Here is a 48,800-nt window from a genome sequence, read left to right as displayed (position 1 = left end):
CCGGCTGCTCGGTGACGGCGACCGGCTTGGGCGCCGCGGCGGGCTGCCCGGCACCGGGGCTCGGGGTGTCCTGGGTGGCTGCGGCGGTGGGCTCGGGGTTGTAGTCCGTCAGGAACTCGTGCCAGCTCGGATCCACGGACGAGGGGTCGTCGCGGAACTTGCGGTACATCTCCTCGACCAGCCATTCGTTTTGCCCGAATGGTGAACTGCTGTTGCTCACGGCCGCTGTTCGCCTCAATCCTTTTGTCCTGCAGGCTCTATCAAGAGCTATCGCCCCGACGCCTGCGACTCTGCGCACCTCGGTTGACGAGGTACCTCACACCCGCGGCGGACTATTACGTTTCCGCCTCATAAAGGCTAACCCTTCGCGGGTAATTCGCCAGCGTGACCACCGAGCGCTACCGACTCACCTCGCGCACCGTCGGCAACACGTGCAAGGGGTTCGGCCAGCGCGGCGGCGGGGTGCCGAATGCCTGGCGCGCATTGCGGACGATTTTCTTTCCCACGATGCGGTTGCCGCCGCCACCGACCACGGCGCCGATGCCGACGGGCAGCATTTTGCCGAACATCAAAGCGCCGCGTCGCAGCGCGTATCGCTTGACGAAGAATTTGAGCATCCGGGTGTTGAGCCGTCCCAGGCTCGACAGCGGCAGCGAGGCCATGCCCTCGGCCAGCCAGCCGCCGTTGGTGCGCGCCGGGCCGATCAGTTCGCCGATGGCCCGCTTGCTGTCGTCGCCGACCAGGACGGACAGCACCAGCGCGCGACGCCGCTCGTGGTGATCGGCGGGGATGCCGTGGACCTGGGCGGTCGACAGCACGAAGATCGCGGTCGCTTCCAGGAAGAACACGGTTTCACCGGCGCCCGCCGACATCGCGGTCAACGTCCCGATCCCGGGGAAGGTGGCCGCCGAACCGACCGCGGCGCCGCTGGCCGTCAATGCGGTCAGGTAGCGGTTCTCCAGCTTGGTGATGATCTCGGCGGGGCTCGCGCCCGGGTAGGTGCGGCGCAGCCGGGCCACCAGGGCCTCGGCGGCCGGGCCCTGGATCCGCGAACTACGCTCGATGACCTGCGCCAATGCGCGCGTAGATGCCTTCGGGCGACCGGGCGGCACGTTATCGGGCGGTTGCTCGGATCGTCTCAGGGATCTGAGCCCTGACCTATTGCGTCGCGCGCTCATGGGTGCCTCTCTTAGCGAATGGCGTTCCTTCCAGGCTAACGCGAGTTTGCTGAACGCGGCGCAAGCGCCGATGTGTGCGCGTCTGCCCGACCGCCGGCGGCGGCCGGCCGGCCGACCCGGAATAATGCAGGCTGGACACCGCTCGAGCCGTTGGTCGGCTGCGGCTGAGGGAGTCGCTGCGGTGCAACACCTGCTCACGGCGGCAAGCCGGTCGCCGGGCGCTGAAGCGAGGTGAGTGCATGACCACGGCCACGTCCGGGTCGTCCGGGCAAGCCCGGCGCGCGGGGCCGAGTCGTGCCGATATGGCCGCGGACCAAAAGTTCCTTGCCCGATCGGGGCCGCGCGGCAGCCGAAACCCGTGGCACGCACTCTGGGCGATGATGATCGGGTTCTTCATGATCATGGTCGACTCGACCATCGTCGCGATCGCCAACCCGACCGTCATGTCCGACTTGCACATCGGATACGACGCCGTGGTCTGGGTGACGAGTGCCTACCTGCTCGGTTATGCGGTGGTGTTGCTGGTGGCCGGCCGGCTCGGTGATCGATTCGGCCCGAAGAACCTTTATCTGATCGGTCTGGTGGTGTTCACCGCCGCCTCGTTGTGGTGCGGGCTGGCCGGCAGCGCCGGCATGCTGGTCGCCGCTCGGGTCGTGCAGGGCATCGGCGCCGGGGTGCTCACCCCCCAGACCCTGACGGTGATCACCCGGATCTTCCCGCCGCAGCGGCGCGGGGTGGCGGCCAGCGTGTGGGGGGCCACCGCCGGGGTCGCCAGCCTGGTGGGGCCGCTGGCCGGCGGCGTACTGGTGGACGGGCTGGGCTGGGAGTGGATCTTCTTCGTCAACGTCCCGATCGGCATCGTCGGGCTGGCACTGGCGGTGTGGCTGGTGCCGGAGCTGCCCACCCGGGCACATCGGTTCGATCTGGTGGGCGTCGGCTTGTCCGGGGTGGGCACGTTCCTGATCGTGTTCGGTCTGCAGCAGGGCCAGTCCGCCGGATGGCAGCCGTGGATCTGGGCGACGGTCGTCGCCGGTGTCGGGTTCGTCTCGGCGTTCGTCTACTGGCAGTCGGTGAACACCCGGGAGCCGCTGATCCCGTTGGAGGTGTTCACCGACCGCGATTTCAGCCTGTGCAGCCTCGGGGTCGGCATCACCTCATTCGCGGCCACGGCGTTGATGTTGCCGGTGACCTTTTATGCGCAGACGGTGTGCGGGTTGTCGCCGACCCGCTCGGCGTGGCTGATCGCGCCGATGGCGATCGCCAACGGTGTGCTCGCGCCATTGGTCGGCCGGATCGTCGACCGATATCACCCACGGCCGGTGCTCGGTTTCGGCTTTTCGGTGTTGGCGATCGCGCTGACCTGGCTGGCGTTCGAGATGGCCCCGGACACGCCTATCTGGCGATTGGCGTTGCCGTTCACTGCAATTGGTGTCGGGATGGCGTTTGTGTGGTCGCCGCTGACGGCCACCGCCACCCGTAATCTGCCGCCGGAGCTGGCCGGCGCCGGCTCCGCTGTCTACAACTCGGTCCGCCAGCTCGGGGCGGTGTTCGGCAGCGCCGCGATGGCCGCGTTCATGACGTGGCGCATCGGGGCCGAGCTGCCCGACGGGTCCGAACGGGACGCGGGGGATGGCGCTATCGCGTTGCAGTTGCCCGAATTCGTGCGCGAGCCCTTCTCGGCCGCGATGTCGCAGTCGGTGCTGTTGCCCGCGTTCATCACGCTGTTCGGGATCGGCGCCGCCCTGTTCCTGATCGGCTTCGCGCCCGCCGGCGTCGGTGCGGCGCCCCCCGACTTTGACGATCGCGATGACGATGACGACTACATCGAAGTCATCCTGCGCCGCGAGCAGACCGGCGAGCCGGCCCCGGTGAGCGCACCGCCCGAGGTGCTGCACACCGACCCCGTCGAATCGCGCCGCCGCCGCCGCGACGACCCGCCGTCGCGGCCTGAACCGATCGGGTTCGCCCACAACGGGTCTCACGTCGACCGCGAAAAGCGCTTCCGGCCTACCGGCGACCTGCCGCCGCACTGGCACGGTCCGGCCACCCGCAGCGATCGCAGTGCGCCGTCGCCGGGGCGCCGGGTGAACGGCTCCACGCGGGCCGCGCGGGGTCCGCGCTACGGCCCGGACCCGGACGACGACGCAAGAGGTAGCGGCCGGCATTCCTCTGGTAGGTAGGCCGCTCAGGCGTTCGCCGTCAGCGCCAAGAAGCCGCCCAGTTCCAGCAGGCCGGCCGGCGTGGTGGGCAGGTACTCGGTCAGCAACTCCGAACGCACGATCACCGCCGCGTACTGTGCCCGGCTGACTGCGACGTTCAGCCGATTCCTGTTGAGCAGGAACGAGATTCCGCGTGGCACCTCGTCGGCCGACGATGCCGTCATCGAGATGAAGACCACCGGCGCCTGTCCGCCCTGGAACTTGTCGACGGTTCCGACCCGCACCGCGCCCAGACCCGCGGAAGCCAACCGCTGGCGCACCAGCGACACCTGAGCGTTGTACGGCGCCAGCACCAGCACATCCGGGGCGACCAATGCCCTGGTCCCGTGCTCGTCGGTCCAGGCGGATCCGAGCAGCCGGCGGATCTCGGCGACGATCGCGTCGGCTTCCTCGGGGCTTTCGACTGAATTGCCTTGGTGGCGAACGGAACACACGCGTACGCCGGGCTCACAGCCGTCCAGGCGCCGTGCTGCGGTGCGCTCGGTCACCGAATGCAGCCTGCCTTCGTACGACAGCTCGGAGACCGCGGCGCAGACCGCCGGGTGCATCCGGTAGGACAGGTCCAGGAAATAGCCGCGCTCATCTGGTAGCGTGCGCTGACCGTCGACCAGCCAATCGAGCGCGGACGAGTCGACCGGCTCGGGATGAGTGCCCTGACTGACCTGCGGCAGCTGCTGGGGGTCGCCGAGCAGCAGCAGGCTGTCGGCCGCCGGCGCCACCGCGATCGTGTTGGCCAGGCAGAACTGGCCGGCCTCGTCGATGACGAGCAGATCCAGGCTGCCCGGCGGAACCCGATTGGCGTTGGCGAAATCCCAAGCCGTACCCCCGATCACGCATCCGCTGGTGGCGGCGATGAATGCGCCGTACTCGCTGCCGTCGATCTCCTGCCAGCGCGGCCCGTGGTGGTCGTACTTCTTCTTCGCGACCCGGCCCGGTTCCAGCCCGGCGTCGAGCACGGCGTCGAGCAGGTTCTCCACCGTGGCGTGCGACTGCGCCACCACACCGACGCGCCAGCCGTGTTCGGTGACCAAGCGGGTGATCACCTGCGCGGCCGTGTAAGTCTTTCCGGTTCCCGGCGGGCCGTGCACCGCCAGGTAGGACGACCCGAGGTCCAGTGTCGCGGCGGTGATGTCGGCGATGGCGTCGCCGGTGCGCGGCAGCGCGGCGCCACTTTTGGTGCGGGGCGCGCGGCGCAGCAGCAGGTCGATCATCGCGGTGCGGGGCAGCTGCGGCAGCCCGGCGGCCACCGCGGTCGCGGTGGCTTCGATCGATTCGCGCAGCGCGGTGGTGGGAAGCGGCGGGCCGGGTGTCAGCGCGAAAGGTAGTTGATGAAAGGCGTTGCCGTCATTGCCGATTCGCTCCAGGATGACGACTTCGGTGGGGACTGCCGGATCGTCGACCTCGACGACGGTGGCCCGTCCGGCCGCCCGCCGGTCGGGATTGTCGGTCATGTTCGGCGGGGCCGGTGCCTCATAGAGCGCGAACACGTCGGTCATCAGGTCGCCGCGGGCGAGCTCACCGCGCAGCGTCACCCGCCGCTGCGGCTTGCGGGCCCGCGGCGGGGTATGCCAGTCCACGCTGACCGTTGCCTCGACGGCGACAAAGACGTCGGTGTTGTCCGCCCATTCGTCGACCGGGAAGTTCAGCCGGTCGAAATGCGCCCACCAGAACGGTTTGTCCTCCCGCCGGTGGTAGCCGCGCGCCGCGCCCACCAGCGCGACGGCGACCTGCTCCGGCGTGCGGTCGCCGGCCGCGGCGTCCCCGGTGAACGCGGCCAGCGTCGCCGCCAGCTCGTCGTGATCGTCGACGGTGTCGTCGCCGGAAACCGGCTGGGCGCCAACCGGTGTGATACCGGATTCCCAGGCGCGCACCAACAGCCAGTTGCGCAATTCCTGCGTCGAGCGGCAGTCGTAGTGGTTGTAGTCCTCGATCTCCTTGAGCACCGTTTCGGCTTCGCCGGCTCGGCCGGCGTCGCGCAGTTCGCAGCACTTGGCGTAGGAGGTGATCGAATCGGCGGCCGTGGTGACCTCCCCCGAGCGCAGCTGGGTGCCCATGTACAAGGGTTCGAGGGCCTTGAGGCTGAACGACTCGGCGCCGGATCGAATGCTCTTGCGCACCAACGGGTACAAGTCGACCAGGATCCCGCTGCGCAACAGGTCGTCGACCTCGTCCTCGCCGACGCCGTAGCGTCCGGCAAGCCGCAACAACGCCGTCTTCTCATACGGCGCGTAGTGGTAGATGTGCATGTTGGGCCGGCGCTTGCGGCGCTTTTTCACCATCGCCAGGAAATCGACCAACGCCTTGCGCTCCTCGACCCGGTTGTGCGCCCACAGCGGGTTGAACTTCCCGGCCGCGTCCAGCACGCCGAACAGGTACTCCAGGCCCCAGTCCTGGCCGTCGGCGGTCCACAGCGGATCACCCTCGAAGTCGAAGAACAGATCGCCGGGGTCGGGCTCCGGCAACAGCGCCAGTGGTTGCGGATCGACGACCTGGAACTGCGGAACGCCGGTATCACGTTGCCGGACTTGCAGTTTCGCCTGAGCAGTCAGCTTGTCCACCACGCTGGGCGCCAGATCGGGCACCGGTCCGCGGTGTCGGGCCAGGTCGGCGACCGTGGCGATCCCGGCATCAATCAGCTTGTCCCGCTGGCTGATTCGCATCCCGGCCACCAGCAGCAGGTCGTCTCCTGCCTGCACCTGCTCGACGCAGAGCGGACAGCGAAAACACGCCCGCACGCCGTCGTCTTCCCAGCGCACCGCCGTCCCGGCGGCGTAATGCTCGTCGAGGAGGCGCTGCAGCAGCGCGCGCTGGGATCGAAAGACGGGGATCAGATCGCGGACGCGATAACGCACGATCGAGCCGTCGCCCAGCCGCAGCTCGGCCTCGTCGGCGACGGACACGCCCATCCCGGTCAGCGCGTCGGCGTAGGCAGCCAGCTGCAGCAATGCGGTGACCTTGGGGGAGCGGGCCAGCTTGGTGTCGACGAGCCGATACCGTTCACCGTCGGCAACCAGGAAGTCGGCGAACCCGACGAAGCGGCCGTCGAACATCGCCGCCTGATACACCACCGGGGCGCGGTTGGCGATCGCGCGCCGCGTCGCCTCGGCGGCTGCGGTCAGCCCGGCCAGGGTGTAGGCCGGACGGCCGATGACGGCGACACCATCGGCGAACTCGGTGCGCAGCCGGTCGAGTTCGCGTTGCTCGTGCTCGTCACCGAGGGCGGCGGTGCGCGCCAGCAGTTCGTCTTCGACGTCGACGGCGGGGCCCCAGCCCAGCTTGGCATCGAAATTCCGGAGCAGGGCGTACTCGCATCGGGCGGCCGCGGCCAGGTCCGACGCGCTGTACACGATGCTGTCGTCGGTGACGAACACAGCAGCCACTGTAGGTGAGGCGACCGACAGCGACGCGGTGCTGCGACCGTGTGCCGGGTCAGTGCCCGGGGCCGTTGCCGATCAGCTCGACGGTGTTGCCGTTCCAATGGAATCGGACGTTGGTGTTCAGGCCGGTGATTCCGCTGGGATAGGTCAGCGCCACCGTGTCGCCGGTGGTTTGCGCCGGGTCGATGCCGTTGAACCCGTAGGTGTCCGGCACTCCCTGCGGGATGAACTGCCCGAGATGGAACAGCACGGCGCGGGTCGTGGCATTGATCGCGTTGGTGTTGGCCTTGATGATCACCGCGGACAGCTGTGCGCACTGGTTGTAGTTACCGGCCAACGGCTCCGGGTTCCACGCCTGTTGGCTGCGCGGATCGCGGGGTAGGTCGGAGACCACTTTCGCGATCGTCGGCGAGGCCAGATTGACCGCGCACGGGTCGGCCGGCGGGCTGGAACCGGGCGACGCGATCTCGGTCGGCTTCGGGGTGGCCGGGGCGGTGATCGACGCGGCCACCGTGGTGGCTTGCGGCGTCTTGGCGACCGTCGAATCTCCCGAACCGCAGCCGGCCAACGTCACGGCGACCAGGACGCCGACGGTCAGTGTCTCGACACGGCATGGTAGGCACCCCACACCGCGCCACCGTACCGGCATCGCGGGCGCTGGTGTGGCAGGCATGCCGTGCCACTGGTCAGACTGGCGGGGCCCCCACGCGCCCAGCTGCGCAGCGCTCGCGGTCACCACTAAACTTCTCAGACGATGACAGTCCCCGACGGCTCGCCGGCAGCGGCCGCTACTTCGTTTGCCGACCTGCAGATTCATCCCGACGTCGTGCGGGCCCTCGCCGACGTGGGCTACGAGTCGCCGACGGGAATCCAGGCTGCGACGATTCCGGCGCTGATGGCGGGTTCGGACGTGGTGGGTCTGGCGCAGACCGGAACCGGTAAGACGGCGGCCTTTGCCACCCCGATCCTGTCCAAGATCGACGTCGGCAACAAAGCGACCCAGGCCCTCATCCTGGCGCCCACCCGCGAGCTGGCGCTGCAGGTGGCCGAGGCGTTCAGCCGATACGGGGCCCATCTACCGCAGCTCAACGTGCTGCCGATCTATGGCGGGGCGTCCTACGGCGTGCAGCTGGCGGGGCTGCGACGGGGTGCACAGGTGGTGGTCGGCACGCCCGGCCGGGTCATCGACCACCTCGAACGCGGGACGCTGGATCTGTCCCGGGTGGACTACCTGGTGCTCGACGAGGCCGACGAGATGCTCACCATGGGTTTCGCCGAGGAAGTCGACCGCATTCTGAGCGAGACGCCGGAGTACAAGCAGGTGGCCCTCTTCTCGGCGACCATGCCACCGGCGATCCGCAAGATCACCACCAAGTATCTGCACGACCCGTTCGAAGTCACCTCGAAGGCGAAAACGGCTACCGCCGAGAACATTTCGCAGCGCTACATTCAAGTAGCCGGGCCGCGCAAGATGGATGCGCTGACCCGGATCCTGGAAGTCGAGCCGTTCGAGGCGATGATCGTCTTCGTTCGCACCAAGCAGGCGACCGAAGAGGTGGCCGAAAAGCTGCGCGCCCGAGGCTTTTCCGCGGCCGCGATCAACGGCGACATCGCGCAGGCCCAGCGCGAGCGGACCGTGGCCGCACTTAAGGACGGCAGCATCGACATCCTGGTCGCCACCGACGTCGCGGCCAGGGGGCTGGACGTCGAACGCATCTCGCATGTGCTCAACTACGACATCCCGCACGACACCGAGTCTTATGTCCATCGCATCGGGCGCACCGGCCGGGCTGGGCGCTCGGGCGCCGCACTGTTGTTCGTCTCGCCGCGGGAACGCCACCTGCTCAAGGCGATTGAGAAGGCAACACGGCAGAGTCTGACCGAGGCCGAACTTCCCACCGTCGAAGACGTCAACGCCCAGCGGGTGGCGAAGTTCGCCGACTCCATCACCGGCGCACTGAGCAGCCCGGGCCTCGAGCTGTTTCGCAGGCTGGTCGAGGATTACGAGCGCGAGCACGACGTGCCGATGGCCGACATCGCCGCGGCGCTGGCGGTGCAGTCCCGCGACGGCGAAGAGTTCTTGATGTCGCCCGAACCGCCGCCGCGGCGCCGCGAGCGGCCCGAGCGCGACAACGAGCGCCGAGAACGGCCCGAAAAGTCAAGGGGCATGCGGTCGTTCCAGACCTACCGGATCGCCGTCGGCAAGCGCCACAAGATCGGGCCGGGCGCAATCGTCGGCGCCATCGCCAACGAGGGCGGCCTGCACCGCAGCGATTTCGGTCACATCGCCATCGGGCCGGATTTCTCGTTGGTGGAGTTGCCGGTAAAGCTTTCGCCGTCGACGCTGAAAAAGCTTGAAAAGACCCGCATCTCGGGTGTGCTGATCGACCTCAAGCCGGACCGCTCGTCCGGCAAGTCCGCGGAGAAGCCCCGGCGCGGTGGGCCCAAGCCGCGTAGAAAAGACGCTGGATGACCCTGTCCGACGAACGGGACGCCCAGGGCGGACTCGAGCAGGTCTCGCGCGTCGACCGGGTCGCTTCCCTGACCGGTATCCGCGCGGTCGCCGCGATCCTGGTCGTCGGCACCCACGCCGCCTACACCACCGGCAAGTACACGCACGGCTATTGGGGCCTGGTCGGTGCCCGGATGGAGATCGGGGTACCGATCTTCTTCGTGCTGTCCGGCTTCTTGCTGTTCGGTCCCTGGGTCAAGGCGGCCGCCGACGGCGGACCGCCACCATCGGTGAGTCGCTATGCGTGGCACCGGGTTCGGCGCATCATGCCGGCCTATGTCATCACCGTGCTGTTCGCCTATGTGCTGTACCACTTCCGCGACGCCGGACCGAACCCCGGGCACTCCTGGTTCGGGTTGGTTCGCAATCTCACGTTGACGCAGATCTACACCGACGGCTACCTCGGCAAGTATCTGCATCAGGGCCTGACCCAGATGTGGAGCCTCGCGGTGGAGGCGTCCTTCTACGTGTTGCTGCCGTTGCTGGCCTACCTGCTGTTGGTGGTCATCTGCCGTCGGCGTTGGCAGCCCCGGTTGCTGGTGGGGACTCTGCTGGCGATGTCGTTGATCAGCCCGGCCTGGGTGGTCTTGGTGCACACCGATCATTGGTTCGCCGACGGCGCCCGGTTGTGGCTGCCGACCTACCTGGCCTGGTTTCTCGGCGGCATGTTGCTGGCGGTGCTGCAGGCGATGGGTGTGCGCTGCTATGCGTTCGCGGCCATACCGCTGGCGGTCATCTGCTATTTCATCGTGTCCACCCCGATCGGCGGCGCTCCCACGACGTCGCCGGCGTCGACCCCGGAGGCGGTCGTCAAGACGGTCTTCTATGCCGTGATCGCCACCCTGGCGGTGGCCCCGCTGGCCCTGCAGGGCCACGGCTGGTACTGGCAACTGCTGGCCAGCCGGCCGATGGTGTGGCTCGGCGAGATCTCCTACGAAATCTTTTTGATCCACCTGGTGACCATGGAATTCGCGATGGTCTACATCGTCCGCGCCCACGTGTACACCGGCCCGATGCTGTACCTGTTCGTCGCGACCCTGGCGGTGACGATCCCGCCGGCCTGGCTGCTGCACCGGTTCACCCGGGTACGCAACTGAGTGACTTTCGGTTAGCGGCGGGCGCTTGCCGGGGCGATGATCGGGACGACGAATTCCTCGATCATCGCCCGCTCCTCGTTCTCGTCGCGGCCCGGATGCGTCAGCAGCGAGACGATCACCCGCACCGTCCAGCGTGCCCGGCGTTCGATGGCGGCGGGATCGTCGGGCCCCAGCGAGTGCAGGAACGCCGCCGCCAACGCCGCGATCACGTCGGATTGCCCGGCCAACTCGCCACCGACCGGCGGGCGGGTGGTGGCGAACCACGACGACAGCGCGGGGCTCTCGCGAACCATCCCCAGCGTGACGAGGATGCTCACGACCAGCCTTTCGCGGGGGTCCTCGATGCCGCCGGTCCGCGCGATGATGTCGCGGCCCAGCCGGTGTGTCTCGCGGTGGATGTACGCGGTGCGCAGCGCTTCGCGGTTGTCGAAGTACCGATACAGCGTCGCGCGGGAACAGCCTGCGGCCCTGGCGATTTCGTTCATGCCGATCGAATCCGAGTCGCGCTGCGTGTAAAGCTGCTCGGCCGCGTCGAGGATGCGGTCCACGGCTGCTTCGCTGCGGCTCGAGGCAAGCCAGTCGTTGCCGGCCATCAGGACTTCAGGGTGATCGGCACCGACACCGGGCGCCGCACGTAGCTACCGCCGGCCCAGACGATCGAGTCCTCGTCGACGTCGAAGTCCGGGCAGCGGGCCAGCAGTTCGGTCAGCGCGACCCGGGACTGCATCCTGGCCGCCGCCGCGCCCAGGCAGTGGTGGGCGCCGTGGCTGAACGTCAGGATGTTGCGCGGGCAGCGGGTGACGTCGAGTTCGCCGGCGTCGGGCCCGTATTGACGCTCGTCGCGGTTGGCCGACCCGTACAGCAGCAGCACTCGACGGCCGGCCGGGATCGTGGTGTCGCCGATCGTCACGTCGCGCGTGGTCGTCCGCGCCAGTCCCTGTACCGGCGAGGTCAGCCGCAACAGCTCCTCGACCGCGTCGCCGATCAGTTCGGGCTTGCGCACCAACAACTCTCGCTGATCGGGCCACTGGTGCAGCAGCGGCATCGAGCCGCCCAGCATGCCGGTCACGGTGTCGTTGCCGCCGGTGACCATCGTGAAGGTGAACGCCAGAATCGACAGCGTGCCGGAGATGTCGCCGTCGGCGCCGACGCCGGCGGCCACCAGGTGCGAGATGGTGTCGTCCGCCGGCTCGCTGCGGCGGCGCTCGATCAACCCGGTGAAGTAGGTCATCATCGATCCGACCGCGTCGCCGACGGTTTCCAGCGCACCCGCGACGCCGCCGTCGGCGGTGTTGGCCGCGACGATGGCCTGGGTCCAGCCGTCGAACCGGGCCCAATCTTCCTCGGGGACACCGAGATAATGCGCGACCACCATTGACGGGAGCGGCTTGAACAGCTCCGTGACGATGTCGCCGCCGCCGGCGGAGCGCAGCCCCTCGATGCGCTCGGTGACGAACTGGCGAACCTTCGGTTCCACGGCCTCGACCTGCCGCGGCGTGAATCCGCGCGACACCAGCTTGCGAAACTCCGTGTGTACCGGCGGATCCTGCATCACGAACGGCGGGTTATCTTGCAGCCCAATCATTTCCAGGTCGCCGTAGTTGACGGTCAGGCCCTGCGCCGAGGAGAACGTCTCGTGGTCGCGGGCCGCCGACCACACATCGGCGTGCCGGGACAGCACGTAGTAATCCTGCTCGGGGTGTTTGGGTGGAACGACGTGGTGCACCGGGTCGTGGTCGCGCAGCGCCCGGTACATCGGCCACGGGCTTGGCCACCTGTCGGCGTTGGGCAGCTCGAACATGACGGGCGCGTTGTGAGACATGGCCGCAGTCATGTCTCATTCGTACGACAAGATCGGTGAGATGTCAACGCCTCGGCCGCGTGGAGTGTGCGTTGACGGTTTCGGTTGTGCGTCCTGGGCGCCCTCGCCCCGGCGTGTCGCCGCCCTGGGCGCACACGCGAAGCCCTGGGCGCACACGCGAAGCCCTGGGCGCACACGCGAAGCCCTGGGCGCACACTCAACGCCTCGGCCGCCTGCGCGTCGCGCGTAAGAGCCGCCGCCAAGAACTAGATCGCCGCGCCGGGGTTGAGGATGCCCAGCGGGTCGAGTGCCTGCTTGATGCGCTGATTCAGCTGCGTCACCTCGGGCCCGAGGTAGTCGTCCAGCCAGGGCCGCTTCAGCCGGCCCACCCCGTGCTCACCGGTGATCGTGCCGCCCAAACCGATGGCCAGATCCATGATTTCGCCGAACGCCAGCTGAGCGCGCTCGGCCATCGCGGCGTCGGCGGGGTCGTACACGATCAGGGGGTGGGTGTTGCCGTCGCCGGCATGGGCGATCACCGAGATCATCAGGTCGCGCTCCGCGGCGATGCGGGCAATGCCGGTGACCAGCTTGCCGAGCGCCGGAAGCGGCACCCCGACGTCTTCGAGCAGCAGCGATCCCTTGGCCTCGACCGCCGGGATGCAGAAGCGTCGCGCGGCGACGAAGGCCTCGCCCTCGACCGGGTCGTCGGTGGTGAAAACGTCCGTTGCATTGTTCTCGGCAAATATCGCCGCCATCAGCTCGGCGTCCTCGCCACTGGCGCGGCCGCGCTCGTCGGAGCCGGCCACCAGCATCGCGGCCGCCCCGCGATCCAGATCCATGCGCAGGATGTCCTCGACGGCGTTGATCGCCGGCGAATCCATGAACTCCAGCATCGCCGGCCGCAGACGGGCGGCGACCCCGAGCACCGCGTCGACCGCCGCCTCGACCGAGGCGAAGGTGGCCACCACGACGCTCGAGGTGTTCTGCGCGGGCAGCAGCCGCAGCGTCACTTCCGTGACGACGCCCAGCGTGCCCTCACTGCCGACGAACAGCTTGGTCAGCGACAGGCCCGCGACGTCCTTCAGGCGTGGCCCGCCCAGCCGCACCGCGGTGCCGTCGGCCAGCACCACCTGCATGCCCAGCACGTAATCGGTGGTGACGCCGTACTTCACGCAGCACAGGCCCCCGGCGTTGGTGGCGATGTTGCCGCCGATGCTGCAGATCTCGTACGACGACGGGTCCGGCGGATACCACAGGCCGTGTTTGGCGACGGCCTTCTTCACCTCGGCGTTGAGCAGCCCGGGCTGGCATACGGCGGTGCGGGTGACCGGGTCGACGGTGATGTCGCGCATCTTCTCCGTCGACAACACGATCCCGTTGGCCAGCGCCGTCGCCCCGCCCGACAAGCCGGTGCCGGCGCCCCGCGGCACGACCGGTACTCGGTGGGCGCTGGCCCAGCGCAGCACGGCCTGGACGTCTTCGGTGCAGCGCGCCCGGACCACGGCCAGCGGCGTGCCGGCGGACGGGTCGAAGGCGCGGTCGTGGCGATAGCCGTCGGTGATGGTCGGGTCGGTGACGACCATCCCGTCCGGCAGGTCGGCGATCAGGCCGGCCAGCATGTCTGCATTGACTGTGGCGCTCACGGGCCGATTTTACGGCGCTGAATCCTCGGCAAACTCCGGCGCGCGATCGAGTTCCCGCAGCGACGGCAGCGCGCACGCGACCAGGCCGACCGCGATGATGGGCACCGCCAACGTCAGGAAGGTGACCCGCAGCCCGGCGGCGTCGGCCAGCGGACCGGCCACCAGCAAGCCCAACGGGCCCGCGGCGAAGGTCAGCCCCGTCATCACCCCGACCACCCGGCCGCGCAGATGCTGCGGAGCCCGGATCTGCATCACGTAGTTGTAGATCGGCTGGATCGGCCCGTAGACCAGGCCGGTCAGACCGCACAGCACCAGGATCACCGGCAGCGGCGGCAAAAACGCGATGCCGACCGACGCGGCACCGAAGGTCAGTGTCGCGGTGAGCACCGCCGTGCGCCGCCGCACGTATTTCGACAGCACGGCGTAGCCGAGCGCGCCGGCCACACCGCCGACCCCCAGCGCCATCAGCGCCCAGCCCAACTCCTCGGGTTCGTGACGATCGCTGAAGTATTTGGGAAACAGCACGCTTTCCATCGGCAGATACAGCGCGGTGACGACCAGGTCGACCAGGGCCAGCGTGCGTAGCATCCGCAGGTTCCAGACGAATCGCAGTCCCTCGGCGACCCCGGACACCAGCCCGTCGGGCCGGGTGGCGTGGTGTGGCTTGCCGATGCCCTCGAGCCGCAGCGCCCCAATTGCCAGAAACGACAACGCGAAACAGCTAGCCGTGATCCACATCGTGTTGACGCCGCCGACCGTGGCGATCATCAAACCGCCGATGCCCGGGCCCACGATGTAAGCCAGGTTGAGGATCGCTTCGTAGACGCTGTTGGTGCGGTCCAGCGACCAGCCGGCGCGGGCGGCGGCCTCCGGCAGCATCGACTGGCGTGCCGTGGTCCCGGCCGGGTCGAAAGCGGCCGAGAAGAACGCCAATGCGGCCAGCGCGGCGACGTCGATCGTGCTCGCGCCGAAAAGCCAGGCGAGCACCGGGACCGCCGCGACCGCCGTGCCGGACAGCGAATCGGAGACCAGCGAAATGCGGCGGCGGCCGAAAATGTCGACCGCGGTGCCGGCAACCAGGGTGGACAGCACCAGTGGCACCGTCATCGCCGCGGCCACGATCGACGCGTCGCCGGCGCCGGCATGCTGCTGCAACGCCAGCCAGGGGAAGGCAACCAGCGAAATGCCGGTACCCGCGGTCGCCACCAGCGTGGCGAACAAAATCAGAAGTGCCGGACCGCGGCTGGAATTCGTCATAAATATCGCCGGGAGAATCTAACCTCAAAGCGATCGCGGCAGCCACCGAATTTCGTGGTGACCGCCGGCTGAATGCAGGATGTTCATGTGCTTGTTCATCCGAATACCGGATTGGCATTCGATTCGCCGGTCGAGCCCGGCACCGGATGGCCCGGCGATCCGGCCACACCGCTTACGCCCAAGGCAGCCGACGCGGCGCAGGTCCGTGCGCTCGCCGGTGCGGCCGGCTCGATACCGGAATTGGACGCCGTGGTCAGCGTCTGTCGAGCGTGCCCGCGGCTGGTCACCTGGCGCGAGGACGTCGCTGTGGCCAAACGGCGCGCGTTTGCCGGCCAGCCCTATTGGGGCCGGCCGGTGCCGGGCTGGGGATCGCAACGGCCGCGAATCTTCATCGTCGGGTTGGCGCCCGCGGCCCACGGCGCCAACCGGACCGGCCGGATGTTCACCGGCGACCGGTCCGGGGATCAGCTCTACGCCGCCTTGTACCGGGCCGGGCTGGTGAACCAGCCGATCAGTGTGGATGCCGCAGACGGGTTGCAGACCAAGCAGATTCGGATCTCCGCACCCGTGCGGTGCGCGCCGCCGGCCAACGCCCCGACCCCGAACGAGCGGGACAGCTGTTGGCCCTGGCTGGAAGCCGAGTGGCGGTTGGTGTCCGAGCACGTCCGCACGGTGGTGGCCCTGGGCGGGTTCGGCTGGCAGATCGCGCTGCGGCTGCCGGGCGCCACCGGGACCCCCAAACCGCGATTCGGCCACGGCGCCGTCGCCGAGTTGGGATCGGGAGTGCGTTTGCTGGGGTGCTACCACCCCAGCCAGCAAAACATGTTCACCGGTAGGCTGACTCCGGCAATGCTGGACGACATCTTCTTCGAAGCCAAGAAGCTGGCAGGGATCAATTGACTTTCCATGACTAAGGTACTGATTTCCGGGGCCAGCGTCGCCGGTACAACGTTGGCGTATTGGCTTGGGCAGCATGGCTATTCGGTGACCGTCGTGGAGCGGCACCCCGGGCTGCGCCCGGGTGGGCAGGCGATCGACGTGCGGGGCCCGGCGCTGACGGTGCTTGACCGCATGGGTCTGCTGCAGGCCGCCGCGGACCGCAAGACGGGCATTCGGGGATCTTCGGTCGTCGACCGCGACGGCAACGAGCTGTCCCGCGACACCGAGTCGACGCCGACCGGCGGCCCGATCGACAATCCCGACATCGAGCTGCTGCGCGACGACTTGGTCGAGTTGCTTTACCAGGCAACCCAGCCCGCGACCGAGTACCTCTTCGACGACAGCATCACCGCGATCAACAACCGCGGCACCGGCGTCGACGTGACTTTTGAGCGCGACCCCGCGCGCAGCTTCGACCTGGTGATCGGGGCCGACGGTTTGCATTCCAATGTGCGCCGACTGGTTTTCGGTCCCGAGGAGCGCTTCATCAAGCGATTGGGGACGCATGCCGCGATCTTCACCGTGCCCAATTTCCTGGATTTGGACTTCTGGCAGATGTGGCATTACGGGGACACCACGATGGCCGGGATCTACAGCGCCCGCAACAACACCGAGGCGCGCGCCATGTTGGGCTTCATGGACACCGAACTGCGGCTGGACTACCGCGATGTCGAGGCCCAATTCGCCGAGATCGAGCAGCGGATGTCCGGCGACGGCTGGGTCCGTCCGCAACTGCTCGAGCTCATGCGCAAGGCGCCGGATTTCTACTTTGACGAGATGGCACAGATCGTGATGGATCACTGGTCGATCGGCCGGGTGGCGCTGGTCGGCGACGCCGGCTACTGCTGCTCGCCGTTGTCGGGTCAGGGGACCAGCGTCGCGCTGCTGGGCGCCTACATCCTGGCCGGCGAGCTCAAGCGCGTCACCCAAGGCGACTGGGTCGACCATGGGGTCGGCTTTACCAACTACTTCAAGCGCTTTCACGGCTACACCGAACGCACCCAGTTCCTGGCCACCGATAACATTCCCGGCGGTGCGCCGATATCGCAGGAGCAGTTCGAGGCGGTCGTGAATTCGATTACGCCCAGCAATTACTGACCGGGAACGAACACCGCACCGAATGCGTTGAGGCCATCGTGCGTCTTTCCGTCCTCGATCTCGTCCCGGTACGCACCGACCAGTCGACCGGCGACGCGCTGGCGGCCACCGTGGCGCTGGCGCAGACCGCCGACCGGCTGGGTTTCACCCGCTACTGGGTGGCCGAACACCACAACATGCCGTCGGTGGGCGCCACCAGCCCGCCGGTGCTGCTCGCCTACCTGGCCGCGCAGACGTCGCGCGTGCGACTGGGATCCGGCGGGGTGATGCTGCCCAACCACGCGCCGCTGGCCGTCGCCGAGCAGTTCGCGCTGTTGGAAGCCGCCGCCCCGAACCGCATCGACCTGGGTATCGGCCGCGCGCCCGGCTCCGATCCGGTGACGTCGTATGCGTTGCGTGGTGGCCGTGACGATCGCGATATCGAGAACTTCCCCGAATACCTCGACGACGTGGCGGCGCTGATGAGTGCGCGCGGTGTGCTGGTTCCGCTGCGCTCGGGTGACTACCGGCTCAAGGCCACTCCCGCGGCGTCCGGTGAACCACGGCTGTGGCTACTGGGCTCGTCGATGTACTCGGCGCACCTGGCGGCGGCCAAGGGGTTGCCGTATGTGTTCGCACATCACTTCTCCGGCAAGGGAACCGAAGAGGCGCTGCAGGTCTACCGCACCCGGTTCCAGCCCAGCGCCTTGACCCCAGAGCCCGTGACGTTCTTGACGGTGAACGCCGCGGTGGCCGAAACACACGATGAGGCAACGGCATTGATGCTGCCGAACCTGCAGATGATGGCGCGGCTGCGGACCGGGCAGCCGCTGGGCCCGGTCCCGCTGGTGGAGGAGGCCCAAGTGGCGGAGCTGACCCCGGCTCAACAGCACATCGTCGACAGCGGGCTGCAACGTGGGGTCCTCGGTACTCCGGCTGAAGCTGCCGAGCAGCTGCGAACGCTGGCCGAGCAGTTCGGGGTTGACGAGGTGATGGTGAACCCGGTCGCGTCGGCCCGGCGCGGCACCGACCCCGCCGCCGCGCCGGGGCGGGTGGCAACCCTGGAGCTGCTGGCCAAGGAATTGTTCTAGTCGGCGACGCCGGCCTGCTCCGGTCGGGCCGACCTCCGTTGTGGCACTTGGTGGCTGATCCACTCCTCGAGCTCGGCCGGCGGCAACGGCGGGGTGTGCACGAATCCCTGAGTAATCGTGCAGCCGAATCGTTGCAGTGCGCTCAACGTGACCCGGTCTTCTACTCCCTCGGCCACCAGGTCCGCGCCCAGGCTGTCGGCCAGCGCCACCGTGGACCGCACGATCGCGACCGATCGGGCGTCTTGAGCCAGCCGCGCCACGAAGATTCTGTCGAGTTTCAATTCGTCGACCGAGACGTCTTGCAGGCGCGCCAGCGATGACCAGCCGGTGCCGTAGTCGTCCAGTGAGATGCGTACGCCCAGCCGCTGCAGCTCGGCCACGGTATTGCGCGACCGCACCGAGTCGACCAGGGCGCTTTCGGTGATCTCGATGATCAGTGCGTCCGCGGGCAAACCGCGGGCCCACAGCAGCCTTTCGATCGAGCCGACCAGCTCGAGGTCGAGCAGGTTGGTCGTCGCCAGGTTCACCGACACGGACGAGGTGACGCCTTTTTCGCGCCAGTACTGGATCTGGGTGAGAGCGAGTTTGAGTGTGCGGTCGGCGATCTTGCGCATCAGCCCGGCACGCTCGGCGGCGGGCAGGAATGCCTCGGGCAGCAGCAGTCCGCGCGTGGGATGGTTCCACCGCAGCAGTGCCTCGACGCTGTGCACGCTGCCGTCGCTGGAGTCGACCTTGGGCTGGTAGTACAAGGTCGGTTCGTCACCTTCGAACAGCGCGGTGCGCAATTCCTCGATCAGGTTGGGGTCGGTTTCGCGGTACACCTCGAACGCCGAGTCGTAGACCGCGATCTTGCCCATCGCGGACTTGGCGTGCGGCATCGCCGCCTCGGCGCGACTGAGCAGCTCTTGCGGATGCTCACAGTGGTCGGGGCACAGCGCGATTGCGATGCGCGCGTCGACGCGCACGGTGACCGGATCCAGGGCGAACGGCTCGCCCAGAGATTCGAGCAGGCGACCTGCTTGGGCGCGGGCGCCGGTCAGGTCGGATCCCTCGGTCAGCAGGATCGCGAATTCGTCATCGCTCACCCGCGCCAGCAGATCCTCGTGGCGCACGCTGTTGGCGAGTCGATCCGCGATGTGGCGCAACAGTTCATCGCCGAAACGGCGGCCGAGTGAGTCGCTGATCTCGTCGATCTCGTAGAGCTTCACCAACAGCAACGCCTTGCGCGACGGCGTCTTGAGCGCCGGATCGAGCTCTGTCGACGGGGAGTCGGACAATGCCGTCAACGCGGTGGCCAGCGACCGGCGGTTGGGCAATGTCGTCAACTCGTCGGTCATGGCGTGCTTGTAGCTTTCGGCCATCATGCTGACGTCACGCAACGTCAGCGAAAATCGCACGGCTGCCGTGACGAGGCTCAGCGCCGCCAAAGCCGTTGCAAGCCGCGATCTTTCGTCCAAAGCCGCCACGCCGAGCGCGACGGCTGTGCAGGCCACCGGCACGGCGTAGGAGCCGAATCCACGCTTGAGCGCGGGTACCACCGACGACGTGGGCGCCCAGCCGGCCATCGCCACCAGTAACGACGCCGCGGGCCAGACGGCATCCAGCGTGGTGCCGGCGCGATATGAGCCCGCGGAGGTCTCGAAAAGATAGACGGTGTCCGCGAGCGCAAACGCGGCGAGACCGGCCACCAGGAGGATCCAGCGGAATTCGTTGCGCCAACCGATGATTGCCAGCATGGCGGCGGCCAGCGCCACCAGCACCAGATCGCCCCACGGATACAACAGCCCGACCCAAACGGTGTCCGGCGCCCGGGTCGCGGCGGCGTGCAGCGGCCCGGCGCGCAGGGCCACACCCAGCGCGGCCACGGCCAAACCGCAGACCAGGGGATCTAGCCGGATCGGAATCGGTACGGACCTCAGGCGTGCCCACACCAGCAGCAGCAGGCCGAGATAGACGAGCGGGTAGAACGCGAGATACGCCGGGTCGGCCGCGGACGGGGACTGGCCGTCGGGCACCCGCAAGAGGTAGACGACGTCACCGACCGCCGAGCATGCCATTCCGAGCGCGATCAGCCACCAGGCCACCCGATCGGTCGCAACGCGGTACGCGCGCACGGCAATCAGTCCGGCTGCCAACAGGTTCAACACCGCGTACAAGGAATTGGTGAAAAAGGTGTCCCGGGCGTTGAGGCCGGCCACACTCGTCGCGGTGAAAGTGATCACGCCAATTGCCAATATCCCCATGGCAATCCGGATTGGCGTCGATGCCCAGTCCAGGCTATCAGGTGAATCCTGCACCATACCAGGCACTTTCGGCTCCGCTCGCGTGGCGCGAGGTGAGGCGGAGGCACTCGAGGCGGCTGCCGAAACGGGCGCCCAATCCGCCAGCTTGGCCGGCAAGGCCGAGACCGCCGATAACGCCGACTCCGTCGACCGCGGGAAGGTATAGGAGAAGGGAATATCCGGCACAAAGCTGCGGACGCATTGGCCACCTTCGCGTTTGGCGGTGTACATGGCCAGGTCGGCGTGCCTCAGCAGCTGGTCGACCGTGCACGTCGATGCGGCCGTGGCCACGGTGAAGCCGATGCTTGGCCGAACCGCGACGGGCACGCCGTCGATCACGATCGGGGCGCTGAACGCCTCGAGCACATCCTGGGCGGCGGCCTGGGATTCTTCGATCGAACCCTCGAGCAGCACCGCGAATTCGTCACCGCCAAGGCGGGCGATCAGGCCGTTTTCGTGCAGGGCAGCGGTGAGCCGTCCGGCGACCCGGATCAGCAGCTCGTCCCCGGCCGGGTGTCCCAAGCCGTCGTTGACCGCTTTGAAGTTGTCGAGGTCGAGGCACAACACCGCAATCGGTCCGCTGTCTTCAGTTCGAGCGGCGACGGTGTCTTCGAGGCGGTGCAGGAAATGCGGCCGATTCGCCAGCCCGGTCAAACTGTCCCGGAACGCTTCCCGCGCGACCGCGGACAGCAGGTCCTGATTTTCGGTGAGCGCGATGAATTGCCGAACCAGCACCGCGCCCACCAGGATGCCGAGCAGGGCGGTCAATACTCCGTGCTGCGCGCGGACTATCGCGCCGAATCCGACGACCGCGGCCAGCGCCAGCGGCAGGTACGGCAACCACAGCAAGGTGCGCGACAACGCCTCGCTGCGCGACGCCGAGACGGAGGTGGATTCGTCGACGCTGGCCAACGCGCCGAGCGCGATCATGCACAACCCGGCCACCCGGCCCAGGTCACCCAGATCACTGACGTGATAGCTGCCTATCCCGGTGTCGAACACCATCGTGATGTCGGCGATGCTGATCACCGCGATGCCGGCGGCTACCAGGCTGCGGCTCGGTCGCTCGCCGGGGCGGCCGCGCGACAGCATCAGGATCGCCGTGCTCAGCAGGATGCCGTCGTTGACCACCTGCGCGACCGTCGCCGTCCGTGAGCCGGTGGTGTCGCGCAGCTGCTTTTCCAGCACGAACACCCACGAGACGACGAGCAGCGAGGTGAACAGGATCAGGCCGTCCAGTACCAGCCGCCGTGAACTGTGCCGAGAGAGGTTGGACAACGCCACCAACGACGTCATGGCGCCGAACGGCCATAACAGCAGCACGATCTCGGCCGCGGCCGGGTGCGCGGCATGGTCCAGCTGTGAGCGCACGTCGTAGAACGCCCAGATGAGCTCCCCGATCGCCCACCCCAGCTGGGCGGTGACCATGGCCAGCCAGCCGATTCGGCGCCGCCCCTCGGCGAAGCGCGCCGCGCGCAGGCAACATCCCGCACCGAACAGCAGACTGATCGCCAACGCGATTTCGTCGACCGGGCGAGTCGCGTAGATGCCTTCCCAGTCGCGGACGTCCGCGATGACGATCAGTACCCCGGCGAAGCCGTATCCCCCGACGACGAGCCATGCGATGCGCTCAGACAGCCCGAATCGCTGCCACGGAATCCCCGTCCAGCGCTTCATTGCCGCTCCAGCCGATCTGTCCCCCCGGGGTGAACGCATGGAGGCTTCACCACTGCTAGGGCAGAATAATCGTCCCCGTCGGGTTAGCTGGCGCTTTTGTGCAGGTTAGTGCTATTTGGTAGGCGTTAACGCGACGATCGGGATCGGCCGCGACGTCCGCTTCTGATACCCGTCGTACCGGTTGCCGTTGTTCTTGTTCACGATCGGCCAGAGCCGCGCATAGTCGGGGTCATCCGGCCCGATACTGCGCGCGGTCACCGGGAACCGCTTGGAGCCGACGTTGATTTCGCACTCCGGACGCTTACGCAGGTTGTGGTACCAGCCGGGGGCGGTGTCACTACCGCCGTAGGACGCGACGACCAGGTACGAGTCACCGTCCTTGGCGTAGGTCAACGTGGAGGACCGCTGCTGACCGGTCTTGGCGCCGATCGTGTGCAACAGCAGGCTGTCCGGCATCCCGGGTATGTGGTGACCGATCCGCCCGTCGGTCTTCCGGTAGAGCGAGTCGTGAATGCGCAGCAGTGGAGCCAGAAAGAGCCGCTCCAGCGTGGTGAGGTTGCTCATGACCTCAGTTCTACTGATTGGCGTCGATGCGTGCCAGCGCGTCGCGCAGGATCTGCCCGGTGGCCTCGCGGGTCGGGTCCCGGCGCAGCAACATCCCCTTGGCCACCGAAAGCTTGTCGCCGTTGCGGCGGGGCAATACGTGCAGGTGAATGTGGAACACCGTCTGGAACGCGGCGCCGCCGTCGTTGATCCCGATGTTCGTCGCGTCGGCCAATTCCGTGGCCCGGGCGGCGCGCGCGATCCGCTGGCCGAGGGTGATCATCTCGGCCAGCGTCTGCGGCGGGGTATCGGTCAGGTCGACGCTGTGCTGTTTGGGGATCACCAGGGTGTGGCCGCGCGTGAAGGGGCGGATGTCGAGGATCGCCAGGTAATCGTCGTCTTCGTAGATCCGGATGGCCGGAGCTTCCCCGGCGACGATCGCACAGAACACGCAGGACATGTCGCCACGGTACTGGCCGCCCCTACCCGGGAGTTAGGCTGCCGCAGTGGACGCTCGCGAACTCGCCTTCGCCGGTGTGGGCGCACTGGCGCGGATGCTGGCCGACGGTGAAATCAGCGCGGTCGACCTGCTCGAGGTCTACCTGGACCGGATCGCACGCCTGGACACCGACCTGCGCTGCTTCCGCGTGGTGCTGGCCGACAGCGCCCGCGAGGATGCCCGCGCCGCGCAGGAGCTCCTCGATGCCGGCGAGCGGCTGCCACTGCTGGGCGTGCCGATCGCGATCAAGGACGATGTCGATGTCGCCGGTGAGGTGACCGCGTGCGGCAGCGGCGGCCACGGCCCGCCGGTGACCGCCGACGCGGAAGTGGTCCGCCGGTTGCGCGCGGCCGGCGCGATCATCATCGGCAAGACCAATGTGCCTGAGCTGATGATCTTCCCGTTCACCGAGTCGCTGACCTTCGGCGCGACCCGCAACCCGTGGAACCTCGGGCGCAGCCCGGGCGGCAGCAGCGGCGGCAGCGGCGCAGCGGTCGCCGCCGGGCTGGCCCCGATGGCGCTGGGATCCGATGGCGGCGGCTCGATTCGGGTCCCGTCGTCGTGGTGTGGCCTGTTCGGTTTGAAGCCGCAACGCGACCGCGTCTCGTTGGAACCGCACGACAACGCCTGGTACGGCCTCTCCGTCAACGGCCCGATAGCGCGATCGGTGCACGACGCGGCCTTGTTCCTCGACGCCACCTCGACGGTCCCGGGCCCCGAGGGCGAATTCGTCGCCGCCGCGTCGCGTGAACCGGGCAGACTGCGAATCGCGTTGAGCACCAAGATCCCAACGCTTCCGCAGCGGGTCGGGCGCGAAGAGTTGGCGGCCGTCGAGCAGGCCGGTGCGCTGCTGCGCGATCTGGGACATGAGGTGATCACCGCCGACCCCGAGTATCCGTTGCCGTCGCTGTATGCGAGCTTCCTGCCGCGTTATCTGCGCGGCATCAGCGACGACGCCGACGCGCAGGCGCATCCGGAACGGCTCGAAGCCCGCACCCGCACCTTGGCGCGGATCGGCTCGTTCTTCTCGGACCGCCGGATGGCGGCGGTGCGTGCCGCCGAGCAGCGGATGAATGCCAAGATCCAGTCGATCTTCGACGATGTCGACGTCGTGATCACGCCGGGCACGGCCGACGGCCCGTCGCGCATCGGTGCGTATCGGCGCCGCGGCGCGATCTCGACGCTGCTGCTGGTCGCCCAGCAGGTTCCGTACTTCGCGCCCTGGAACGCGACCGGCCAGCCGGCGGCGGTGGTGCCGTGGGACTTCGACGCCGACGGCCTGCCGTTGTCGGTGCAGCTGGTCGGCCGGCCGTTCGACGAGGCGACGCTGTTGTCGCTGTCCGCGCAGATCGAAGCGGCGCGACCATGGGCTCACCGCCGACCGCCGGTGTCATGACCGGGTTTACTGGCACAGGACTCGCCAGGCCGCCAGCTTGACGCCCGGCCGCGTGGCATGGGCGGGGCTGCTCGACGGCAGCCGATGCAACTGCAGCCGCTCATCCGGCTGCGCCAGGCCGCGATAGAGTCCGGCCGCCTTGGCGCCGTTGAAGTAAACCCGCGTGATGCCCGGGTAGTTGGCGAAAAAGTCGGCAAAGTCGTTGACCACCAAGCTTTTCGGGTCGATCGCCGAGTCTGCGCTGCCGGCTCGGCGGCAGCTGCGCAGCACGTCCCACAGTGCCACTTGATGGCTTCGCAGCGCGACCAGGCGGGATTCGTATGGGGCGGTCGCGTCGAATCCGAAGAGCTCACCGGTGATGGGCCAGAACGCATTTCGCGGATTGGCGTAGTACTGGTGTGCCGCCAGCGACAGCGCACTCGGAAACGAGCCCAGGATCAGCATCCGGGCGCGCTCGTCGACGACGGGTCCGAAGCCGTGCAACAGGGGCGGGGTCATCGCCTCACATCATCGCCCACCGGCGTTGTACGTTGACCACGTGGACGACCCCCCGCACGGCACAGTCGGCATCGACGATCTGCTCGACGGACTCGACGGCGCCGCGCGCACCGAACGCGCCGAGCTGGTGGCCTGGCTGCTGGAACAGGGCATCACCCCCGCGGAGATTCGCGCCACCAACCCGCCGCTGCTGCTGGCCAGTCGCCGCATCATCGGCGACGACGGCACCTACGTGTCGGCGCGGGAGATCAGCGACCAGCACCACATCGACCTGACGCTGCTGCAGCGCGTGCAGCGGGCGATCGGGCTGGCCAGGGTGGATGATCCGGACGCGGCGATCCACATGCGTGCCGACGGGGTGGCGGCCGCCTATGCCCAGCGCTTCGTGGACATGGGGCTCAACCCCGATCAAGTGGTGCTCGTCGTGCGGGTGCTCGCCGAAGGCCTGTCCCACACCGCCGAGGTCATGCGTTATGCCGCGCTGGCGGCGATCATGCGCCCCGGAGCCAGCGAGCTGGAGATCGCCAAGGCGTCGCAGGCCCTGGTGAGTCAGATCGGGCCGCAGCTCGGCCCGATGATCGAGCAGATGCTGTTCATGCAGTTGCGTCACATGATGGAGACCGAGGCGGTCAACGCCGCCGAGCGGGCCGCGGGTCGGCCGTTGCCCGGCGCGCGCCAGGTCAGCGTCGCGTTCGCCGACCTCGTCGGCTTCACCCGGTTGGGCGAGGTGGTGTCGCCCGAGGAGCTCAGTCACCTGGCCGGCAGGCTGGCGGGCCTGGCCCGCGACGTGACGGCCCCGCCGGTCCGATTCATCAAAACGATCGGGGACGCGGTGATGTTCGTCTGCCCCGAGCCCGCGCCGCTGCTCGATGCCGTGCTGAAGCTCGTCGAGACCGTCGACACCGACAACGACTTTCCGCGGTTGCGGGCGGGGGTGTCGGCCGGGATGGCGGTGAGCCGGGCCGGCGACTGGTTCGGCAGCCCGGTCAACGTCGCGAGCCGGGTCACCGGCGTGGCCCGCCCCGGCACCGTGCTGGTCTCCGATGCGGTGTGGGAGGCGGTCGGCGAATCCGGGGAGTTCTCCGCGTCTTTCGCCGGCGCGCGCCGCCTCAAGGGCGTCAAGAACGAGGTCAAGCTTTTCCGGGTGCGCCGCGGCGGCGACACAAGCGACAACGACTGACTCGGCTGACACGTTAGGCAGGCCCGGGCGGCTCTGGGGGGCGTCTGACACGGTCCGACGCGGCCGGCTCCTTCCCCTCTGCCGGCGCTTTGACTTGGCCGCTTCCGGGCCTGCTTCGTCCTCAAAAATACGCCTGTGAGCGGGCCATATCAACGGTTTTCCGTTCCCGCGGACAGCCGACTTCGGCACCATCGCCGTTCGCCGCGAGCGAACCGCTACCCGTTACCTGTGCAACGGTGTAATCATGTAATCATGAAATCGCACCACAGTCAGCGGCGGTACGGCCGCCCCGGGGGCTGGCAGCAAGCCCAGCAACCCGATGCCACCGGCGCGGCGGAATGGTTCGCCGGACGCCTGCCCGAAGCCTGGTTCGACGGCGACCCGACGGTCGTCGTCGACCGCGAAGAGATCACCGTCATCGGCAAGCTGGCCGACGGAGCAGAAGACAGTGAGGCGCGCGCGGAGGGCCGGGCCTCGCGGTTCCGCGAGGAGACTCGTTCCGAGCGGATGCGCATCGCCGACGAAGCGCAGGATCGCTACGGGCGCAAGGTTTCTTGGGGCCTGGAGATCAACGGCGAGCGAATCCTGTTCACGCACATCGCAGTTCCAGTGATGACACGACTGAAGCAACCGGAACGCCAAGTGCTGGACACGTTGGTCGACGCCGGCGTCGCGAGGTCGCGGGCCGATGCCCTGGCGTGGTCGGTCAAGCTCGTCGGCGAACACACCGAGGAATGGCTGGCCAAGCTGCGCGACGCGATGTCGGCGGTCGACGATCTGCGCGCGCAGGGGCCGGACCTACCGGGCTAATCCAATATCGCAGTGCCGCTTGGACATTGGGGAAACTAGACGTTGTTGACCTTGTCGACGATCTTGTCGGCGATCTGGCTGGACTGATCGCTGATGTGGTATCCGCAGGCGTTGACGTCGACGATCACGTTGTTCGCAACGCTCATCGCGTGCTCGCACTGCCAGCCGTCGGCGCCCTCCTGCGTCTGCAGCACCGATATCTTCGGTGAATTGCCTTGGATGGGCGCAAAAGTCCACCGATAGGTCTTGCCCGACGAGTTCGTCACGGTCACCGTCTGGCCGACGCAGGTCTTCCACTTGTCCAGCGAGCTCTGCAGGAACGCCTTGGCCTTGTCGGCGGTCGGAAATGCCACCACCGCCTGGTTGACCCAGTGGTCGTTGTTGTCGCCGGGCTCAGCGGACACCAGTCCGTTGATGCCGGTGTAGCCGCTTCCGGCGTACGCGGCGTCCTGCGTCGTGTACAGCGCTCCCTGGCAGGCCGGGACCGACACCGTCATCGTGGAGGTGCCCATCGACGTGATGGGCTTGCCGGGCTGGATGTTCGTCGCGCCCATGATGGTGTTGATGTCCGAGGGACTCAACAGCAGCGAACTGAGACGGGTGGCCGCGATCGGTTCGGGCGGCGGCTTCGGATCGGGGATGATCAGCCAAATCGCTACCGCGCTGACCACGACCACGACCACCACCGCGGCCGCGGCGATGATCGGCCAGGGATTGCGCTTGGGTTTGGGCGGCTGGGCCAGGCCCCAGGGGTGGCCGGCGGGCTGGCCGGGCGGCAGGTTGCCCGTCGGCGGGCCGCCCCAGTTGCCGCTGCTGCCTTGGTAATACGGCGCGGGTGCGACGGGCTGGCCCGGGGTGCGGACGGGGCCGCTCTCGGGCGCCCACGGCCGAGGGCTCGGGGCATGGTGCGGTGGCACCGGCGTGGAACTCGGTCGCGGGTACGGCGCCGGCGGCGGGGGTGTGCTGGGCCGTTGCACCGGAGGCGCCGCCGCGGTGCCCGCGATCGTCGGGGGCTGCTCGAGCTTGTCCTTGCCGGGCAGGGTCGCTTCCTGGCTGCGGCGCAGGATGTCGGCGGCGTGGTCCTGATCGGGAGTGCTCAGCGCCTCGTGGGCGGCCAGCGCCAGGTCGCCGGCGCTGGCGTAGCGGTCCCCGGGTTGTTTTGCCATGCCGCGCGCGATCACCGCGTCGAAGGCCTTGGGAATGCCCGCGCGCACCGCGCTGGGCTGTGGGATCGGGTCGTTCATGTGGGCCTTGACCAGCACGCCGGCGCTGTCGGCGCGGTACGGCGGCGCCCCGGTGAGGCATTCGTGCAGCACGCAGGCCAACGCGTAGATGTCGGCGCGGTAGGTCACCTCGTCGTTGGTGAATCGCTCCGGGGCCATGTACTTCCAGGTGCCGACCGCCGTGCCGAGCTGGGTGAGCTTCTCGTCGCTGGTGGCGCTGGCGATACCGAAGTCGACGAGGTAGGCGAAGTCATCTCGGGTGACCAGGATGTTGGGCGGCTTGACGTCGCGGTGCATCACCCCGGCGGCGTGCGCGGCATCCAGGGCCGAGGCGATCTGGGTGACTATTGCGACCGCGCGCGGCGGCGTCAGCGGGCCATACCGTTTGAGCAAACTGTCCAAGTCGGTGCCCTCGACGAGGCGCATCTCCATGAACATTTTTCCGTCGATTTCGCCGTAGTCGTGGATCGGCACGACGTGTGGCTCCTGCAAACGGCCCGCGGTGCGCGCTTCCCGCTTCATCCGCTCGCGGAAAACGGGGTCCGCGCTGAACTGGTCGGACATCAGCTTGACGGCCACCGTCCACTCTTTGACGGTGTGTTCGGCCTCGTAGACTTCGCCCATCCCGCCCCGGCCGAGCAGCCGTTTCAGGTGGTAGGGCCCAAACATCGAGCCCTCCCGTGAGGCCTGCCCCTCGCTCATCGCTGATCCTCCAAACCAACCGCAGACCCGCCGACCCTATCAACAATTTCGCGCCAGACCCGTCGGCTGCAACCCCCGGTAAGCACCCCTGACGGTATGCGCCGGCGGGCCCGTTCGCTCGACAACGGCAAACATCCACCGCTTGATCCCGGCGCCCGGTGCGGACCGCGCTCCAAGGATTCATCAAGGATCTCGGCAGTACGCGGGCAGACCCTTGGCTCCAACGACCGCGGGTTACAGCGAAGGGATATCGATGCTCACCACCGGGACCGACTGCAAGGTTCGCCCCGCCGTCATGGCGGCCTTGATCGGCATCGCGGCGATATCGGCCGGGCAATGGCGCGCCGGCGCCAAGCGCGTCTGGTCGTACGGCGTGTACTGCGTCGGGTATCGGCTGCTGTCGGTCCAGCTGACGTGCGGCTCGTGGGCCCTCAACGCACTGACGCTGGTGGCCAAGCACGCGTAGGTCGCGTCACTTGACCGCTTTGCGTTGCGGGTCAAGCTGTCTGAGGCGCAGCGCCAGCAGGATGATCAGCACGACCGCCTGCACGGCGCAAGCACCGACGGCCAGCCACCAGTTGCCCGGTTGGTACTCCCACAGCGGGTCTTGGTCGCCGGCCGCGGTCCGGCGCAGATCGTCCAGATCGATGGTCTGGGCCGCCATCGCGTAGGCCCAGCGCGACGGCGACAGCCATGCCAACTGCTCCAGCGGGATGCGGCCCTTGACCCCAAACATGCCGCCGCACAGCACGAGTTCGGCCATCACGACGAGGACGAGCAGCGGCATGCCGCGGTCGGCGTTGCCGATCATCGCCGAAATCAGCAGACCGATCAGCATCGAGACCACCGTGACCGCGACGACCGCCACCGCCACTTCGACTCGGGGCCAGGGCAGGACGACGGCCTGGTCCGGCGGGGGCAGGCCCACCACCCCGAGGAACCCGAGAATCAGCCCTTGCAGGGTGGTCAACGCGGTCAGGACCACCACCTTGGAGGCCAGATAGGCCGCGCGCGACAACCCGATGCCGTGCTCGCGTCGATAGATGGCCCGTTCCTTGACGATCTCGCGGATCGAGGCGGCGCAACCCATCAGCGCGCCCCCGATGATCAGCAGCACCAGCAACTGCGAGGGCTGGCTGGATTTCGTTTCGATGGCCTTGGTCAGCGACAACCCGGCCTCGCCCGGGACGGCGTGCGCGAACAGGCTCAGCAGCAGCGGCAGGATCAGCAGCGTCACCGCGTACTGGCGATCGGCCGCGATGACCGCCAGATACCTTCGGCACAGCGTGGCGAATTGGGCGAACGCACTCTGCTGAGCGACCGCTTTCGCGGCGGGCTTGGCAGCGGCCGGCGCTTTGAGCGCGGCGTGCGGACCGGTCAGGGCTCCGTGAATGGGCGACGCGACGTAGCGGCCGGTCCAGTCGGTCGTGGTGTCGTGCTCGAGCAGGTTGAACAGGTCGGCGAAGTCGTTGCAACCGAAATAGTTCAGGGCTTGCTGCGGCGGACCGAAGTACGCCAGCCGGCCGCCGGGCGCCAGGATGAGCAACCGGTCGCACAGGTTCAGCTGCGCGGTGTTGTGCGTGACCACGACGACGGATCGTCCGTCGTCGGCCAGGGCGCGCAGGGTTTGCATGACGGACTTCTCGTAACCCGGGTCGAGGCCCGAGGTGGGCTCGTCGAGAAAGAGCAGGGACGGTTTGGTCAGCAGCTCCAGCGCGACGCTGGTGCGTTTGCGTTGACCGCCGGACAAGCTGTCGATCCGTTGATTGGCGTGCGCCGACAGCCCGAGCTCGTTCAGCACCTCGTCGATGCGCTGCTTGCGTTCCCGGCTCGAGACGTCCTGCGGAAACCGAAGCTGCGCAGCGTAATTCAGCGCTCGTCGCACCGTCAACTGGGCGTGCAGGATGTCGTCCTGGGGCACGAAGCCGATCCGGTGTCGCAGCTCGGCGTAGTTCTGGTAGAGGTCGCGATCGTCGTATCGGACCTCGCCGCCACCGGCCGGGCGGAAACCGGTCAGGGCGCTCAACAACGTGGATTTGCCTGCGCCACTTGGTCCCACCACCGCCATGAAGCAGCGTTGCGGCAGCGCGAAACTGACGTTGGCCAACAGCACTTTGCCCTTGCCGGAGACCACCCGCAGGTTCGACGCCTCGTAGGACACATCGCCGGTGTCGACGTATTCCACCAGCTGGTCACCGGACAGGTGCAGCAGCCGATGGCCGATGCCGACGATGTCGTTCGGCCCGATGACGGCGCGCGCGATCCGGTTGCCGTTGACGTAGGTTCCGTTGGCGCTGTTGTTATCTACCAGTTCCCACTGGTTGCCGGAGCGACGCAGCACGGCATGGTGGCGAGAGACCAGCAAGTCGTCGAGCACGACGTTGTTGTCGGTGGCGCGGCCGATCCCGATGGTGACCTGATCGATCGTGTACACCGCGGTCGGCGGCCGGGCGACCGTGGTTTCGCCGGCCGGTCGAGTCGTCTGGGCGACCGTCTGCGTCTTGGCGGGCCTGGGCGGTGGGGCAACCGGGTGCAGCTCGAGTGCCTGCCCGGAGGACACCGACCCCAGCACCACGGTGATCGGCTGGCTGATCGGCAGGCTCTCGACGCGCCGTCCGTTCACGAACATCCCGTTGTTGCTGCGGTTGACCAGGACCCAGCCCGCGGGCGTCGGCTGCAACACCGCGTGCTGGCGCGACACCCGGGGGTTGTCGAGCTGGATGTCGGCCTCGTGCGCCCGGCCGATGCTCCAGGACCGGCCGCCGGTGGTCTTCCAGGTACGCCCACCGGCCCGCACTTCCAACCCGGGAATGGTGGTGACCATGTCGGTCCTGTCGTCCACTCATTGCCTCCGCTGTATTGGCTGGCCGCCTCGAGATTCGTCACCTTGGCTAACGCGGCTCAGCCACCATATTTGGTCCACCAGGTGTGCAACTCGTCGATGGTCGGGGGGTCTCCGAAGACATCGCACAACAGCAGCTTGACCGTGTTGCTCCACACCATGTTCGGGTGGTTGTCGTAGGTGCCGCAGGCCACCACGCCGACGTCGACCTTCGGGGCGTTCGGGTGCTGCCACGTTTGCGGGTTGTTGGTTTCTCCGGGGCAGGTCGCCAGCGTCAGAAGTTTGATGTCGGCGTCCGTTGCGTCTTTGAGGACGCTCGGATTGGCGAAGAGTCCGTAGCGCGCCTTGGACGGGCCACCCGGGTTGGTGTTCTGGTCGCAGTCGAGTACCGCCAGCGCATCTGACCACACGGTGTTCGGCTTCGGTGTGGCCGGTGCGCACACGCCGCTCGGGTAGCCGGGGGGAATCAGGGTGAGCAGCTGACCTTCGAGATCGCCGGTCACGGTGGTCGTGGTGGTCGTCGTCGAGGTGGTGGTCCTCGGCGGGGTTGTGGTGCTGGTCGCCGTGGGGTGCGGCTGCGGGTTGTCGTCGTCCTTGGTGGCGACGTAGACGCCGATGGCGCCGAGCACCAGGACCCCGACCAGCGCGACGGCCCCGATGACGATCGGCCAGGGGTTGCGTTTGGGCTTGGGCGGGGGTTGCTGTCCCAGGGCCCAGCCGGTGGGGCCGGCCGGCGGCGGTGCGCCCCAGTTACCGCTGGTTCCTTGGTAATACTGCGGCCCGGGAACGGGCTGGCTCGGAGTCGGCACCGGGCCGCTCTCGGGCGCCCAGGGCCGAGCGGTCGGCGGCACCGGCCCGGAACTCGGCGGCGGATACGGCGCCGGCGGTGGGTTGAGTGGCGGTTGTGGGGCGGCGGGCGCGGGGGTTTCGGCGGCCTGGGTCGCTTCCTGGCTGCGGCGCAGAATGTCGTCGGCGTGGTCTTGGTCGGGGTTGCTGAGCGCCTCGTGGGCGGCCAGCGCCAGGTCGCCGGCGCTGGCGTAGCGGTCCTCGGGCTTTTTGGCCATGCCGCGCGCGATCACCGCGTCGAAGGCTTTCGGGATGCCCGAGCGCACCGCGCTGGCCGCCGGGATGGCGTCGGAGGTATGAGCCCTGACCAGCTCGCCGGCGGTGCCCGCGCGATACGGCGGAGTGCCCGTCAGGCATTCGTACAGCACGCAGGCCAACGCGTAGATGTCGGCGCGGTAGGTCACCTCGCCATTGGAAAACCGTTCGGGCGCCATATATTTCCACGTGCCCACCGCGGTGCCGAGTTGGGTGAGTTTCTCGTCGGTGGTGGCGCTGGCGATACCGAAGTCGACGAGGTAGGCGAAGTCGTCGCGGGTGATCAGGATGTTGGGCGGCTTGATGTCGCGGTGCATGACCCCGGCCGCGTGGGCCGCGTCGAGGGCCGAGGCGATTTGGGTGATGACGGCGACCGCGCGCGGGGCGGTCAGCGGGCCGAATCGTTTGAGCATGTCGTCCAAATCGATGCCCTCGATCAGGTGCATCTCCATGAACATCTGACCGTCGATCTCGCCGTAGTCGTGGATGGGCACCACATGCGGTTCCTGCAAACGGCCGGCGGTGCGTGCCTCGCGCCGCATCCGCTCGCGAAAGACGGGGTCCCTGCTGAACTCGGCGGTCATCACCTTGACGGCGACCGTCCACTCCTTGACGGTGTGCTCGGCCTCGTAGACCTCGCCCATCCCACCCCGGCCCAGCAGCCGCTTCAGGTGGTAGGGGCCGAACATCGTCCCCACTCGCGAGTTCTGCTCCTCGCTCATCGCTGATCCTCCAAACCGGCCGCGGATCCGCCGACGATATCAACAATTATGGGCAGATCCTCGCTCGTAACCACCGCGACTAGCAACCATCACGGTAAGCCGTCGCGAACCCGCGGGAGTGACAATCGCGAGATCCCGGCGCGGGCGGGTCGGGTGTGGACGCCGGCGCGGTCGGAACGAAAAGCCTTGTGGTGATTGGCCATGCCGGCTGATGCCACGAAACACCTTGCGCGGCAGCAATATTCAGTCGGCGGCCTCGCTGTTGTAGCCCCGCGGGATCTCGAAGGTGAACTCGTGGTCGCAGATGCGGACGTGGTCGCCGTCTTTCAGCGTGGTCGCGGACCGGATGCGTTGGTGTTGGACATGTACGCCGTTGGACGAGCGCAGGTCGTTGATCACGTAGCTGGTGCCGGTGTCGACGATGACGGCGTGATGGCGGCTCACGTTGGCGCTGGCCAGGATGATGTCGTTGTCGCTGAGACGGCCGATCCGGGTCTCCGTCGCGCGCAGCGGGTAGCTCCGGCCCGACGCTTCGTGCAGGTACGCGGCGGGCTTCCCGGCCGGGACCTTGGTGCGCTGATCCAGCAGGGTGATGGTGCCGACCGCCGTGGTCCGGGCCGACTTCTTGGCGTCCAGTGGTTCCTGGCGCAGGATTTTTTCGTTCAGGTCACGCAACGTCGGGCCGGGGTCGATCCCGAGCTCGTCGGCCAGTGTCGTCTTCACCCGCCGGTAGGCGGCCAGCGCGTCCGATTGGCGATCGGTCAGGTAGTACGCCGTGATCAACTGGGCCCACAGCGGCTCGCGATAGGGGTGCTCGGTGATCAGGGCTTCGAGGTCGCTGACCACGGAGGCGCCACGTCCGCAAGCGATTTCGGCCTCCGCCTTCGCGGTGTGGACGAGTATTTTCTCCTCCACGAGCGAGGTGGCGAAGGTGTCGACGAACTGAAAGTCGCGCAGGTCCTCGAGCACCGGTCCCCGCCATTGCGCCAACGCCGTCGACAGGTGCTGGCTCGCCTGCTCGAACCTGCTGGCCGCGGCCGCGTGCACGCCCGCGGTCTTCTCGGTGATGAACCGTCCGAGATCGCAACTGTTTTCGTCGACGGCGAGCCGGTAGCCCGGCGGCGCCGCGGCCAGCACCACGCGCGGGTCCATGCCGGCGCTGCTGAGCAGCTTGCGCAGATTGGACACGTAGGAGTGGATGCTGGCCCGCGCACCCGACGGAGGCTCGTCTTCCCACAGGGCGGTGATGAGCCTTTCGACGCCGACCGGGCTGTTGCGGTTCATCAGCAGCATGGCCAGCACCGCACGCTGTTTGGGCGTGCCCAACGGCACCATGCTGCCGTCAACAGTCATCTCCAACGGCCCGAGCAGGCCGAATTCGAGACTTTTGTCTGCCATCGTCGCTAACCAGACCTTCCGGGTTCTCTGCGCGGCGTCACCTGCCCATGCGGTGCCATTCACATTGTGATACGAACCCCGCGAATTCGGTAATACCGGTGCAGCTTGGTGTGCCGCGGCGGTGACGGCCGTGCGCGTTTGCCACGCGCTGAAATGTGTTCCCTGCCAGCGTGATCATCGACGGCTCGCTCGAATCCGGTTGGGATTCATCCAAACCGCACAAGGCGGGCAGCCGCCGTGCTTCGCCGAGGCTGCCCGCCGGTTCGGCGTCCGTGACCGGCTAGGTGGTGAAGACCATCAGCTCCTTGCTGGCCTCCCATGCCTTCATGAAGAGCGCCATCGGGATCTGCTCGTCGCGGCCGTCCTTGGTGCCGCTGTCGTTGAGGTGCACCACGTTGTTGGCCGTGTCGATACCGGTGACCACCACCGCGTGGTCGCCCCGCGGGTTTCCGTTGTCGTCCTTGTTTTCGACGGGCTGACCCCAGATGAGTTCTCCGTTGACGCTGACGATGATTTTATGGCCCTCGCTCAGTTGCTCCTCGAGCCCTTCGATGCCGCCGACGATGCCATCCTTGGCGGCGTGGTCCTTGTTGGTGATCGTGGCGTCGATCTTGTACAGCTTCAGCAAGGTCGGGACGTCGGCAAAGCTGGTGCCCATCCCCGAATTCGGGTTTCTGGTGTTGGCCGGCGTGGTGTAGATCGAGCCGGGGTGCACGACGCTCGGCGTGGCCTGCGCCCGCTTGATGATCGCCTGCTCCGAGGGCTCCTTGCCGGTAATCTGGCCGATCACGTCGGCGCTCGACATCAGGACGCAGTCGTCGTATTTCTGGTAGCGCCAGTACTTTGCGGCCGCGACGGGGTCGCCGTACATGGTGCCCGCGGCTGCCTCGGCCGGTCCGGCCAATCCCAGCGCGACGGCACCCGCGACGACGGCGAGGGTGGCGGTCTTGGCGATCGCGGCGATCTTGGTGGTCTTCATCGGTGTCCCCTTTCTCGTCCCGCGGTGGTGCGGGGTGGTTGAGAAAAGGTTCCGATCGTGGCCTATCTGTTATCTCCACGAATTCTTGGAGTGACCTAGCGCCGGGTTCAGGGTTAGTTGCACGCCCACGTGTCGATGGAGCCGCCGCCGAGCTTGGTCAGCGCGTCCTTCATCGCGGCGGCCAGGGTGGCGCCGACGCCGCCCTGGAATGCCTTGCCATTGGTCGCGACGGCGCCGCAGTCGGTGAAGCTGGTGAGCACCTTGCAGTCCGTGTAGGCGCAGTTCTTGACCGCGGTGGCCTCCGCGGCCGGGCGGGTCGGGTAGTCCCAGCTACGGCCCCAGGAACCGTTGCTGGAGTAGGCAATCGCGCCGTACTGATCGGCGGCGCCGGCCGCCGGGGCCAGCGCGACGCTGATGGCGGCGGCAGCGGCGGCCACGGTGAACCCCCGGCGACGAGTAATCATCCTCATTGGTGATTCCTTTCCGAATGCCGGCGCTCCGGCGGTTTCCACGTTTTCCAGGGATTGCACGCCGCTGACTAGACGGACCTAAACGGGCTTGGTGGCGGTGACCGTCTTGCCCCAGTCGGACATCGTCAGCGTCACCGAGGTGTCGTTCGTCGGATGGACCTGCAGCTGCACCAGGTGTGAGGAGCCGTCCGAGGCGATCCAGACGGTGGTGGGCACCGTCGTCACGCTCTGGGCGGTCAACTTGGAGCCGGCCAGCGTTGCGACGTCGTCGGCCGACGAGTTGCCGGTGATCTTGGTGGTCGCGACGCCGTTGACCTGCTCGGTGCCCGCCACCCCGGCGTTCTGGAGTTTCGACAGGAGGTTGGCCAGGCCCTTGCTGGGGTCCAGCAGCACCGACACGTTGTAGATCGAGGCGCCGTTGCCGAAGTCGGTGTAGGTGCCGGGTTGTCCGAGGTCGGAGTACAGGTGGCCGTCGACGTAGACGAACTTCGCGTCTTGGGGAGATTTGCCGACCAGCAGTGTCGCGGTGCCGGTGGCAACCGTTTGCGGGGTGTTGGAGATGTCGCCGTCCAGCTTGGTCACCCGGAGGTTGGGCACGTCGCCCTGCACCGTCACGCTGACATGCATGCCGGTGACCTTGGTCATCGCGTCTGCGGCCTGCTTGAGCAGGGTGGCCGTCTCGCTGCTGGAGGTGGTGGCGGTGGTCCCGGGCGCTTTGCCGGTGTTCGAGTTGCTCGAGCAGCCACCGATGGCCAGTACGAGGGAGAGCGCGGCGGCAGCGGCGGCGGTAACGGTGCGAGGTGAGAGCTTCATCGACATCCCCTTCAGTGTTGGCCACAGCTGCTTCCTGCATAGCAATCGCCGCGCAGCAAATCAACAGCCGACCCCCGAGCTTAGTGAGGTCGATGCGGGATGCGGAAGGTCTCAACCGAATCCCGCGTCAGCCCGGCGTCGAAGCGCATTCCAATTCGGCCTGCTGCTGCTCTGAATCATCTTGGTTAGCAATGCTTTCCAATGTTGCTGCGGTGCTGCGGACGCGGCGGTGTCGTCGAACGCGGGGCGGGTCCGGCGTGAACGAGGGCCGACCGCGCAGCGACCTGCAAATGGCGAATGGGCGGACCCCGGTTACCGGGATCCGCCCATTCGCCGGTGGGTGCGATCAGGTGAGCTGAGGAGCGAGTTGCGGGCAGTAGGCGTGGGTCGCGTCGACGACGAAGTAGGCCGCCTGGTGGCTGGTCAGGTTCGTCTGCTGGAGGACCTCGGTGGCGATGTCGGTTCCGGTTTTGCCGGCGGCGAGCTCCTGGCAGACCTTGTGACCGTCCTTGATGGCGTCGGCGGGTGAGCTGAAGGAGATGCCGAGCTTGTCCATCTGAGCGAGGAACGCGTCGTCGGCGGTGGTGGCTCCGGCGGTGCCGGCGGTGCCGATCGCGACGATCCCGATGGCGGCGGCGCCGATCATGGTGCTGGCAATCGTGCTGAGGCGGGGAGAGAACATTGCTGTGATCCTTTTCAGGTGTGCGGTTGGGGTGGTGATGGGGCTAGCCTCAGCCGCGGTTCTAAATGGATCCTCAATAACTTCTTGGCGTCATTTCAGTAACGCCTCAGGGCCCGGGAAGTTCAGGCCCGAGTCATCGCGTAGTAGGCACCCCGGCGCGCCATGAGTTCGGCGTGGTCGCCCTGTTCGACGATGCGGCCTGACTCGACCACCACGATGCGGTCAGCAGCGCGGATCGTCGAAAGTCGGTGTGCGATAACGAAACTCGTGCGGTCTCGGCGAAGCTCGTGCATGGCCCGCTGAATAAGGGCCTCGGTGCGGGTGTCGACCGAGCTGGTCGCCTCGTCCAGGATCAGCAGCTGCGGACGGGCCAGGAACGCGCGTGCGATCGTGATCAGCTGCTTCTCGCCGGCACTGATATTGGCGCCGTCGCCGGTGACCCGGGTCGCATAGCCGCCCGGCAGGGTGTGGACGAACCGGTCGACATAGGCCGCCCGGGCGGCCTCGACCACCTCATCCGCGCTGGCGTCGGGCCGGCCGTAGCCGATGTTCTCCGCGATGGTGCCGTCGAACAGCCAGGCGTCTTGCAGCACCATGCCGATTCCGGATCGCAGGGCTTGCCTGCTCATCGTGGTGATGTCGACGCCGTCGAGCAGGATGCGGCCGGCATCGACGTCGTAGAACCGCATCAGCAGGTTCACCAGCGTGGTCTTGCCCGCTCCGGTCGGTCCGACGATCGCCACCGTGCTGCCCGGCTCGACCGTCATCGACAGGTCTTCGATCACCGTCGTGCCCGCGTGGTAGGCAAAGCTCACGTGCGCGAACTCGACGCGGCCGCGTGGTTGCGGGGTCTGGCCGTTGGGCAGCATCGGCGCGGGGTCCGGCGCTTCCTCGGGCTCGTCGAGCAGCTCGAACACCCGCTCGGCGCTGGCCACCCCGGATTGCAGGGTGTTGTACATCCCGGTCACCTGGCCCAGCGGGGTGTTGAACTGCCGGACGTACTGGATGAACGCCTGGATGTTGCCGAGGGTGATGTGTCCGGTGGCGACCTGCAGGCCACCGATCACCGCGACCGCGACGTATCCGAGGTTGCCGATGAATGTCGTGACCGGTGCCACCAGTCCGGAGAAGAACTGCGAGCCGAAGCTGGCGTGGTAGACGTCGTCGTTGAGGCTGCGGAATCGTTCGCGTGCCGCGTCGCGGTGACCGAAGGTCTTGACCACCGTGAACCCGCTGTACGTCTCCTCGATGTGAGCGTTGAGCCGCCCGATGCTGGTCCACTGCGCCGCGAACAGGCGCCGCGACCGGCGTGCGATCGCCCGGGACGCCAGCAGCGACAGCGGCACGGTCAGCACGGTGATCAGCGTCAGCAGCGGCGAGATCGACAACATCATGACCAGCACCGCGACCACGGTCAGGATCGACGTCAGCAGCTGGCTGATCGTCATCGACAGCGACGATTGGACGTTGTCGATGTCGTTGGTCACCCGGCTCAGCAGCTCGCCGCGCAGCCGCCCGTCGAAGTAAGACAGCGGCAGGCGGTGGACCTTGTCCTCGACTTGCGCGCGCAGCGCGACCATGGTCCGCTGCAGGGTGAGGTTGAGCAGTCTCGCTTGTGCCCAAATCAACAGTGCGGCAACGACATACAAGGCCAGGGCAACGGCCAGTGTTCGCGCCACCGCGCCGAAGTCCACGCCCTGACCGGGCACCACGTTCATGCCGGACAGCAGGTCGGCGAACGTCGCGTCGCCGTGCGCCCTCGCTTGGGCGACGGCCTGCGCCTTGGTGATTCCCGCGGGCAGCCCCCGCCCGATCACGCCGTTGAAGAGCAAATCGGTGGCGTGGCCGAGAATTCGGGGAACGACGACGCCGATCGCCGTGCCGGTCAGGCCCAGGGCGATCACCGCGATGCTGAGTGCTCGTTGTGGCGCAAGTCGTTTCACCAGCCGGGCCGCCGTGCCCCAGAAGTCGCGGGACGGCGTGGCCGTGGCGGCTTCGCGGGCGGCCCGGTTCGTCGCCGTGGTCACTTCGTGGCTCCGAATCCGGTGCCGACCGACTGCGAGTCGGCGAATTCCGCGTAGGTGGCGCAATCGGCCAGTAGCGACTCGTGGGTGCCCGAACCCACCACCATCCCGTTGTCGATGACGACGATCTGGTCGGCCTGCGATGCCGTCGAAATACGCTGTGTGACAACGATAATGGTAGATCCGCCGCAGACCTCCTGCACGCCGGCCCGGACCCGCGCCTCGGTATGCGCATCGAGTGCGGAGAACGCGTCGTCGAACAGGTAGATCGGCGGGCGGCGAATGACTGCCCGGGCGATCGCCAGCCGTTGCCGTTGTCCGCCCGACAAATTGATCCCGGCCTGGGCGACGCGCATCTGCAGCCCGTCGGCGTGCGCCCGGACGAATTCGTCGGCGGCGGCCACCCGCAACGCTTCCCACATCTCGTCGTCGCTCGCGTCCGCCTTGCCCATGTGCAGGTTCTCCGCGACCGTGCCGGAGAAGAGGTAGCCGCGCTGCGGGACCAGGCCGATCGCCGACCACAGCCGCTCGGTGTCGTAGGCGCGGACGTCGAGGTCGTCGATCAGCACCGCGCCGTCGGCCACGTCATAGAGGCGGCAGATCAACGACACCAGCGTCGACTTGCCCGAGCCGGTGCTGCCGACGATCGCGGTGGTGGTGCCGGGCCGCGCGGTCAACGAGATATCTTGCAGCACAGGGCGCTCGGCGCCCGGGTAGGTGAATGTCGCACCGTCCAGGCGGACAACGCCGGTAAGCCCGGCGTGCGGAAGCTTGGGGTGTTGCGGGCTGACGATGGCGGGACGAGTGGACAGCACCTCGGCGATCCGCTCGGCGCACACGGACGCTCGCGGCAGCACCACCAGCGTCATTGTCGCCATCAACACGGCCATCAGGATCTGCGTGAAATAAGCCAGAAAAGCGGTCAACGAGCCGACCTGCATCTGACCGCGATCGATGCGCAGCCCGCCGAACCAGATCAGCGCGACGCTGGACACGTTGATCGTCAGGGTGGTCACCGGCAGCATCAGCGCTTGCCAGTTGCCGGCCGTCAGCGACGCATTCGACAGTGCCGTGTTGGCGCGGGAAAAACGTTCGCGCTCAAAGCTTTCGCGGGTGAACGCCCGGACCACCCGCACGCCGGACAGCTGGTCGCGCATCACCCGGTTGATGCCGTCGATCAGTGCTTGCATGCTGCGAAACAACGGCAGCAGGTGCGACATGATCCAGTAATTCGCCACGGCCAGGATCGGCACGCTGACCAGCAGCAGCCAGGTCAGCGCGGCTTCTTGATGGATGGCCATGACGACGCCGCCGATGCACATGATCGGCGCGCTGATCAGCACCGTGCCCGCCATCTGCACCAGGTACTGAATCTGCCGGACATCGTTGGTGCTGCGGGTAAGCAAAGTCGGCGCGCCGAATCGGGCGGTCTCGGGCTCGGAGAAGGTGGTGACGTGTTCGAACATCGCCCGGCGCAGGTCGCGGCCGAACCCCATCCCGGTCCGTGAGCCGAAGTAGGTGGCCCCGACCGAGCACAACACCTGCAACCCGGTGACGGCCAGCATCACCATGCCGAGCCGGACGATCGTCGCGGTGTCGCCCTTCGCGACGCCGTCGTCGATGATCGCGGCGTTGACCGTCGGCAGGTACAGCGTCGCCAGGGTGCTGATCAGTTGAAGCACCATCAGCACCGCCACCAGCCGGCGGTACGGCCGGATGTACTGGCGCAGCAGTGCCAGAAGCATTTGGTAACTGTCGCATACGGCGCGTGTTGCGGCGGCGAGCACCGCCGGGGCGGTTGGGTGCGCGTGCAGCGTACGGCAAACACTTTGAAATGCCTGATCAGGTGGCGCGTCGGTGGTTGACCCGCTGGGCTGCCGCTACAGTGCATCGTGTGGACCAGCAGCAAGCCGAGCAGAAGCAGGGTAGCGGTGCGTCGTAACCTCGCGGTGCTAGCCCTTGCGGCTCTGATGATCGTTATCCCGGCGGTTGCGGGCTGCTCGGGTTCCGGCGACAACAAGCCGGGTGGGACGTCCTCGTCGGCGCCGGGCAACGCCGAGGGCCACCACGGACCGATGTTTCCGCAATGCGGCGGCATCAACGACCAGCAGGTTGCCGAGCTGACCAAGGTCAGCGGTCTGATCAACACGGCGCGCAACTCCGTGGGCTGCCAGTGGCTGGCCGGCGGTGGCATCCTCGGCCCGCACTTCTCCTTTTCGTGGTATCGCGGCAGCCCGATCGGACGCGAGCGCAAGACCGAGGAGCTGTCGCGCGCCAGCGTCGACGACATCAACATCAACGGCCACAGCGGCTTCATCGCCGTCGGCAACGAGCCGAACCTGGGTGACTCGCTGTGCGAGGTCGGCATTCAGTTCCAGGACGACTTCATCGAGTGGTCGATCAGCTTCAGCCAAAAGCCGTTCCCGCCGCCGTGCGACATCGCCAAAGAACTGACTCGTCAATCGATTGCGAACTCGAAATGATCACACGACGTGTCCGGACGGCGCTGGTCATCTTGACCACCGCGCTGATGATCCTGACCGGCTGTTCGAGGTCGATCGGGGGTAACGCCGTCAAGGCCGGTGCCGGCGGCGTTCCGCGGAACAACAATTCCCAGCAGCAGTATCCGAACCTGCTCAAGGAATGCGAGGTGCTCACCAGCGACATCCTGGCCAAGACGGTGGGTGCCGACCCGCTCGACATTCAGAGCACGTTCGTCGGCGCGATCTGCCGCTGGCAGGCCGCCAACCCGGCCGGCCTGATCGACATCACCCGGTTCTGGTTCGAACAGGGCAGCCTGAGCCAGGAACGCAAGGTCGCCGACTTCCTCAAGTACAAGGTGGAAACGCGGACGATCGCGGGGGTGAATTCGATCGTGATGCGCCCGGACGACCCCAACGGTGCCTGTGGGGTGGCCAGCGACGCGGCCGGTGTCGTCGGCTGGTGGGTCAACCCGCAAGCACCCGGTATCGACGCCTGCGGGCAGGCCCTCAAGCTGATGGAGCTGACGCTCTCGACGAACTCCTAGCCGGGTTCAGCGCGGGACGTGAAAGTCGGTCAACGCCGCTTGGCCTAGTTGCAGGTATTTCCAGTCGCCGGTGACCTTCAGCACCGCGATCCCCGAGGTCGCGTATTTCTCCGAAATGCGTTGCACCGCATCGCCATCGGTGCCCTCAGCGCCCGCCAGGCCGAGCGCCAGTGCCGACATGGTCGGTTCGTGTCCGACGACGAGCAGGGTGTCGACGGCGTCGGGAACCTGGTTGATCTCGTCGATCATCGTGCCCGTGGTGGTGTCGTAGAGGCGCTCGCGGTATTGCACGGGCGCGTCGATGCCGGTGTTGGCCAGGGTCTGGCGCGCGCGGGTGGCCGTGGAGCACAGCACCGCGTCGATGTCGGGTTGGTGGGCGCGCAGCCAGTCGCCGCCGATCCGCGCTTCCCGGACGCCGCGGGGTGCCAACGGCCGGTCGTGGTCGACGACGCCGGGCGGATAGCCGGATTTCGCATGCCGCATCAGCAGCAGGGTGCGCTCACCATTCACGCGACACACGCTAATCAATCGTTACGGCGCGTTGTCGTCGTCACGGTCGGTGAGCAGTTTGTTGGCGCGGTGGTAGGTGTTGGTGCGGGTTGGCCGCGATCCAGGTGGGGTGGCGGGATCCATTCGGTGTGGCCGTTGGGGTGTTTGCGGGTGGTCCAGCCGCGGGGTTGCAGGAGGCGGTGGTGGGTTGGCCCAGGTCTCCGGAGGCCAGGATGGCGCGTAGGGCGGCGTTGAGGCCGTCGTGGTTGCGTTGGGCTGGGCTGCGGGGGTCGTGGTAGATGGCGTCGTGGCCGGGGCGCCGTCGACACACGGGGTCTGGTCGTTGGGGTTGCACATGCCGGGGGCGGCCAGTTTGGCCAGCACGGTTTCCAGGGTGGCCCGCAGTTCGGGGGTGATCCAGCCGGTCAGCGCCGACATGCCGTCGGCTTGTTGGTTGCCCAGGGTTAGGCCGCGCCGGCGGGCGCGGTCGTCGTCGGCGTAGTTGCCGTCGGGGTTGAGCAGGTCGGTGAGGTGGTCGGCGGCCAATTGGTCGGGCCGGTATTGCGAAGCCAGCCGGGTCAGGTCGGCTTCGGCCCGCTCGCGGGTGTCGACGTCGATCCAGCCGGGCAGCCGGTGATAGAACCGCCGAATCACCGCCACCTGCTCGACGCCGAGCTTGCCGGCGCGTTGGGCGGCGGCCGTCGCCTCGAGCACCGGCGTCATCGGTTCACCGGTCAGCCCGCACCGCTGCCCCAAATCGGCGGCGTCGCGCACCCGCCCGCCGGCTTCGGCGCGGCCGACCAGGGTCCAGTCGGCGATCGCGTGGGACAGTTTGCCGCCCAGCTCTTCTGGCGTGGCTTCGCGGGCGAGTTTGTTGATCAGCCGATGCTCACCGGCGGGCAGGCGCCGCCGCAGCTTTTCGTAGCGCTCCAGCAGCACCAGGCACTCGCGGCTGCACAGCATCTCGGTATCGAGGCCCTCGACGGCGTCGAGTGCGTGTTCGAGCGCATCGAAGGCCGCCGTGACGGTCTCCCCATCGGCGATCGCACCCGGACTCATACCCCCGAAACTGACCCCACCCACCGACAGAAAACCGCGCCCTGTGACTACAGAAACACAAGTGGCGCAAGAGATTTAACGAGTGTGCAGTCATGGCGATCCATCGCTCACAAGCGGGTAAATCCGACACTGCGCGAAGGCATGCCGATGCACGTCCCAAGACTTGTCGGTGAACCCCCTTAGACTTCGCGGTGCCTTGATAGCCACGTCATTTTCGAAGGGGGCGCCCGGATGCGATTCCTGCACACCGCCGACTGGCAGCTGGGCATGACCCGACACTTTCTGGCCGGGGACGCTCAGCCGCGATATTCGGCCGCCCGGCGCGACGCGGTGGCCGGCCTGGGCGCTCTCGCGACGGAGGTTGGCGCCGAGTTCGTCGTGGTCGCCGGTGACGTCTTCGAACACAACCAGCTCGACCCGAAGGTGATCGGGCAGTCGTTGGAAGCCATGCGCGCCATCGGTATTCCGGTCTACCTGTTGCCCGGCAACCACGATCCGCTCGACGCGGCGTCCGTATTCACCAGCGCGCTGTTCACCCGGGAATGCCCGGACAACGTCGTGGTGCTCGATAGCGCCGGCCCGCATCAGGTGAAGCCGGGCCTCGAGATCGTCGCCGCGCCCTGGCGGTCCAAGGCGCCGACCACCGACCTGGTCGCCGAAGTCCTCGACGGCCTCGAAAGCCCTGACGCCGTCACCCGGGTGCTCGTCGCCCACGGCGGCGTCGACGTGCTCGACCCCGATCGGGACAAGCCGTCGCTGATTCGGCTGGCCGGGCTGGAAGAGGCGCTGGCCCGTGGCGCGATCCACTATGCGGCGCTGGGGGACAAGCACTCGCTCACCCAGGTCGGCGAGAGCGGTCGGGTGTGGTACTCGGGCTCGCCGGAAGTCACGAATTTCGATGACGTCGAATCCAATCCGGGTCATGTCCTGGTCGTCGACATCGACGAAACGAACCGGGTAACGGTGACGCCGCGGCACGTCGGATGTTGGCGGTTCGTCACCTTGCACCGGCAGGTCGACACCGGCCGCGACATCACCGACCTGGACCTGAACCTCGATCTGATGACCGAAAAGGACCGCACTGTGGTGCGGCTGGCACTGACGGGTTCGCTGACGGTCACCGACCGGGCCGCGCTGGATGCGTGCCTCGATCGATACGCGCGGCTATTCGCCGACTTGCGCACCTGGGACAGCCACACCGACCTCGCGGTGATACCGGCCGACGGCGAGTTCACCGACCTCGGCATCGGCGGGTTCGCCGCTGCGGCCGTCGAAGAGCTGGTGGCCACCGCGCGCGGAGACGACGGCGACTCCGCCGCCGACGCCCAGGCCGCACTGGCACTGTTGCTGCGCCTGACCGCATCGACAGAAGTGCGGCCTGCCGACCGGAGGTCGGCATGAAGCTGCACCGGTTGGTCCTGACCAACTACCGCGGGATCCGGCACCGCGAGATCGAGTTTCCCGACCACGGCGTGGTTGTGGTGAGCGGCGCCAACGAGATCGGCAAGTCGTCGATGATCGAGGCGCTGGACCTGCTGCTGGAATCCAGGGACCGCTCGACGAAGAAGGAAGTCAAGCAGGTCAAGCCCACCAACAGTGACGTCGGCTCCGAGGTGACAGCCGAAATCAGCAGCGGCACTTACCGTTTCATCTATCGCAAGCGCTTCCACAAGAAGTGTGAGACCGAATTGACAGTGCTGGCTCCGCGCCGCGAGCAGCTGACCGGCGACGAAGCCCACGAACGGGTCCGCAGCATGCTCGCCGAGACGGTGGACAATGACCTGTGGCACGCCCAGCGCGTGCTGCAGTCGACATCCACGGCCGCAGTGGACCTTTCCGGCTGCGACGCGCTTTCGCGTGCACTCGATGTCGCGGCCGGGGACGAGGCGGCGCTGTCCGGCAACGAGCCGCTGCTCATCGAGCGGATCGACGCCGAGTACGCCCGCTACTTCACCCCGACCGGACGTCCTACCGGCGAGTGGGCGACGGCCATCGCTCGGCTGTCCGACGCCGACGCCGCGGTCGAACAGTGCCGGGCGGCGGTCGCCGAGGTCGACGACCGGGTGCGCCGCCATGCCGTGTTGACCGAGCAAGTGGCCGAGCTTTCCCAATTGCGGCTTGCGGCGGGTCCGCGGTTGGCCGTCGCGCGGGCCGCCGCCGACAAGGCCGCGGAGCTCACTCGCCAAGTGCGGGAAGCCAAGCTGGTCGCGGCCGCCGCGGCGGCGACAAGCGCCGCAGCCGACGCCGCGCACAACGGCCGGTCGCGCCTGGTGGCCGAGATCCAGACGCGCACGGCTGCCGTCGTCGCCGCCGACACCGAAGCCCGGCAAGCCGCCGAGGCGCAGACGGCCGCGCAGGCCGACGCCGAAACGGCCGGTGCCGCATTGCGGGAGGCCACCCAGGTTCTGGCCGACCTGGCGCGCCGCGTCGAATCCGCCCGCCGCACCGTGGACCAGCTCGCCGAGCGTGAAGAGATCGACCGGCTCAGCGCCCGGCTGGCCAAGATCGACGCCGTCCAGCGCGACCGGGACCGGGTCGCCGCAGAGCTTTCCGAGGTCGTCGTCACCGAGGAGCTACTGCGCCGAATCGAAAGCGCCGCAGCCGCTGTCGATCGCGCCGGTGACCAACTGACGTTGATCTCGGCGGCGGTCGAGTTCACCGCCACGGCCGACATCGAACTCGCGGTCGGCGAACAACGAGTGTCGCTGTCGGCAGGGCAAACCTGGTCGACCACGGCCACCGGAACGACCGAGGTCGAGGTTCCCGGTGTCCTCACCGCGCGGATCACCCCCGGTTCGACAGCACTCGATGTGCAGGCGAAATTCGCAGCGGCACAACAAGAACTGGCCGCGGCACTGGCCATCGGTCGAGTCGACGATCTCGCCGCGGCGCGATCGGCGGATCAGCACCGCCGTGAACTGCAGAGCAGCCGCGACCAATTGAGCGCGACGCTGTCCGGACTGTGCGGCGACGAAGACATCGAGCAGCTTCGCGACCGGCTGGCGCAGCTGCGGGTCGGCCACCCGGCCGAGCCGGATCTGTTCGCCACCGACATCGCTTCCGCTCGCGCCGAACTGGATGCCGCGCAGGCTGCCCGCCTGGCCGCGGAAGCCGAATGCGAGACACGCCGGCAGGCCGCCGCGGCGGCCGACGCCCGGGTCGCCGAGACCTCCACCCGGGCAACGCTTCTGCTCAACGAAGCGACAACCCAACGGGCCGAACTGGCCAGCGCCACCGATCGGCTGGCGCAGGAGCGGACCTCGGTGACCGACGAGGATCTGGCCGCGTCCGCGGACGCCGGGCAGCGGGCCGCGCAAACCGCGCAGCACCGAGCCGTCGAGCTGGCCGAAGAATTGGCCGCCGCGGCACCCGATGCGGTGACCGCCGAATTGGCCGCCGCCACCGAAGCCGCCGAGTCGCTGCGCGGCCGCTACGAAGACGCGGCCCGTACGTTGCGAGAGCTCGCCATCGAGCTTTCGGTGTTCGGCAGCGAGGGCCGCCAAGGCAAGCTCGACGCCGCGGAGGTCGAGCGCGAGCACGCCGCCAGTCAGCACAGCCGAATCGGGGGCCGGGCCCGCGCGGCACAGCTGTTGCGTTCGGTGATGGCCCGCCATCGCGACACCACCCGGCTGGGCTACGTCGAGCCCTACCGCGCGGAATTGCAGCGGCTCGGACGTCCGGTGTTCGGGCCCAGCTTCGAGGTCGACGTCGACACCGACCTGTGTATCCGCAGCCGGACCCTGGACGGTGTCACGGTGCCCTACGACTCGCTGTCCGGCGGGGCCAAGGAGCAACTCGGGATTCTGGCGCGGTTGGCCGGTGCGGCCCTGGTCGCCAAGGAGGACGCCGTTCCGGTCGTCGTCGACGACGCACTCGGGTTCACCGACCCCGATCGGCTGGCCAAGATGGGCGAGGTGTTCGACACCGTGGGCGCCCACGGCCAGGTGATCGTGTTGACGTGCAGCCCCGATCGTTACGACAGCGTGAAAGGTGCGCACCGTATCGATCTCACTGTGTAGGGCCCCGGCCGTCGTGGCGACCTGAGCACCGGCCGCGCTGCTGACCGCGAGCGACCCCGGCAGAATGGGCAGCGATGACCATGAACTCCAAACGGCGCCGGGTGCACAAACGGCTTGCGGCAATGCCCGGCGTCCGGCCGGTGCGCAGGCCGATCGCCCCGGGCAGCGCC

At 67.8% G+C, this 48,800-nt stretch carries 38 protein-coding genes and 1 pseudogene (1 of these 39 running past the window's edge); 15 read left to right on the top strand and 24 right to left on the bottom strand.

The genetic code is table 11. The features are described 5' to 3' along the window. On the bottom strand, window positions 1-220 hold a 220-nt coding region (locus BN973_RS21725; protein ID WP_036470812.1), incomplete at its 3' end, for a 2-oxoglutarate dehydrogenase E1 subunit family protein. A 178-nt stretch (window positions 221-398) separates the two neighbouring features. After that, on the bottom strand, window positions 399-1,178 hold the full coding sequence (locus BN973_RS21720; protein WP_198048953.1) for a hypothetical protein: 780 nt from the start codon (window positions 1,176-1,178) through the stop codon (window positions 399-401). A 239-nt stretch (window positions 1,179-1,417) separates the two neighbouring features. On the opposite strand from BN973_RS21720, the gene BN973_RS21715 reads away from it, so the two are divergent. Next, the gene (locus BN973_RS21715) at window positions 1,418-3,358 is read left to right on the top strand and encodes an MFS transporter (protein WP_036470810.1); all 1,941 of its coding nucleotides are present in this window, start codon (window positions 1,418-1,420) and stop codon (window positions 3,356-3,358) included. Window positions 3,359-3,363: 5 nt separating this feature from the next. On the opposite strand, the gene BN973_RS21710 is transcribed toward BN973_RS21715, so the two are convergent. Both BN973_RS21710 and BN973_RS21705 read right to left on the bottom strand, forming a co-directional pair. After that, a complete protein-coding gene (locus BN973_RS21710) occupies window positions 3,364-6,768 on the bottom strand; it encodes a TM0106 family RecB-like putative nuclease (RefSeq protein ID WP_036470809.1) in 3,405 nt (1,134 codons plus the stop codon). A 58-nt stretch (window positions 6,769-6,826) separates the two neighbouring features. Next, entirely contained in the window at window positions 6,827-7,423 is a 597-nt protein-coding gene (locus BN973_RS21705; protein ID WP_036470808.1) for an LppP/LprE family lipoprotein, read from the bottom strand. Window positions 7,424-7,528: 105 nt separating this feature from the next. On the opposite strand from BN973_RS21705, the gene BN973_RS21700 reads away from it, so the two are divergent. Next, complete coding sequence (locus BN973_RS21700) at window positions 7,529-9,247, top strand: DEAD/DEAH box helicase (protein ID WP_036470807.1); 1,719 nt, start codon at window positions 7,529-7,531, stop codon at window positions 9,245-9,247. Then, a complete protein-coding gene (locus BN973_RS21695) occupies window positions 9,244-10,383 on the top strand; it encodes an acyltransferase family protein (RefSeq protein ID WP_036470806.1) in 1,140 nt (379 codons plus the stop codon). The genes BN973_RS21700 and BN973_RS21695 overlap by 4 nt, the downstream gene beginning before the upstream one ends. Before the next feature lie 11 nt (window positions 10,384-10,394). Here the strand turns inward: BN973_RS21695 and BN973_RS21690 are convergent, their stop codons facing one another. The 4 genes from BN973_RS21690 to tap all read right to left on the bottom strand — a co-directional run bounded on the left by BN973_RS21690 (window position 10,395) and on the right by tap (window position 15,087). Continuing rightward, window positions 10,395-10,976: a TetR/AcrR family transcriptional regulator gene (locus tag BN973_RS21690; protein ID WP_036470803.1), complete on the bottom strand. Its 582-nt coding sequence runs from the start codon at window positions 10,974-10,976 to the stop codon at window positions 10,395-10,397. Beyond that, the gene (locus BN973_RS21685; RefSeq protein WP_169718270.1) at window positions 10,976-12,217 is read right to left on the bottom strand and encodes a cytochrome P450; all 1,242 of its coding nucleotides are present in this window, start codon (window positions 12,215-12,217) and stop codon (window positions 10,976-10,978) included. The genes BN973_RS21690 and BN973_RS21685 overlap by 1 nt, the downstream gene beginning before the upstream one ends. Before the next feature lie 233 nt (window positions 12,218-12,450). Next, window positions 12,451-13,806, bottom strand: a complete 1,356-nt coding sequence (locus BN973_RS21680) for an FAD-binding oxidoreductase (RefSeq protein ID WP_036470802.1) — start codon at window positions 13,804-13,806, stop codon at window positions 12,451-12,453. Between the two features lie 33 nt (window positions 13,807-13,839). Continuing rightward, window positions 13,840-15,087: a multidrug efflux MFS transporter Tap gene (gene tap / locus BN973_RS21675; RefSeq protein WP_036470800.1), complete on the bottom strand. Its 1,248-nt coding sequence runs from the start codon at window positions 15,085-15,087 to the stop codon at window positions 13,840-13,842. A gap of 72 nt (window positions 15,088-15,159) precedes the next feature. Here tap and BN973_RS21670 point away from each other — a divergent pair, with 72 nt between their 5' ends. Genes BN973_RS21670 through BN973_RS21660 form a run of 3 tightly spaced genes read left to right on the top strand, consistent with a single transcriptional unit; the run spans window position 15,160 to window position 18,194 of the window. Continuing rightward, window positions 15,160-15,987 (top strand): uracil-DNA glycosylase, encoded by an 828-nt coding sequence (locus BN973_RS21670; protein WP_036470797.1) that lies wholly within the window; start codon window positions 15,160-15,162, stop codon window positions 15,985-15,987. Between the two features lie 6 nt (window positions 15,988-15,993). Continuing rightward, window positions 15,994-17,124 (top strand): FAD-binding protein, encoded by a 1,131-nt coding sequence (locus BN973_RS21665; protein WP_036470795.1) that lies wholly within the window; start codon window positions 15,994-15,996, stop codon window positions 17,122-17,124. 38 nt (window positions 17,125-17,162) lie between these two features. Next, window positions 17,163-18,194, top strand: a complete 1,032-nt coding sequence (locus BN973_RS21660; RefSeq protein ID WP_036470792.1) for an LLM class flavin-dependent oxidoreductase — start codon at window positions 17,163-17,165, stop codon at window positions 18,192-18,194. Here the strand turns inward: BN973_RS21660 and BN973_RS21655 are convergent. The 3 genes from BN973_RS21655 to BN973_RS21645 form a co-directional block, all read right to left on the bottom strand. Continuing rightward, window positions 18,191-22,153 carry a bifunctional diguanylate cyclase/phosphodiesterase gene (locus tag BN973_RS21655; RefSeq protein WP_084163485.1) on the bottom strand — a complete coding sequence of 1,321 codons (3,963 nt, stop codon included), beginning with the start codon at window positions 22,151-22,153 and terminating at the stop codon, window positions 18,191-18,193. The genes BN973_RS21660 and BN973_RS21655 overlap by 4 nt on opposite strands. A gap of 111 nt (window positions 22,154-22,264) precedes the next feature. Continuing rightward, on the bottom strand, window positions 22,265-22,717 hold the full coding sequence (locus BN973_RS21650) for a nitroreductase family deazaflavin-dependent oxidoreductase (RefSeq protein WP_036470790.1): 453 nt from the start codon (window positions 22,715-22,717) through the stop codon (window positions 22,265-22,267). 10 nt (window positions 22,718-22,727) lie between these two features. Further along, the gene (locus BN973_RS21645; protein ID WP_036470789.1) at window positions 22,728-23,156 is read right to left on the bottom strand and encodes an HIT family protein; all 429 of its coding nucleotides are present in this window, start codon (window positions 23,154-23,156) and stop codon (window positions 22,728-22,730) included. 46 nt (window positions 23,157-23,202) lie between these two features. Here BN973_RS21645 and BN973_RS21640 point away from each other — a divergent pair, with 46 nt between their 5' ends. Further along, window positions 23,203-24,591 (top strand): amidase, encoded by a 1,389-nt coding sequence (locus BN973_RS21640; protein WP_036470788.1) that lies wholly within the window; start codon window positions 23,203-23,205, stop codon window positions 24,589-24,591. Window positions 24,592-24,597: 6 nt separating this feature from the next. Here BN973_RS21640 and BN973_RS21635 read toward each other — a convergent pair whose 3' ends face one another. Then, window positions 24,598-25,089: a DNA-deoxyinosine glycosylase gene (locus BN973_RS21635; protein WP_036470787.1), complete on the bottom strand. Its 492-nt coding sequence runs from the start codon at window positions 25,087-25,089 to the stop codon at window positions 24,598-24,600. Window positions 25,090-25,129: 40 nt separating this feature from the next. On the opposite strand from BN973_RS21635, the gene BN973_RS21630 reads away from it, so the two are divergent. Next, entirely contained in the window at window positions 25,130-26,269 is a 1,140-nt protein-coding gene (locus BN973_RS21630; RefSeq protein WP_139830379.1) for an adenylate/guanylate cyclase domain-containing protein, read from the top strand. A gap of 252 nt (window positions 26,270-26,521) precedes the next feature. Continuing rightward, window positions 26,522-27,079 carry a hypothetical protein gene (locus BN973_RS21625; RefSeq protein WP_036470784.1) on the top strand — a complete coding sequence of 186 codons (558 nt, stop codon included), beginning with the start codon at window positions 26,522-26,524 and terminating at the stop codon, window positions 27,077-27,079. Between the two features lie 35 nt (window positions 27,080-27,114). Here the strand turns inward: BN973_RS21625 and BN973_RS21620 are convergent, their stop codons facing one another. Beyond that, window positions 27,115-29,004, bottom strand: a complete 1,890-nt coding sequence (locus tag BN973_RS21620; RefSeq protein WP_036470783.1) for a serine/threonine-protein kinase PknH/PknJ — start codon at window positions 29,002-29,004, stop codon at window positions 27,115-27,117. 253 nt (window positions 29,005-29,257) lie between these two features. Between BN973_RS21620 and BN973_RS21615 the strand changes: the two genes are divergently transcribed. Beyond that, the gene (locus BN973_RS21615) at window positions 29,258-29,470 is read left to right on the top strand and encodes a hypothetical protein (RefSeq protein WP_036470782.1); all 213 of its coding nucleotides are present in this window, start codon (window positions 29,258-29,260) and stop codon (window positions 29,468-29,470) included. Between the two features lie 6 nt (window positions 29,471-29,476). Here BN973_RS21615 and BN973_RS21610 read toward each other — a convergent pair whose 3' ends face one another. From BN973_RS21610 to BN973_RS21570, 9 genes are all read right to left on the bottom strand, one after another. Beyond that, window positions 29,477-31,846: an FHA domain-containing protein gene (locus tag BN973_RS21610; RefSeq protein WP_036470781.1), complete on the bottom strand. Its 2,370-nt coding sequence runs from the start codon at window positions 31,844-31,846 to the stop codon at window positions 29,477-29,479. A 59-nt stretch (window positions 31,847-31,905) separates the two neighbouring features. After that, window positions 31,906-33,669 carry a serine/threonine-protein kinase gene (locus BN973_RS21605; RefSeq protein WP_036470780.1) on the bottom strand — a complete coding sequence of 588 codons (1,764 nt, stop codon included), beginning with the start codon at window positions 33,667-33,669 and terminating at the stop codon, window positions 31,906-31,908. A 243-nt stretch (window positions 33,670-33,912) separates the two neighbouring features. After that, on the bottom strand, window positions 33,913-35,067 hold the full coding sequence (locus BN973_RS21600) for a BTAD domain-containing putative transcriptional regulator (protein WP_036470779.1): 1,155 nt from the start codon (window positions 35,065-35,067) through the stop codon (window positions 33,913-33,915). 280 nt (window positions 35,068-35,347) lie between these two features. Then, a complete protein-coding gene (locus tag BN973_RS21595; protein WP_036470778.1) occupies window positions 35,348-36,046 on the bottom strand; it encodes a C39 family peptidase in 699 nt (232 codons plus the stop codon). Between the two features lie 113 nt (window positions 36,047-36,159). After that, window positions 36,160-36,516, bottom strand: coding sequence for a DUF4189 domain-containing protein (locus tag BN973_RS21590; RefSeq protein ID WP_036472834.1), 357 nt, complete (start codon window positions 36,514-36,516; stop codon window positions 36,160-36,162). Window positions 36,517-36,594: 78 nt separating this feature from the next. Then, complete coding sequence (locus BN973_RS21585) at window positions 36,595-37,329, bottom strand: LppX_LprAFG lipoprotein (protein WP_036472833.1); 735 nt, start codon at window positions 37,327-37,329, stop codon at window positions 36,595-36,597. Window positions 37,330-37,675: 346 nt separating this feature from the next. After that, window positions 37,676-38,011 (bottom strand): DUF732 domain-containing protein, encoded by a 336-nt coding sequence (locus tag BN973_RS21580; protein ID WP_036470775.1) that lies wholly within the window; start codon window positions 38,009-38,011, stop codon window positions 37,676-37,678. 122 nt (window positions 38,012-38,133) lie between these two features. Then, complete coding sequence (locus tag BN973_RS21575) at window positions 38,134-40,038, bottom strand: ABC transporter ATP-binding protein (RefSeq protein WP_036470774.1); 1,905 nt, start codon at window positions 40,036-40,038, stop codon at window positions 38,134-38,136. After that, window positions 40,035-41,780, bottom strand: coding sequence for an ABC transporter ATP-binding protein (locus BN973_RS21570; RefSeq protein ID WP_036472832.1), 1,746 nt, complete (start codon window positions 41,778-41,780; stop codon window positions 40,035-40,037). Before BN973_RS21570 ends, BN973_RS21575 begins: the two co-directional genes overlap by 4 nt. Window positions 41,781-42,005: 225 nt before the next feature. On the opposite strand from BN973_RS21570, the gene BN973_RS21565 reads away from it, so the two are divergent. Both BN973_RS21565 and BN973_RS21560 read left to right on the top strand, forming a co-directional pair. Next, window positions 42,006-42,518, top strand: a complete 513-nt coding sequence (locus BN973_RS21565) for a DUF3558 domain-containing protein (RefSeq protein ID WP_169718272.1) — start codon at window positions 42,006-42,008, stop codon at window positions 42,516-42,518. Beyond that, window positions 42,515-43,063 carry a DUF3558 domain-containing protein gene (locus BN973_RS21560; protein WP_036470771.1) on the top strand — a complete coding sequence of 183 codons (549 nt, stop codon included), beginning with the start codon at window positions 42,515-42,517 and terminating at the stop codon, window positions 43,061-43,063. The genes BN973_RS21565 and BN973_RS21560 overlap by 4 nt, the downstream gene beginning before the upstream one ends. Window positions 43,064-43,069: 6 nt before the next feature. On the opposite strand, the gene BN973_RS21555 is transcribed toward BN973_RS21560, so the two are convergent. Both BN973_RS21555 and BN973_RS21550 read right to left on the bottom strand, forming a co-directional pair. Then, entirely contained in the window at window positions 43,070-43,573 is a 504-nt protein-coding gene (locus tag BN973_RS21555) for a SixA phosphatase family protein (RefSeq protein ID WP_036470768.1), read from the bottom strand. Window positions 43,574-43,594: 21 nt separating this feature from the next. Then, a pseudogene (locus tag BN973_RS21550) lies at window positions 43,595-44,611 on the bottom strand (13E12 repeat family protein). A 231-nt stretch (window positions 44,612-44,842) separates the two neighbouring features. Between BN973_RS21550 and BN973_RS21545 the strand changes: the two are divergent. The 3 genes from BN973_RS21545 to BN973_RS21535 form a co-directional block, all read left to right on the top strand. After that, entirely contained in the window at window positions 44,843-46,012 is a 1,170-nt protein-coding gene (locus BN973_RS21545) for a metallophosphoesterase family protein (protein ID WP_051641393.1), read from the top strand. Next, window positions 46,009-48,630 (top strand): AAA family ATPase, encoded by a 2,622-nt coding sequence (locus BN973_RS21540; protein WP_036470767.1) that lies wholly within the window; start codon window positions 46,009-46,011, stop codon window positions 48,628-48,630. Before BN973_RS21545 ends, BN973_RS21540 begins: the two co-directional genes overlap by 4 nt. Before the next feature lie 74 nt (window positions 48,631-48,704). Beyond that, window positions 48,705-48,800 carry the 5' portion of an alpha/beta fold hydrolase gene (locus BN973_RS21535; protein ID WP_036470766.1) on the top strand. Its footprint extends 1,155 nt past the window's final position, so 96 of the gene's 1,251 nt are visible here — the first part of the coding sequence; it begins with the start codon at window positions 48,705-48,707; its stop codon lies off the right edge, out of view.

This window comes from Mycobacterium triplex (assembly GCF_000689255.1).
Lineage (GTDB): Bacteria > Actinomycetota > Actinomycetes > Mycobacteriales > Mycobacteriaceae > Mycobacterium > Mycobacterium triplex.
Note: the sequence above shows the minus strand (reverse complement) of the source record. Positions and strands in the feature narration are given on the sequence as shown.

Excerpts from the sequence above, each read along its gene's own strand:
- BN973_RS21625 (WP_036470784.1), top strand. The coding sequence starts at position 26,522 with ATGAAATCGCACCACAGTCAGCGGCGGTACGGCCGCCCCGGGGGCTGG.
- BN973_RS21540 (WP_036470767.1), top strand. The coding sequence starts at position 46,009 with ATGAAGCTGCACCGGTTGGTCCTGACCAACTACCGCGGGATCCGGCAC.
- BN973_RS21570 (WP_036472832.1), bottom strand. The coding sequence starts at position 41,780 with ATGCTTCTGGCACTGCTGCGCCAGTACATCCGGCCGTACCGCCGGCTG.
- BN973_RS21620 (WP_036470783.1), bottom strand. The coding sequence starts at position 29,004 with ATGAGCGAGGGGCAGGCCTCACGGGAGGGCTCGATGTTTGGGCCCTAC.
- BN973_RS21695 (WP_036470806.1), top strand. The coding sequence starts at position 9,244 with ATGACCCTGTCCGACGAACGGGACGCCCAGGGCGGACTCGAGCAGGTC.
- BN973_RS21685 (WP_169718270.1), bottom strand. The coding sequence starts at position 12,217 with ATGACTGCGGCCATGTCTCACAACGCGCCCGTCATGTTCGAGCTGCCC.
- BN973_RS21700 (WP_036470807.1), top strand. The coding sequence starts at position 7,529 with ATGACAGTCCCCGACGGCTCGCCGGCAGCGGCCGCTACTTCGTTTGCC.
- BN973_RS21600 (WP_036470779.1), bottom strand. The coding sequence starts at position 35,067 with ATGGCAGACAAAAGTCTCGAATTCGGCCTGCTCGGGCCGTTGGAGATG.
- BN973_RS21545 (WP_051641393.1), top strand. The coding sequence starts at position 44,843 with ATGCGATTCCTGCACACCGCCGACTGGCAGCTGGGCATGACCCGACAC.
- BN973_RS21650 (WP_036470790.1), bottom strand. The coding sequence starts at position 22,717 with ATGAGCAACCTCACCACGCTGGAGCGGCTCTTTCTGGCTCCACTGCTG.
- BN973_RS21705 (WP_036470808.1), bottom strand. The coding sequence starts at position 7,423 with ATGCCGGTACGGTGGCGCGGTGTGGGGTGCCTACCATGCCGTGTCGAG.
- BN973_RS21635 (WP_036470787.1), bottom strand. The coding sequence starts at position 25,089 with ATGACCCCGCCCCTGTTGCACGGCTTCGGACCCGTCGTCGACGAGCGC.
- BN973_RS21720 (WP_198048953.1), bottom strand. The coding sequence starts at position 1,178 with ATGAGCGCGCGACGCAATAGGTCAGGGCTCAGATCCCTGAGACGATCC.
- BN973_RS21590 (WP_036472834.1), bottom strand. The coding sequence starts at position 36,516 with ATGAGGATGATTACTCGTCGCCGGGGGTTCACCGTGGCCGCCGCTGCC.
- BN973_RS21655 (WP_084163485.1), bottom strand. The coding sequence starts at position 22,153 with ATGAAGCGCTGGACGGGGATTCCGTGGCAGCGATTCGGGCTGTCTGAG.
- BN973_RS21565 (WP_169718272.1), top strand. The coding sequence starts at position 42,006 with ATGATCGTTATCCCGGCGGTTGCGGGCTGCTCGGGTTCCGGCGACAAC.
- BN973_RS21615 (WP_036470782.1), top strand. The coding sequence starts at position 29,258 with ATGCTCACCACCGGGACCGACTGCAAGGTTCGCCCCGCCGTCATGGCG.
- BN973_RS21645 (WP_036470789.1), bottom strand. The coding sequence starts at position 23,156 with ATGTCCTGCGTGTTCTGTGCGATCGTCGCCGGGGAAGCTCCGGCCATC.
- BN973_RS21690 (WP_036470803.1), bottom strand. The coding sequence starts at position 10,976 with ATGGCCGGCAACGACTGGCTTGCCTCGAGCCGCAGCGAAGCAGCCGTG.
- BN973_RS21715 (WP_036470810.1), top strand. The coding sequence starts at position 1,418 with ATGACCACGGCCACGTCCGGGTCGTCCGGGCAAGCCCGGCGCGCGGGG.
- BN973_RS21670 (WP_036470797.1), top strand. The coding sequence starts at position 15,160 with ATGCAGGATGTTCATGTGCTTGTTCATCCGAATACCGGATTGGCATTC.
- tap (WP_036470800.1), bottom strand. The coding sequence starts at position 15,087 with ATGACGAATTCCAGCCGCGGTCCGGCACTTCTGATTTTGTTCGCCACG.
- BN973_RS21560 (WP_036470771.1), top strand. The coding sequence starts at position 42,515 with ATGATCACACGACGTGTCCGGACGGCGCTGGTCATCTTGACCACCGCG.
- BN973_RS21665 (WP_036470795.1), top strand. The coding sequence starts at position 15,994 with ATGACTAAGGTACTGATTTCCGGGGCCAGCGTCGCCGGTACAACGTTG.
- BN973_RS21585 (WP_036472833.1), bottom strand. The coding sequence starts at position 37,329 with ATGAAGCTCTCACCTCGCACCGTTACCGCCGCCGCTGCCGCCGCGCTC.
- BN973_RS21595 (WP_036470778.1), bottom strand. The coding sequence starts at position 36,046 with ATGAAGACCACCAAGATCGCCGCGATCGCCAAGACCGCCACCCTCGCC.
- BN973_RS21680 (WP_036470802.1), bottom strand. The coding sequence starts at position 13,806 with ATGCTGGCCGGCCTGATCGCCGACCTGCCGGACGGGATGGTCGTCACC.
- BN973_RS21605 (WP_036470780.1), bottom strand. The coding sequence starts at position 33,669 with ATGAGCGAGGAGCAGAACTCGCGAGTGGGGACGATGTTCGGCCCCTAC.
- BN973_RS21580 (WP_036470775.1), bottom strand. The coding sequence starts at position 38,011 with ATGTTCTCTCCCCGCCTCAGCACGATTGCCAGCACCATGATCGGCGCC.